Here is a 56,745-nt window from a genome sequence, read left to right as displayed (position 1 = left end):
AGGCCAACGTGGGCCGCTTCTGCAGCCTGGTGAAGGAGATGTCCGAGCGGGTGCAGTTCATCTTCATCACCCACAACAAGACCACCATGGAGCTGGCCGACCAGCTGGTGGGCGTGACCATGCGCGAGCCCGGCGTGTCCCGCCTGGTGGCCGTGGACGTGGACGAAGCCGCCCAGATGGCCACCGCATGACGGAGAACAGGAGATGGATGCGTTGCGCTGGATCCTGCTGATACTTGCCCTGGTGGTGCTGGCCGGCATCTACCTGGCCGGGCGAATGCGCGCCGGCCGGCGCCGTCCCCGCGACCTGATGGACGAGGCGGTGGAGCGGGAGAGCCTGGAGCAGATCCACATCCGCGCCGACAGCGAGCGCAAGGCGCCTTCCATCCACGCGGCGCACGACGACCTGGACGCGCTCAACGACCTGGAGAATCTCAAGGCCCGGGTGGTGGAAGAGGCCCGGGAGCGGCCCGTGGTTCCCGCCGCGCCGATGCCCGTCTCCGAGCCGCGTCCCGTCGAGGCGCCTCGTGCGGAGAAGGCGCCCGCACCCGCCGCGGAGCCGGCACCGACCCTGCCGGACAAGCTCATCGTGCTGCACGTGGCGGCCGGCCCCTCGGGGCACATCCTGGGCGTGCAGCTCAAGGCCGCCCTGGAGGCCGACGGCCTGGAGTTCGGCTTCATGGAGATCTATCACCGCATGGTGAGCACCGAGCAGGGCCGCACGCCCCTGTTCAGCGTGGCCAATATGCTCAATCCCGGCACCTTCGATCCTGCCGCCATGGATGATTTCTCCACCCCCGGCGTGTCCCTGTTCCTGCAGCTGCCGGGCCCCCGGGAGGGCATGGAGTCCTTCGAGACCATGCTGGCCTGCGCCGAGTCCCTTGCCGCACGTCTTGGCGGCCAGGTGCTGGACGCCTCCCGCAGCACCCTCACGCCCCAGGGCATCGAACACATCCGCGAAGGTATCCGCGCCTGGTCGCTCAAGGCCCGGGTGGCGGGGCGGCGTTGATTGTTTGGATCAAAAGCCTTGACGCAAAGACGCGAAGACGCAAAGGGGCGCAAGCCACTGCTTTTTGATGTAAAAATCCGGGTGTCCCGGGTTCAAGATCAAGCCTTGGACAGGCCATTATGATAGGCGGGGTTTTACCCCAATCATTCCTTTGCGTCCTTAGCGAAACCTTTGCGCCCTTTGCGTTCCTGCTTTTGGATTTCCACCAACCAGAATAACCACATGTCCGAGATCCCCGAGAAGGTTCGCAAGCGGGTCGCCTCACTGCGCGACGAGCTGGACTATCACAATCACCGTTACTACGTGCTGGACGACCCGGAGATCCCGGACGCCGCCTATGACGCGCTGATGCGCGAGCTGCAGGATCTGGAGGCGAAGTATCCCGAGCTGGTGACGCCGGACTCGCCCACCCAGCGGGTGGGCGGTGCGCCGCTCAAGGCCTTCGAGGAGGCCAGGCACCTGCTGCCCATGCTGTCCCTGGACAACGCCTTCGAGGAAGCCGACGTGCTCGCCTTCGAGAAGCGCATCCGGGACCGGCTGGGGGAAGAATCCGAGATCGAGTTTGCCGTGGAGCCCAAGCTGGATGGACTCGCCATCAGCCTGCTCTATGAGGATGGCCACCTGGTGCGCGGCGCCACCCGCGGCGACGGCGCCACCGGCGAGGACGTCACCGCCAACGTGCGCACCATCCGCGCCATCCCGCTCAGGCTCCAGGGCCGGGGCTGGCCGAAGCTGCTGGAGGTGCGTGGCGAGGTGTACATGGACCGGGCCGGTTTCGAGGCCTTCAACCGCGAGGCGGCTTCGAGGGGCGAGAAGGTGTTCGTCAACCCCCGCAACGCCGCCGCCGGCAGCCTGCGTCAGCTGGATTCCCGCATCACCGCGAAGCGTCCGCTCACCTTCTTCGCCTACGGCGCCGGTCACGTGGAGGGCGGCGAACTGCCGGACACCCACGCGGCGGTGCTCGACGCCCTGGCCGAATGGGGGCAGCGGGTGTGCCCCGAGCGGGACGTGGTGACCGGCGCGGCCGGCTGTCTCGAGTATTACCGGCGCATCGGCGAGCGCCGCGACGGCCTGCCCTATGACATCGATGGCGTGGTCTACAAGGTCAACCGCTTCGAGCTGCAGCAGCGTCTGGGCTTCGTCTCCCGCGCGCCGCGCTGGGCCATCGCCCACAAGTATCCCGCCCAGGAGCAGATGACGCTGCTGCGCGACGTGGAATTCCAGGTGGGCCGCACCGGCGCGCTCACCCCGGTGGCGCGGCTCGAACCGGTGTTCGTGGGTGGCGTGACCGTGAGCAACGCCACGCTGCACAACATGGACGAGGTGGAGCGTAAGGACGTGCGCATCGGCGACACGGTGATCGTGCGCCGCGCCGGCGACGTGATCCCCGAGGTGGCGGCGGTGGTGCTCTCCAGACGCCCGCACAATGCGCGTCACGTGGTAATGCCCACACACTGCCCGGTCTGCGGTTCCGAGATCGTGCGCTCGGAAGGCGAGGCGGTGGCCCGGTGTTCCGGCGGTCTGTACTGTGCCGCCCAGCGCCGCGAGGCCATCAAGCACTTCGCCTCGCGCCGCGCCATGGACATTGAGGGCCTGGGCGACAAGCTGGTGGAACAGCTGGTGGACGCGGGCCTGGTGGATCATGTGGACGGCCTGTACCGGCTCACGGCGGAACAGCTGGCGGGCCTGGAGCGCATGGGCGAGAAGTCTGCCCACAACCTGGTGGATGCCCTGGAGAAGAGCAAGCACACCCAGTTGGCGCGGTTCATCTTCGCGCTCGGCATCCGCGAGGTGGGCGAGGCCACGGCCCGCGCCCTGGCGATCCATTTCGGTGGCCTGGATGCGCTCATGGCCGCCGACGAGGAGGCCCTCATGCAGGTGCCCGACGTGGGTCCGGTGGTGGCCCACCACGTGGCCACCTTCTTCCAGCAGCCCCACAACCGCGAGGTGATCGACGCCCTGCGTGAGGCCGGCGTGCACTGGGAGGAAAGCGAACCCGCGGCTCTCCAGGCCGAGGACCTGCCCCTGTCCGGCAATACCTACGTGCTCACCGGCGCGCTGGAATCCATGACCCGGGAGGAGGCCGGCGATCGCCTCATGGCCCTGGGCGCCAAGGTGAGCGGCAGCGTGTCGAAAAAGACCACCGCCGTGATCGCCGGCGAGGCGGCGGGCTCGAAACTGGCCAAGGCGGAGAAGCTGGGCGTGCCGGTGTTGAGCGAGGCTGAGTTCCTTGAGTTGATAGGGGAGTGACTGAAGTTGGAAGTGTGAATTGGGAAGTGCGAAGTCAAGGCTTTCCACTTCCTACTTCCCGATTCACACTTCGCACTTTCCAGGCGTTACACTGCCCCGATGAACCCCTCCACCGCGCTCGGCATGATCGGCGGCGTGCTCATCCTGGTGAGCGTGATTGCCTTCACCTCCCAGGACCTGGGGGTGTTCATCAATCTGCCGGGGCTCGGCATCGTGTTGGGCGGTACCCTGGCCGCGACCCTGCTCAGCTATCCGCTGCACGAGGTGTTGCACGTGTGGCGGGTGTTCATCGTGGTGCTGCGCAACGAGCGCTACTACTTCCGCGAGGACATGGACGAGATCGTGGAGGTCTCCAAGCTGTGGTTCAACGGTAACCTGGCCGCGGTGCAGCGGCGCCTCGAGACCATCCGCAATCCCTACCTGCGCACCGGCGTTCAGCTGGTCATCGACGACACGCCCATGGAGGACATCAGCGACCTGCTGCAATGGCGCCTGGCGCGGCTGCGTGCGCGTGAACACGCCGAGGCGCAGGTGTTTCGCACCATGGCCACCTACGCGCCGGCCTTCGGCATGCTGGGCACCCTGATCGGCCTGATCAACATGCTGTTCGCCACCCAGACCAATGACTTCGCGGTGATCGCCGTGAACCTGGGCGTGGCGCTGATCACCACCTTCTACGGCATCGTGCTGGCCAACCTGGTGTTCCGTCCCATCGCCACCAAGCTGGAGCGGCGCACCGAGGAACGCGTGATGCTCATGAACATGGTGCTGGAGGGCGTGACCCTGATGCGTAAGGGCCGCTCGCCGGCCTACATCCGCGAGACGCTCAAATCCTTCATGGAGCACCACCGGGACGAGATCCGCCAGGAGATGCCCAATGGCAACGGAGCCGAAAAGCCCGCCGCCGGCAGCAAGCGCACCGGCCGGCGCTGAGTCCGCCGCCCAGTCCGCCATCGACCAGGGCAACGGCCAGGCGGAGGCCCTGCGCGCCGAGATGGCCGCCGCACCCCATTACCCGCCGCCCTGGGCCGCGCCGCCGCCGCAGCCGAGCGGCGACGCCCTGCGCGAGGACGAACACGCCTGGATCCTCACCTACCTGGACATGCTCACCCTGGTGCTGGTGCTGTTCGTGGTGCTGCTGGCCTATACAAGGCCGGAGGAGGATCAGGCCCTGCGCTGGGTGGAGGGCTTCGGCATCGAGCTGGGCCATCCCCACCGCCAGTCCATCGTGCCGCCCCTGTTTGAGGAAGCACCCGCCACCTATCCCGGCGAGCAGCCTCTGGCCGAGCCCCTGGCGCGGGAGGAGGCACCCGCCGCCGAGTCCGCCCTGGAGCAGGCCCTGGCCCGCCAGGGCGGACTGGAGGGGGTGGAGGTGTTCACCACCCCGGGTCAGGTGGAGCTGCGTATCAAGGAGGGCATCCTGTTCGCCAGCGGCAGCGCGGAACTGCGCAGCGACGGGCGCGCGCTGCTCTCAAGCCTGATGCCCGTACTCAATGCCGCCGAGGGACAGATCACCGTGGAGGGACACACCGACAACGTGCCCATCTTCACGCCCATCTTCCCGTCCAACTGGGAGCTGTCCGCGGCGCGGGCCAGTGGCGTGGTGCGCCAGCTCATCGCCCTGGGACTTGCCCCAGAACGCCTGCAGGCGGTGGGCTTCGCCGACACCCGACCCGTGGCCGGCAACGACACCGCCGAAGGCCGCGCCGAGAACCGGCGCGTGTCGCTGGTGATCCAGACGGGTGTGCGTTGAATTTTTTCAATCAGGATCAAGCCGGAAAAACATGCAAGCCTACTACCCGAAGCCCTTTTCCGAGGCCTGCGAGCAGAACAGGGATCCGATTCTCGCGGTGCTGAAACGCTATTTCACCGAGCCGGGCACGATCCTCGAGATCGGCAGCGGCACGGGACAGCACTCGGTGTATTTCGGCGCCGCCATGGCGCACCTGCGCTGGCAACCCTCGGACGTGGCCGAGCACCTGCCGGGCATTCGTTTGTGGCTGGGGGAGGCCGCACTCGACAACGTGGCCGAACCCCTGGTGCTGGATGTGCGCGACGAGCCCTGGCCGGTGAGTCATGTGGACGGCGTGTATTCCGCCAACACCACGCACATCATGCACTGGCCCATGGTACAGGCCATGTTCGCGGGCGTGGGTCGTGTGCTGCGTCCGGGCGGATATTTCTGTCTCTATGGTCCGTTCAACGAGAACGGCATGTTCACCAGCGAGAGCAACGCCCGCTTCGACATGAGCCTGCGCCTGCGCGATCCCGGCATGGGCATCCGCGACAAGGCGGACCTGGATGCACTCGCCCGCGCCGCGGGGCTCGAGCGGGTGGATGACGTGGTGATGCCGGTGAACAACTTCACCTTGGTGTGGCGCAAGACATGAGTACCCCGTAGGTCGGGCTTCAGCCCGAGACAGCCGATGCTTCGAGAGGCACCGCTGTCGGGCTGAAGCCCGACCTACGGGCCGCACGCCTCACTTCACTTCGATCTTCGCAGCGGTGCGCAGATCACCGATGTAATCCTGCAGGGCGCGGTTGTCGAGGATCTGTGCGACCCGGTCGCGCACCGCCTCGAAGGGCGGGGGTTCGGAGCGGCGGGTGTCTTCCAGCAGGATCACGTGCCAGCCGAATTCGGTCTGTACCGGCTCATTGCTGTAACTGCCCTTTTCCATGGCCTGCACCGCCTCGGAGAAGGCGGGCACCATGGCGTCGGCGGTGAACCAGCCCAGATCCCCGCCCATGGGGCCGGAGGGGCCGGTGGAATGCTCACGGGCCAGTTCCTGGAAGTCTCCGCCGGCCTCCAGCGCGGCGATCACCTCGCGGGCATCGGCCTCGCTGTCCAGGAGAATATGCCGGGCCTTGTACTCGGTGCGATCGATGGCCTGGATCTGACGATCGTATTCCGCGCGCAGCTGCTCCTCGGTGTAGTCCTGGTTAAGACGCTGGTCGATGAGCGCGCCGACCATCAGGTTGGTGCGAGCCCGCTCCACCTGGCGCTGGATGTCGGGATCCCTGTCCAGCCCCTGCTGCAGCGCGGCCTGGCGCAGCAGTTCCATGTTGATCATCTCGTCCAGCACCTCGTCCGGCAGCAGATTCTCTCCGGGTCGGGTCATGCGCTGCAGGTTGAGGAAGTCCTGGAAATCCGCTTCGCTGATGGCCACGCCGTTGACCATGGCGACCGCCTCGCCGCTGATCTCGGCCTGTGGTGCCTCGCCGCGGCCACAGCCGGTGATGAGGGTGACGGTCAGCAGGCCGGTGACCAGGATGTGATGAATGCGCAGAGTCATGGGGGTTTCCTTGAGTTTAAGCCGGCTGCTCAGGGCAGCACCTTGCGAAAGGGTTTGACGACGACGCTGGCATACACGCCGGCCGCCCGGTAGGGATCGGCGTCTGCCCAGGCCTGGGCGTCCTCCAGGGAATCGAACTCCGCCACCACCAGGCTGCCGGTGAAGCCCGCCGGACCCGGGTCCGGGCTGTCGATGGCCGGCAGAGGACCTGCCAGTACCAGTCGCCCTTCGTCGCGCAGGGCCTCCAGGCGGGCCAGGTGCGCGGGTCGTGTCTGCAGGCGTTTCTCCAGGCTGTTGTCGCTGTCCTGGGCCATGATGGTGTAGAGCATCAGGATGGGTCTCCCTTGGTGGTGTGCGGGTCGTCCTCGCGGTGGTGCAGTCCCAGATAGACCGCCTGACCGATCACGAAGACGAAGGTCATGCCAAGCATACCGAAGAGTTTGAAATCCACCCACACCGCCTCGCTGAAGGTGTAGGCCACGAACAGGTTGGCAAGCCCTGAAACCAGGAAGAATACCACCCAGGCGAGGTTGACCCGGCTCCAGATGGCCCTGGGTACGCTCAGGGCGTGCCCCATGAGGGTTTCCACCAGCGTGCGGCGTCCGAACAGGGGAGGGGCCATGAACACCAGGGCGAACAGCCAGTTGACCAGGGTGGGCTTCCAGAGGATGAACACCGGGTCGTGCAGCCACAGGGTCGCGCCGCCCAGCACCAGGATCACCGCCGCCGTGAGCAGGGGCATGGTTTCGAGCCGTCGCTTGATAGCGAGTCCCAGGGCCAGTTGCACCGCCATCACGACCATGGCCACGGCTGTGGCCAGGTAGATGGCGTGTCCCGGGTTGTCCGGTTCCAGCGCCACCGGCAGCCAGACGCCTACGGCCAGGATCCATTCAGGGGGGAGGGCGCCGTAAAACTTGTAGGCGAGGAAGAAGAGGATGACCGGGAGGAGGTCATAGAGGAGTTTCATGGGGGGTAGTTTGGCGGGTTTTGTGGGGTGGGTGCAAAGGTGTGTTTGGGTTTGGATTTGATTGGATCAAGGTCAAAGGCTTCCGATCCGGCTTGGAATTACGGTCTTAAAGCAAAACCAAGATCAAAGGCTTCCGATCCCCGTTGCACGGGGCTCGGGTTACTTTCTTTGCTTGTCCAAAGAAAGTAACCAAAGAAAAGACACCCGGGTTTCTCGCCCCTGCGGGGTGCCCTGCGCGCGGGGGTGTTCCGGGGAGGTCGGCTGACAGGCCGTCCCTGGCCTGGCAGCCGACGCGCCGCCTCCCTGCGGCGCCCCTATCGGGCTTTGACCCCGGAACACCCCCGTGCTCGGCGAGAAAAACGGGGGGGACATCAAAGGCAGCAACCCCCACAAGGTGGGTTGTCTTGCCTGGTTTTGTAGGAGCCCCGACCCCGGGGCGAATTCCCCACCATTCGCCCCGGGGTCGGGGCTCCTACGAGGGAAACCAAGGGCAGATCGAAGCGGTTTTGACCTCTCCCCCCTTTTGCCGCACCGAGTAGCGCAGGCTTCGAGGGAAAAAGCCCGAAGGGGCGCCGCAGGACGCGGCGCGTCGCCTGCCAGGCCAGGGACGGCCTGTCAGGCGACCCCCTCGAAGCCGAGCAACGCAGGGCACCCGCGAATAGCGGGTGCGGCATTGGGGTGTCCTTCTTTTGGTTACTTTTCTTGGACAAGCAAGAAAAGTAACCCGAGCCCCGTGCAACGGGGATCGGAAGCCTTTGACTTTGATATTGGTAGAAGCGGGAAATCGAACCATCCACACCAAATTAACCCTCACCCCCGTCCCGCGCTAAAATCCCCCTCCCCAAACCCGAAGGAACGCCCCCCGTGACCCGCAGAATCGAAATCCACCCCGACAACCCCCAGGCCCGCCTGATCCGGCAGGCGGTGGACGTGATCCGGGACGGGGGCGTGATCGTCTACCCGACGGATTCCTGCTACGCACTGGGCTGCGGCATCGGCAACAAGACCGGCATGGAACGTATTCGTCGCATCCGTCAGCTGGACGACAACCACCATTTCACCCTGGTGTGCCGGGACCTGTCCGAGATCGCCACCTACGCCAAGGTGGACAACACCGCCTACCGGCTGCTGAAGAACCTCACCCCGGGGCCATACACCTTCCTGCTCAAGGCCACCCACGAGGTGCCCCGGCGCCTGCAGCACGCCAAGCGCAAGACCATCGGCCTGCGGGTGCCGGATCACGCCATCACCCAGGCCCTGCTGGCGGAGCTGGGCGAGCCGCTCATGAGCACCACCCTGCAACTGCCAGGGGACCATCTGCCCCTGTCCGACCCCTACGACATCGAGGAACGCCTCTCCGCCCACGTGGACCTGATCCTGCTCGCCGGGTCCTGCGGTGTGGAGCCCACCACGGTGGTAGACCTGGTGGGGGAGGTGCCGGAGGTGGTGCGCCAGGGACGCGGGGCGGTGGACTGGCTTTGAAGGCAGTGGCAGGTCTCAAGTGGCCAGTGGCAAGGAAAACCATTAGGGCTTTCGCCTGGGGCTGGGGTTTGGCGGTATAATCGCCGTCTCTATGGATAACATCATCCAGACCATCGCCATCTGGGCGATTCCCGTGCTGTTCGCCATCACCCTCCACGAGGTGGCCCATGGCTGGGTCGCCAAGCTGCTGGGCGACACCACCGCCCAGATGCTCGGGCGGCTCACGGTCAATCCCTTGAAACACATCGACCCGGTGGGCACGGTGCTGGTGCCCGTGGGGCTTTTGATCTTCTCCGCCATGACCCCGGGGCCGCCGTTCGTGTTCGGCTGGGCCAAGCCGGTGCCGGTGAACAGCCGCAACCTGTCCCGGCCCCAGCGGGACATGGCGATCGTGGCGGCGGCCGGGCCCATGGCCAATCTCATCATGGCCCTGTTCTGGGCGCTGATGATCAAGCTCGGCTTCAGCCTCATGGGCAGCTTCGACTGGGTGGCGGTGCCCCTGGTCTACATGGGCATCGCCGGCATCGCCATCAACATCCTGCTCATGGTGCTCAACCTGCTGCCCGTGCCGCCCCTGGACGGCGGGCGGGTGGTGTCCGGTTTCCTGCCGCCGCGCATGGCCGCCACCTACGACCGCATCGAGCCCTTCGGCCTGTTCATCGTCCTGGGCCTGCTGGCCACTGGGATGCTGGGCGCCATCATCGGGCCCTTCTACGGCTTCTTCGTGGAACTCATCGAGAGTCTCTTCGGGCTGCCCTTCCACAAGCTTCGCTGATCCATCCCCAAAGGAATCCATGCCATGACGGCCAAACGTCTCCTGCTGCTCCCGCTGCTGCTTCTGGCTGCCCTGATCCTCGCCTGGCCCATCTGGCTGGGCGGTCAGGCCCAGCGCCACCTGGACAACTGGCAGGGAGGCAACCTGGGCGACATGCGCGTGGACCATCGACTGGAGGTCTTCGAGCGCGGCTGGTTCACCTCCAGTGCCACCAGCCAGCTGCACCTGGTGGTGCAGGGGGAACCGGTGGACTTCGCCATGCGCCACCGGATACGCCATGGCTATGGCGCGCTGACCCTGGAATCCGAGCCGGTCTATCCGGATGACGTGGCCGAGCGCCTGCGCGCGGTGTTCGGTGACCGGGTGCCCCTGAGCCTGCACACCGTGATCGATCCCATCACCGATTCCGCCGAGTTGCGCATCACATCCCCCGCCTTCGAGACGGAACTGCCCGAGGAGCCGGGATCCTGGCTGCGTTCCGCAGGCATGGAGGGTGTGTTCCAGTGGAATCGGCAGCGGCTCGTGGGCGGCCTCGAGCTGCCTGAGCTGGAGATGCGGGATGCGGACAGCCATGTGCGCCTGCGCGGTCAGCGTCTGGACCTGGACCTGACGGACCCGGGAAACCGCCTGGCGGATGGCTGGTTCGAGTATCGCGTGGACGTTCTGGACCTGGAGGGCCACGACCAGCAGGGGCCGCTGCACCTGGAGCGCCTGCGCCTGCGCTCCGGCCAGAATCGGCAGGGCGAGTTCCTGCACCTGCACTTCGACCTGGGCTTCGGCGCCCTGCGCGTCGCCGACTGGGAGTCCACCGGAGGGGACATGCGGCTGCGGCTGGGGCCGCTGCACGGTGAGGTCTATGACCTGTTCCTGGAGCGCCTGGAGGGGCTCAACGAGCTGGACGAGGTCCAGGCCGGTGAGATGGCGGGCCTGATCCTGCTGCAGAGCCTGCCGTACATGCTGGTGCACTCGCCGGCACTGAACCTGGAGACCCTGCGCCTGCGCATGCCCGAGGGCGAGCTGGAACTTAAGCTCAGCGCGCGCTTCGACGGTGAGGGTTTCGACCCCAACACCGTGGACTACCTGCCGCGCCTGGGTCTGGACGGCCGCTTCCAGGGGGGCAAGGCCCTGCTGGAGGGGCTGGCCGGGGAGATCAGCCTGCGTTCCATGGAGGACGAGGAAGGCACCCCCATGGATCCGGCGCTGCGCGAGATGCTGACCCGTTCCCTGGGCCGGGGGGTCATGGAGGGCCTGGTGGAGCAGGGTTACATGGTGGCCGGGGAGGACGCCTACCGGGCGGAACTGGAGCTTCGCGACAGCCGCCTGACCCTCAACGGCCAGGACCAGAGCCAGTGGCTGTACCTGCTGCTCATGGGCCTGTTTGCCTCCGGTGGGTTCAACTGAGCCCCCGGAGCGCCGATAATGAGCCCCATCCCGATCAGAGCATTGCATAAACGCATTGCATAAAACCGAGGAGCGACCTTGAGTTCCCTTCCTGCGCAAAACCAGCGCGTGGTCTCCGGCATGCGGCCCACGGGCCGGCTTCATCTGGGCCACTATCACGGCGTCCTGAAAAACTGGATCGAACTCCAGCATGCCTACGAGTGCCTGTTCTTCGTGGCCGACTGGCATGCTCTGACCACCCACTACGAGGACCCCCGCATCCTCTCCGAGAGCGTCTGGGACATGGTGGTGGACTGGCTGGCCGCGGGCGTGAGCCCGGGCGCGGCGAAGATCTTCATCCAGTCCCGGGTGCCGGAACACGCCGAGCTGCACCTGCTGCTGTCCATGATGACGCCGCTCGGCTGGCTGGAGCGCGTGCCCACCTACAAGGACCAGCAGGAGAAGCTGCGCGAGAAGGACCTGGCCACCTACGGCTTCCTAGGCTATCCGCTGCTGCAGAGCGCCGACGTGCTGATCTACAAGGCAGGCCTGGTGCCCGTGGGCGAGGATCAGGTGGCCCACATCGAGATCACCCGGGAGGTGGCGCGGCGCTTCAACCACCTCTACGGCCGTGAGCCGGGCTTCGAAGAGAAGGCCGAGGCCGCCGTGGACAAGATGGGCAAGAAGAACGCCAAGCTGTACCGGGACCTGCGCCGCCGCTACCAGGAGCAGGGCGACGACCAGGCCCTGGACGTGGCCCGGGCCATGCTGGAGACCCAGCAGAACATCTCCCTGGGCGACCGGGAGCGGCTGTTCGGCTACCTGGAAGGCTCCGGCAAGATCATCCTGCCCGAGCCCCAGGCGCTGCTGACCCGGACCTCCAAGATGCCGGGCCTGGACGGGCAGAAGATGTCCAAGTCCTACAACAACACCATCTCCCTGCGGGAAGATCCGGCGGAAGTGGAGAAGAAGATCCGCACCATGCCCACGGACCCGGCCCGGGTGCGCCGTACCGATCCCGGCGAGCCGGAGAAGTGTCCGGTGTGGGCCCTGCACCAGGTCTACTCCGACGAAGCCACCTGCCAGTGGGTGCAGGAAGGCTGTCGCAGCGCGGGCATCGGCTGCCTGGAGTGCAAGCAGCCGGTGATCGATGCGGTGCGTGCCGAGCTGCGCCCCATCCAGGAACGCGCCAAGGACTACGAGGCCGACCCCGCGGCCGTGCGCACCATCATCAACGAGGGCTGCGAGGCGGCCCGGGACATGGCCCGCGACACCCTCGACGAGGTGCGTCGCGCCATGGGGCTCTCCTACCGATGAGCATCGAGATCCACGGCCCCCACGTGGGCGGCGCGAGTCAGGAGGAGATGCCCTTCGCCATCGTGCGCGGCGAACCCCTGAGCACCCCGCCCAAGGACCTGTACATCCCTCCGGACGCCCTGGAGGTATTCCTGGAGGCCTTCGAGGGTCCGCTGGATCTGTTGCTGTATCTCATCAAGCGTCAGAACCTGGATATCCTCGACATCCCCATCGCCGAGATCACCCGTCAGTACATGAGCTACATCGAGCTCATGAAGGATATGCGCCTGGAACTGGCGGCGGAATACCTGGTGATGGCCGCCATGCTGGCCGAGATCAAGTCGCGTATGCTGCTGCCCCGGCCGGGCATCACCGAGGACGAGGATGACCCGCGGGCCGAGCTCATCCGCCGGCTGCAGGAATACGAGCGTTTCAAGAAGGCCGCCGAGGACATCGACGCGCTGCCCCGGGTGGAGCGGGAAATCTTCCCGGTGTCCGCCGAGCCGCCGCCCATGGAGCGCGCGCCGCGCCTGCCCGACGTGGAACTGAAAGAGCTGCTGCTGGCCTTCCGGGAGGTGCTGTCCCGGGCGGACATGTTCACCCACCACCACATCCAGCGTGAACCGCTGTCGGTGCGCGAGCGCATGTCACGGGTGCTCGAGGCGCTCAACGCCGCGCCCTTCGTGGAGTTCCACAAGCTGTTCACCGTGGAGGAGGGGCGCCGCGGCGTGGTGGTGACCTTCCTGGCCATCCTGGAGATGCTCAAGGGGCATCTCATCGACCTGGTGCAGCGGGAACCCTATGCGCCGATCTACCTGAGCCTGGCGGGCAAGGCGCAGGAATAGGATAGGTGCGAAGTGTGAATTGGGAAGTGGGAAGATAGCGTCGATGCCTCAGGTTTTCCCTTGTACTTTTATTTTTGGACCTTGTACCTGAATTTATGGATACAGAGCTGCTCAAGAAGATCATCGAAGGCGCCTTGCTGGCCGCCAACCGGCCCCTGTCCCTGGAGCAGCTGGAGAAGCTCTTCGAGGAAGGCGAGCGTCCGGATCGCGGTGCGATCCGCGACGCCCTCAAGCAGCTGGGCGAGGACTGCGAGGGACGCGGTTACGAACTGAAGGAGGTGGGCAGCGGCTTTCGCTTCCAGGTGCGCGAGACCGTGGCGCCCTGGGTGTCCCGGCTGTGGGAGGAGAAGCCGCCGCGCTACACCCGCGCCCTGCTTGAGACCCTGGCCCTGATCGCCTACCGCCAGCCCATCACCCGCGCCGAGATCGAGGAGATCCGCGGCGTGGCGGTGAGCACCCAGATCGTCAAGACCCTCACCGAGCGGGAGTGGGTGCGCGTGGTAGGCCACCGGGACGTTCCCGGCCGTCCCGCCCTGTTCGGCACGACCCGCCAGTTCCTGGACTACTTCAATCTGAAGACCCTGGACGAGCTGCCGACGCTCGCCGAACTGCGCGACCTGGACAAGCTGCACCCGGAACTGGACCTGGACGGTCCGGGGGAGGGCGAGGGCGGCAAGCCGCCCGTCGAGGAAGAGGCCGTGGAATCCACCGCCCCGGACGCCGGTGAGGTGGCCATGCAGGAAGATGACGTGCAGCCGCCCGAAGAGGAGCTGCCCCGCAACGCCGAAGGACATACGCTGCAATAGGGCTGAATTTTTCTGAAAGGTCAGATCAAAAGCGAACCGCGAAGGGCCCGAAGGTATGCGCCAGGCCCGCGAAGGTTTTTTCAATTCAAAAGGTTTTTCTTTGCGTCCTTCGCGAAACCTTTGCGCCCTTTGCGTTCCGGCTTTTGACTTTCACTTTTCGGAAAGCCGCGGCATCAGCATCACCAGGTTGCAGGGCATGTGGCGGTTGTCCAGCTGCTCCCTGATCAGGTCTTCCCAGCCGGTGCGACAGGCGCCGGTGGAGCCGGGCAGGCAGAAGATGAAGGTGGCGTTGGCCACCCCGGCGATGGCTCGGGACTGCAGGCTGGAGGTGCGGATCTGCTGGTAGGAGATGGCACGGAACAACTCGCCGAAGCCCTCGATCTCCTTGTCCAGCAGCGGCGCCACCGCCTCCGGGGTGCCATCCCGGCCGGTGATGCCGGTGCCGCCGGTGGTGATCACCGCGTTCACCGCCGGGTCCGCGATCCAGCCGGACACCACCGCACGGATCTGGTAGATGTCGTCGGGCACGATGCGCTTCTCTGCCACCCGGTGTCCGCTCTCCTGCACCGCTTTCACCAGGTAGCCGCCGGAGGTGTCGTCGGCCTCGGTGCGGCTGTCGGAGACGGTGAGTACCGCGATGTTGATGGGGATGAAGGCGCGGGTGTCGGACATGGAAGGCTCCAGAATGGACTGATGGGCGGCAATTATAACTACCATTCAATATTCAAAATTCAAAATTCAAGGGAATCTGGCCCATAATCCCCTTTGAATTTTGAATTTTGAATTTTGAATTTTGAATTTTGAATGTTGAATCCCACCTTCGAATCGCCGGGAGGCGAATCATCATGACTGAACGACTGCAAAAACTTCTGGCCCGTCTGGGTCACGGCTCCCGACGGGAGATCGAACGCTGGATCGAGGAAGGCCTCGTCACGGTGAATGGCAAGGTGGCCAGCCTGGGCGACCAGGCCGGCCCCGATGACAAGGTGGCCATTCGTGGCCGGGTGGTGCCCCTGGATGTGGCGCCCAAGCCCCGGGTCATCGCCTACCACAAGCCCGATGGGGAGCTGACTACCCGCAAGGACCCGGAAGGCCGTCCCACGGTGTTCGAGCATCTGCCGCGACTGCGCAACGGCCGCTGGATCGCCGTGGGGAGACTGGACTACAACACCTCGGGGCTGCTGCTGTTCACCACCGACGGCGAACTGGCGGCAAAGCTCATGCATCCCTCCGGCGAGGTGGAGCGCGAGTACGCCGTGCGCATCCTGGGCGAGGTCTCTCCGGACGCCCTGAAGCAGCTCACCACCGGTGTGGAACTGGAAGACGGCCCCGCCCGTTTCGAGACCCTCAGGGAGGCCGGCGGCACCGGCGCCAACCGCTGGTACCACGTGACCCTGCGCGAGGGCCGCAACCGCGAGGTGCGCCGCCTCTGGGAAGCGGTGGGCCTGACCGTGAGCCGGCTCACCCGGGTGCGCTACGGACCCATCAGCCTGGGCCGCGACCTGCGCGCCGGGCGCTGGCGGGATCTCGAGCCCGGCGAGATGGGTGCCCTCTATGCAGTTGCGGGTCTGCCCTGGACGCCGCCGAAGATCCGCCGCGAGGACCGCCGTCCGCCCAAGCCACCGCGCACCGCCCGCCGTCCGAAACGCTGAGGTTTCGTCGGTACTGGAATGAACCGGGTTATCAGGATCGACCGCAAAAGAAAAAAGCTGACAGGATGAACATGATTAACATGATCGGGTCGTTTTGAAATCACGTTAATCATGTTCATCCTGTCAGTGATTCTCGAACGCACAATCTTCCAGTGAACGGTCAGCGATTGCGCAAGGTGTACCAGTTGTTGTTTGAGGCCCACGGCCCCCAACACTGGTGGCCGGCGAACAGTGGCTTCGAGGTGATGGTCGGGGCGGTGCTGACCCAGAACACCGCCTGGCGCAACGTGGAACGGGCCATCGCCGCGCTGAAGGCAGCGAATGCACTCTCGCCCGAGGCCATGCTGGACCTCTCCGATGCCGAGCTGGCCCGGCTTATCCGTCCTTCCGGTTACTTCAACGTCAAGGCCCGCCGGCTCAAGGCCCTGTGCCGCTGGTACCTGGACCACGGCGGACGGCGGCGCCTGCGCCACTGGCCCACGGAGAAGCTGCGGGCATCCCTGCTGTCGGTGCATGGCATCGGCCCCGAGACCGCCGACGATATCCTGCTCTACGCCTTCGATCGTCCCGTGTTCGTCATCGATGCCTACACGCGCCGGCTGCTCGGCCGGCTGGGTCATCCCCATGCGCAGGCAGCCTACGACGATTTCAGGATGTCACTGGAATCGACACTGGGGCAGGACGAACGACTGTATAACGAATACCACGCCCTGATCGTCGCCCATGGCAAGGACGTGTGCAGGCCGAAGCCGCGCTGTGAGCAATGCGTTTTAAGTACGAAGTGTGAATTTGGAAGTGGGACATGAAGTAAGAGGTGGGAATTGGGAAGTGGGAATCTGCACTTCGCACTTCGCAATTCCCACTTCCTACTTCAATTCGGGTTCCACCTGCCAGGGCTCGGGGTGGGGCGGCTGATCGCACAGCCGGTCCAGCCACTGGCGGAATTCATTGCGGGGCATGGGCCGGGCGCCCATGCGCGCCAGGTGGGCCGAAGGGGTCTGGCTGTCGATCAGCGGGTAGCCCCAGTGCTCCAGGTGTCGGCACAGGGTGACCAGGGCCACCTTGGAGGCGTCGCTCACCCGGCTGAACATGGATTCGCCGTAGAACATGCGGCCGAGGGACACCCCGTACAGCCCGCCCACCAGTTGGTCCTCCTGCCAGACCTCCACGGAGTGGGCGAAGCCTGCCTGGTGCATGTGGATGAATGCCTGCTGCATGCCGTAGGTGATCCAGGTGCCGTGCACGCCGCCCCGGGGCTCGGCGCAGCCCTTGATGACCTGCTCAAAGGCCTCGTCGAAGCTCACCCGGAAGCGGCCGCTTCTGAGTGTCTTGCGCAGGCTGCGGCTCACCTTGACCTCGGCACTGAACAGCACCGTGCGCGGGTCCGGTGACCACCACAGGATGGGCTGCCCGGCCTCGTACCAGGGAAAGATCCCCGCCCGATAGGCGCGCAGCAGCCGGGGCAGGCTGAGATCGCCACCGGCGGCGAGCAGGCCGTTGGGTTCGGTGAGCGCCCGGTCCGGGTGGGGAAAGGGCTCGTCCGCCTGTCCGGGATGCAGCCAGGTGAGGGGGTGCATGGCTCAGGCCTCGCCAGGGTCGGGCGCGGCATCGCCGCCCGGGGCGGCGCCTTCGCGAAACGGCGAGAGGCCCATGAGCTGCCGGCAGTGGCGCTGCATCACCTGCTGTTCCCGCAGGCAGAAATCCGCCACCGCCTGGCCCAGGTCCTGGTTGGCAAGCCAGTGGGCGGACCAGGTGGGGGTGGGCAGGAAGCCCCGGGGGATCTTGTGCTCCCCCTGGGCACCGGGCTCGTAGCGGCTCAGCCCCTCGCGGATGCAGTACTCGATGCCCTGGTAGTAGCAGGCCTCGAAGTGCAGGCCGTCGTAGTCCCGGGCGCAGCCCCAGTAGCGGCCGTAGAGGGTGTCGTGGCTGCGATAGCAGAGCGCCGCCGCCACCGGCTCGCCCTCGTGCTCCGCCAGCACCATGACCACGCCCCGGCCCAGGGCGCGTCCGGTCTCGCGGAAGAACTCAAGGCTCAGGGTGGGGATGCCCATCTTCTTCTCGAAGGTGTCCACGTAGAAGCCGTGGAAGGTGGCCCAGAGGACATCGCTCACCTCATCGCCGTGCAGGATGCGCAGGCTCACGCCCTGGTCGGCCACTTTGCGCCGCTCCTGGCGCACGTTCTTGCGTTTCTTCGAGGCAAAGCGTGACAGGAAATCGTCGAAGTCCCGGTAGCCATCGTTGCGCCAGTGGTACTGGCAACCCATGCGCAGGTTCAGGCCCTCGGCGCGCAGGGCCTCCAGGTCCTCGGCGTCCGGGAACAGCCAGTGCAGGCCCGAGACCTGGTGCTCCCGGGCGAAGGCCAGGCCCTGCTGGATGAGCAGGCGGCGCAGCACGGGGCCGTCGGCATCCGGATGGATCAGCAGGCGGGGGCCGGTGGCGGGGGTGTAGGGGACCGAGACCACCAGCTTCGGGTAGTAGCGAAGCCCGGAACGCTCCCAGGCGGATTCCCAGGACCAGTCGAACACGAACTCGCCGTAGCCGTTGGTCTTGGCGTACAGGGGCATGGCAGCCAGCAGCCGGCCGGCCTCGTCCTCGATGAGCAGGTGTCGGGGGAACCAGCCGTACTGACTGCCGAGGCAGCCGTAGCGTTCCAGCCCCGCCAGGAAGGCATGGCTGATGAGCGGGTTTTCATGCCCGCCCAGGGCGTCCCAGGCCCCGGCGTCCACGGCGTCGAGTTGCTCGACGATGCGCAGCCGCACGGGGGCGGGAAGCGGGTTCGGGAGATCCGCGCTCAGCGGTTCTCCTCCAGGAAGCGCTCGGCATCCAGGGCGGCCATGCAGCCGGTGCCGGCGGAGGTGACCGCCTGGCGGTAGACATGGTCCATGACGTCGCCGGCGGCGAAGATGCCGGGCACGCTGGTGGCGGTGGCGTTGCCGCCCGTGCCGCTCTTGACCTTGATGTAGCCGTTCTCCATCTCCAGCTGGCCGTCGAAGATGGCGGTGTTGGGCTTGTGGCCGATGGCGATGAACACGCCCATCAGCTCGATGTCCTTGGTCTCCCCGGACTTCACGTCCTTGATGCGCATGCCGGTGACGCCGGAGTCATCGCCCAGCACCTCGTCCAGCACGTGGTTCCACTCGATGGTGACCTTGCCTTCCTTCTCCTTCTCGAACAGGTGGTCCTGGAGGATCTTCTCGGAACGCAGCTTGTCGCGCCGGTGCACCAGGGTCACATGGGAGGCGATGTTGGAGAGGTACAGGGCCTCTTCCACGGCGGTGTTGCCGCCGCCGATCACCGCCACCTTCTGGTTGCGGTAGAAAAAGCCATCGCAGGTGGCGCAGGCGGACACGCCCTTGCCCTTGAAGGCCTCTTCCGAGGGCAGGCCCAGGTACATGGCGGAGGCGCCGGTGGCGATGATCAGGGCATCGCAGGTGTAGCTGCCCGAGTCGCCGGTGAGGGTGAAGGGGCGCTTGGAGAAGTCCACGGTGTTGATGTGGTCGAAGATGATCTCGGTGTTGAAGCGCTCGGCGTGGCGCTTCATGCGTTCCATGAGCTCCGGGCCCTGCACGCCCGCGTCATCCCCCGGCCAGTTGTCCACGTCGGTGGTGGTGGTGAGCTGGCCGCCCTGTTCCAGTCCGGTGATCAGCACCGGGTTGAGGTTGGCCCGGGCCGCGTAGACGGCGGCGGTGTAACCGGCGGGACCGGAACCGAGGATAAGCAGCCGGCTGTGCTTGGGATCGCTCATGTATACTGACTCCTGTTCTTGAGGCTTGAGTGTCTGAGGCTGAAGCGGGGCATGGCCCGGGGTGTTCACCCCCTGTCAGACAGGGCGGGCCGGGCAGGGTTCTTCCGGCGGCAAAGGGGGAGGGCACCGCAACGCGAAGGCCGTATTATCCGGATAGCCCCCCCTCAAGTCACCCGCCGGAAGCCGGACAAGGACATCAGGCCAGGACATCAGGTACGACCCCATGAAGATCGGCATCCCTACCGAGATCAAAGCCCTGGAAGGCCGGGTGGGCCTGGTGCCCGCCGCCTGCGCGGAGCTGGTGCGCCACGGCCACGAGGTGCTGGTGCAGGCGGGCGCCGGTGCCCGCAGCGGCTACGCTGACGGCGACTATACGGCCGCCGGCGCCCGGGTGGTGCCCGATGCGGCCGGCCTGTACGGCGAGGCCGGACTCATCGTCAAGGTCAAGGAGCCCCTGGACGGGGACCTGGCCCACCTGCGCCCCGACCACATCCTGTTCTGCTACCTGCACCTGGCCGCCAACCGGGACCTGGCGGAGCGCCTGCGCGCCCTGGGGCTCACCGCCGTGGCCTTCGAGACCGTGCGGGTGGGCCGTTCACTGCCCCTGCTGGCGCCCATGAGCGAGATCGCCGGGCGTCTGGCGGTGCAGGTGGGCGCCCACCTGCTGCACCAGCCCCAGGGCGGCAAGGGCCTGCTGCTGGGCGGTCTGCCCGCCGCCAGCCGGGGGCACGTGGTGGTGCTCGGGGCCGGGGTGGCCGGCAGCGCTGCGGTGGAGGCCGCAGCCGCCCTGGGGGCCCGGGTCACGGTCTTCGACATCTGCGCCGAACGCATGGACGCCATGCGCCGGGTGGGCGGTAATGTGACCGCCCTCTACGCCTACCAGCAGGCCATCGGCGAGACTCTGGCCGACGCCGACCTGCTCATCGGCGCCGTGCTCCTGCCCGGCCGCCGGGCACCCCACCTGGTGACCCGGGAGATGCTGCGCGCCATGGCCCCCGGCAGCGTGGCGGTGGACATCTCCGTGGACCAGGGCGGCTGTCTGGAGACCACCCGGGCCACCACCTACGAGGCGCCCACCTACGTGGAGGAGGGGGTCACCCACTTCTGCGTCACCAACATGCCCGGCGCCGTGCCCCGCACCTCGTCCCAGGCCCTGTCCGCGAGCCTGATCCCCCACGTGCTGCGCCTGGCGCAGCCCGACTGGGAGGAGGACATGGCCCTCATGGAGGGGGTGAACGTGCGGGCGGGCGCGTATGTGAATGCGGCGGTGAAGGCGGAGATGGAGAACTGAAGTGGGAAGTGTGAACTGGCCTTGATTCCCATTTCCCAATTCACACTTCCAACTTCACATTGTGAATCATACAATTACAAAAAAATCCTAAAGACGATACTGATATTGGCCCAGGCAACCCAGAAGAAAACCGACGGCAAGCCGCTCAGCGCCCACGTGGGACGCGGGCTGCGCGAGGGCGCCCTGCTGGTGCTGGGCGCGGCGGCCGTGTACCTGCTCATCGCCCTGGCGAGCTTTAATCCGGCGGACCCGGGCTGGTCCCACACCGGCAGCGGGCTGCGCGCCAGCAATCTGGGCGGACGGGTGGGGGCCTGGTTCGCCGACGTGTTCTTCTACCTGTTCGGCTACCTGGCCTACCTGGCCCCGGTGATCGTGGGCTACAGCGGCTGGCTGCTGTACCGGGGCCGCACCGACACCGGCGAGCTGGACCTGCGCACCCTGGGCATCCGCTGGGCCGGCTTCGTCACCACGCTCGCTGCCGGTTGCGGCCTGGCCACCATGCACTTCGCCCCCGGCAGCCTGCCCTTGAACGCCGGCGGCATCCTCGGCCAGGTGCTGAGCACCCTGCTGATCTCCGGTTTCGGCATGGTGGGCACCACCCTGCTGCTGCTGGCCCTGTTCCTGGCGGGCGTGACCCTGTTCACGGGGCTTTCCTGGTTCGCGGTCATGGACGGGGTGGGACGCTACACCCTGCTGTTCATCGACTGGGTCCGGGCGCGCATCGACGAGGCCCTGGAGCGGCGCGCCGGTCGCAAGGCCCGGGAGGCCCGGGAGGTGGTGGTGCGCACCGAGACCGAGAAGGTGCGCGCACGGCCCAAGCCGCGCATCGAACCGGTGGTGACCAAGCCGGAGGTGAGCGAGCGGGTGCAGAAGGAGAAGCAGATCCCGCTGTTCACGGGCGAGCCGCGCGCCGATGCCCCGCCGCCCCTGGCCCTGCTGGACGCCGCCCGACCCCACGAGGGCGGCTACTCCGAGGCGAGCCTGGAGGCCATGTCCCGCCAGGTGGAGATCAAGCTCAAGGACTTCGGCGTGGAGGTGGAGGTGGTGGCCGTGCACCCGGGGCCGGTGATCACCCGCTTCGAGCTGCAGCCCGCCGCGGGCGTGAAGGTGAGCCGCATCAGCGCCCTGGCCAAGGACCTGGCCCGGGCGCTGTCCGTGATCAGCGTGCGCATCGTGGAGGTGATCCCGGGCAAGTCCACGGTGGGCCTGGAGATCCCCAACGAGCAGCGTGAGCTGGTGGTGCTCTCGGAGATCCTGCAGTCCAAGGTCTTCGACGGCGCCGGCTCCCCCCTGACCCTGGCGCTCGGCAAGGACATCGGCGGCGTGCCCATGGTGGCGGACCTGGCGCGCATGCCGCACCTGCTGGTGGCCGGCACCACCGGCTCGGGCAAGTCCGTGGCCATCAACGCCATGCTGCTGTCCCTGCTCTACAAGGCGCGCCCCGAGGAGGTGCGCCTGATCCTCATCGATCCCAAGATGCTGGAGCTGTCCGTCTACGAGGGCATCCCGCACCTGCTGGCGCCGGTGGTCACGGACATGAAGGATGCCTCCAACGCCCTGCGCTGGGGCGTGGCGGAGATGGAGCGCCGCTACCGGCTCATGTCCCACATGGGCGTGCGCAACCTGGCCGGCTTCAACCGCAAGGTGAAGGAGGCCGCCGACAAGGGCGAGCCCCTGCGCGATCCCTTCCACAAGCCCCAGCTGGAATTCGACGACCAGGCCCCGGCGCCGGAACTCAAGACCCTGCCGTACATCGTCATCGTGGTGGACGAGTTCGCCGACCTGATCATGGTGGTGGGCAAGAAGGTGGAAGAACTGATCGCCCGCCTGGCCCAGAAGGCCCGCGCCGCCGGCATCCACCTGATCCTGGCCACCCAGCGGCCCTCAGTGGACGTGATCACCGGCCTGATCAAGGCCAACATCCCCACCCGTGTGGCCTTCCAGGTCTCCTCCCGGGTGGATTCCCGCACCATCCTGGACCAGATGGGTGCCGAGCAGCTGCTGGGCCACGGCGACATGCTGTACCTGCCGCCGGGCACGGCCCATCCGGTGCGCGTGCACGGCGCCTTCGTGGCCGACCACGAGGTGCACCAGGTGGTGGATTACCTCAAGTCCCTGGGCGAGCCCGACTACCTGGAGGGGGTGCTGGAAGAGCCCGAGGCCGGCGCCGCCTTCATTCCCGGCCTGGAGCCCATGGGCGAGGGCGATCCCGAGAGCGATCCCCTCTACGACCAGGCGGTGGCCATCGTGCTGGAGTCCCGCAAGGCCTCCATCTCCTACGTGCAGCGGCGCCTGAAGATCGGCTACAACCGCGCCGCGCGCATGATCGAGGACATGGAGGCGGCGGGCCTGGTCAGTGCCCTGCAGTCCAACGGCAATCGTGAAGTCCTGGCCCCCGGGGGCCCCAAGGACTGAGGGACCTTTTCCCCGATTGCCTGTCCAATCCATCGAATCCCGTCAGACGAGAGACCCATGTTCCGATACCTGCTCGCATCCCTGCTGGCGCTTACGCTCGCCACCCCGGCCTTCGCCGCCGACGCCCGCCAGAGCCTGGAGCGCTTCTTCAGTGAGGTGAGCCGCTTTGATGCCCGCTTCGAGCAGCTGGTGATCAACGAGCAGGACGAGGTCCTGCAGGCCTCCGAGGGCCGCGTGCAACTGCAGCGTCCGGGCCGGTTCCGCTGGGATTACGAGCAGCCCTTCCGCCAGCTGATCATCGCCGACGGCCAGTTCCTGTGGACCTACGACGAGGAGCTGGCCCAGGCCACCGCCCAGCCCATGGAACGGGTGCTGGCCGGCGCCCCCATCATGCTGCTCTCCGAACCCCGCCCCCTGGAGCAGGACTTCGAGGTGAGCGTGGTGGGCGAGCGCGGCGAACTGAACTGGGTGGAGCTGACCCCCAGGGATCGCGATGCGGACTTCACTCGCATCCTCATCGGCATGGACGGTGACCGGGTGGGCATGATGGTGCTCTATGACCAGTTCGGCCAGCAGACCCGCATCCGCTTCTCCAACATGCGCATCAATCCCAGCATCCCCGCCGCCACCTTCCGTTTCGAGGCGCCGCCGGGGGTGGATGTGATCAGGCATTGAGAAGTGTGAATTGAGAAGTGGGAAGTCGGAGAAGCGAACCGCGAAGGGCGCTAGGATCACTACACGTTTTTTCAACTTTGCGACCTTTGCGCATCCCTTAGCGACCTTGGCGGTCCGCTTTTCAACACTGGATAAGCACACGAATCCGTGACCGACGACCTTTTTGATGCCTCACCTGTAAACGAGACCGGCCGCCCCCTGGCGGACAGGATGCGGCCGCGAAATCTGGACGAGTACGCGGGTCAGTCGCACCTGCTGGCGCCGGGCAAGCCGCTGCGCCGGGCCATCGAAGAGGACCGCCTGCACTCCATGCTGTTCTGGGGGCCGCCGGGCACCGGCAAGACCACCCTGGCGCGCATGATCGCCCACTACTGCGGCGCCCAGTTCCTGACCCTGTCCGCCGTGCTCTCCGGGGTGAAGGACATCCGCGCCGCCGTCGAGCAGGCCCGGGAATACCGGCGCATGCACGGCAAGCCCACGGTGCTGTTCGTGGACGAGGTGCACCGCTTCAACAAGTCCCAGCAGGATGCCTTCCTGCCCCACGTGGAGGACGGCACCATCGCCTTCGTGGGCGCCACCACGGAAAACCCGTCCTTCGAGCTCAACAACGCGCTGCTGTCCCGGGTGCGCACCTACGTGCTCAAGGCGCTCACGGACGGCGACATCCGCGCCATCATCGACCGGGCCCTGGCGGACGAGGAACGGGGCCTGGGTGGTCGTCATCTGCACATGGCGGACGAGTTGCGTGACCGGCTGGCCAGGGCCGCCGACGGCGACGCGCGCCGGGCGCTCAATCTGCTCGAGATCGCCGCCGACCTGGCGCAGGAGGGGCCGCAAGGCGCCGAGATCACCGAGGCGACCCTGGACGAGGTCACCAGCCAGGGCCTGCGCCGCTTCGACAAGGGCGGCGAACTGTTCTACGACCAGATCTCCGCCCTGCACAAGTCCGTGCGCGGCTCCAATCCGGACGCCGCCTTGTACTGGCTGTGCCGCATGATCGACGGCGGCTGCGATCTGGTGTATCTGTCCCGGCGCATCGTGCGCATGGCCAGCGAGGACATCGGCAACGCCGACCCCCGGGGTCTGACCCTGGCCCTGGAGGCCTGGGACGTGTACGAGCGTCTGGGCTCGCCGGAAGGGGAGCTGGCCCTGGCGCAGGCGGTGGTCTACCTGGCCTGCGCGCCCAAGAGCAACGCCGTGTACATGGCCTACAACCAGGCCATGGCCGAGGTGCGCGAGACGGGCACCCTGGAGGTGCCGATGCACCTGCGCAACGCGCCCACCAAGCTCATGAAGTCCCTGGACTACGGCAAGGGCTACCGCTACGCCCACGACGAGCAGGATGGCTACGCCGCCGGTGAGCGCTATTTCCCCGATGAGATGGGTGAGCGGCACTACTACCGGCCCGTGAACCGGGGGCTGGAGATCCGCATCGCGGAGAAGCTGGAGGAGTTGCGCCGCCGGGACGAGGAAGCAGGAAAAAAGAAGTAGGAAGTGGGAATTTGGAAGTGGGAAAGGAAGTTGGAAGTGGGAATTGGGAAGTGCGAAGTAAAACCTGTTCCCTCTCCCTCAGGGACAAATCCGCACGGAGCGGATTTGAACAGCCGACAGGCTGGCACGAAGGGTGAAGGGCAGGACGCCCGGAATAGAGGGTTGGGGTGAGGGTGGTTTCTTTCCCACTTCCCAATTCACACTTCGTCCCTACAAAAGCACCGCCGTTGCCACCGAAAAATAGATCAGGATGCCGAACACGTCCGCCACGGAGGTGATCAGCGGCGCGCTGGCCGATGCCGGGTCCAGGCCGAAGCGGTTGAGGGCGAAGGGCAGCACCATGCCGAACATGCTGGCCATGACCACCACCAGCACCATGGAGATGGCCACCGCCAGGCCCACGTCCACGCCGCCCAGCCAGATGCCGGCACCCCACACCGCCAGGCCCATGGTGGCGCCCAGGGCCGCGGAGACCAGCAGTTCCTTGCCCCAGAGCTTGAGCCAGTCCCGGGTCTGCACGTCGCCGGTGGCCAGGGCGCGCACCATGAGCGTCGATGACTGGGCGCCGGCGTTGCCGCCGCTGGCGATGACCAGGGGCAGGAAGAACACCAGGGCCACCACGGTCTCGATGGCCGCCTCGAACAGGGCGATGGCCATGCCGCTGAAGATGTTCACCACCACCAGGATCACCAGCCAGCCGATGCGCTTGCGATAGAGCAGGCTCGCACTGGCCTCCTTCAGGCTCAGGCCCACCACGCCCACGGAACCCATCTTCTGAAAGTCCTCCGTGGTCTCTTCCTCCACCACGTCCAGGATGTCGTCCAGGGTGATGATGCCGCGCATCACGCCCTGGTCATCGACCACGGGCAGCACCTCCAGGTCGTAGTGGCGGATGACGCGCGCCGCCTCTTCCTGGTCCTCGTCGGTGCCGATGCTGATCACGTCCCCATGGCCGATGTCGTGGACCTTGGTGCTCGGACGTGCCAGCAGCAGGTCGCGCAGACGCAGGGTGCCCAGCACCTGCCCCTGCGCGCTGGTGACGAACACCATGTTCACGTTCTCGCCCACGTCATGCTGCTCGCGCACGTGATCCAGGGCCTGGCCCACGCTCCAGTCGGGGCGCACGGTGATGAACTCCGGGTTCATCAAGCGGCCGGCGCTGTCCTCGGGGTAGGTGAGCAGGGCCTGCAGGACCTGCTGGTCCTCCACCGGGAGCATCTCCATGAGCAGCTCGGTGTGCTCGTCCGGCAGCTCGTCCAGCAGGGCCGCGGCATCGTCGTAATGCAGCTCGCCGATCAGCCGCGCCTTGTCCTCGTCCTCCAGGGCGTCGAGCACCTCGGTCTGCTGCTCGGTGCTCAGGTAGGAGAATACGTTGGAGGCCCGCTCGGGGCTCAGCAGGTGGGCGAACAGGCGTTCACGGTCCTGTGGGGCGAGATCCGGGGTGGCGCGGGCGATGTCCTGGTCGGCCAGTTGCCCCAGGATGCCACGCAGGGCATCCCAGTCGCGGGTGGCGATCAGTTCCGGCAGGTTCTCGATGACATCGGTTTCGCTCATGAAATCGGCTTCGTCAGAGTCCGCCCGTGGGCAGGTTGAGCAGGGCCACGGCCAGGGAGAAGTAGATCAGGATCCCGGCGATGTCTGCGGCGGAGGTCACCAGGGGCACGCTGGCGGTGGCCGGGTCCATGCGCAGGCGATCCAGGATGAAGGGCAGCATCATGCCCACCAGGCTGCCCATGGCCACCACCAGGGTCATGGCGATGGCCACCAGCATGGCCACCTCGGGTCCGCCGCGCCACAGGCCCAGGGCCGAGACGGCAACACCCATGGTCAGGCCCAGGGCGGCGGAGACGAACAGCTCCCGGCCCCAGAGTTTCAGCCAGTCCTTGGCCTCCACGTCGCCGGTGGCCAGGGCGCGCACCATCAGGGTGGAGGACTGGGCGCCCGCGTTGCCGCCGCTGGCGATGATCAGCGGCAGAAAGAACACCAGCACCACCAGGGCCTCGATGGCCTCCTCGTAACCGGCGATGATGGTGCCGCCCACTAGGTTGAGTGCCACCAGCACCAGCAGCCAGCCGATGCGCTTGCGATACAGCAGGGGAAATCCCGCGTCGCGCAGGCTCAGGTTGAGCGCGCCCACGGAACCCATCTTGTGGAAGTCCTCGGTGGTCTCTTCCTCCACCACGTCCATCACGTCGTCCACGGTGATGATGCCGAGCAGCACGTTCTCCTCGTCCACCACCGGCAGCACTTCCAGGTCGTAATGCTGGATCAGGCGCACCGCCTCGGCCTGGTCCGCCTGGGCATTGATGGACACCACGGGGCCGGCAGGCAGCTTTTCCACCGGGTCGGTGGGACGGCCCAGCACGAAACGCTTCAGCGGCAGGGCGTGCAGCAGGTGGCGATCCTCGTCGATGACGAAGATCACGTTGACCGTCTCGCCCCGCTCGCTGTGCTCGCGGATGTGGGCCAGGCTGTCGGTGATGGTCCAGTCCGGACGCACGGCCACGAACTCGGTGGTCATCAGGCGGCCGACGCTGCTTTCGGGATAGCCCAGCAGGGTCAGGGCGCGGCGGATGGCCCTGAAGGGCAGCAGCCGCAGCAGGCGCCGGACTTCTTCCGGCGGCAGGTCTTCCAGCAGCGCGGTGAGGTCGTCCGGCAGCATCTCCGAGAGCAGATGCCGGGCCTCGGCGCCGGAGACGTGGGCGAGCAGCGGGTACTGGTAGTGGGGGTCCAGGTAGGAGAACACGTCCACCTTGCGGCCCCGGGGCAGGGCGGCGAAGACCCGGGGGATCTGTTCGTCCTCCAGTTCCATCAGCGCATGCGCGATGTCCTGGATGCGCATCAGGTCGAGCACCTCCCGCAGGCGCGGCCAGTCCTCGCGCTCGAGGAGCTCGCGGATCTCGATCAGGTAGTGCTCGAATTCGGTTTCCATGCCCGATCCTGTGCAGGCCGCCCGGCGCATCAGCCATGGCGGACACCGGGACCGGAACGCATCCCAGGGGACGTCGTCAACCGGTTCCGGTCGGAATTGATCACTGGAAACGAAGGAAAATGCGCGCCCGGGAGGGCATGCGCGCCAGGTGCTTCGTTCCCGCCAGTCTGCTTGCCAGCGGGAAGGGGCCTGGGTGTCCGAGAGGGGAGGCGGGCCTTACCGCTGGGTGGTGTCAGTTAAGGTACAACTGGAACTTTCCAAGGTAACGTGACCTCTCGTTTGGGACATCGCCGATTATATAGACCTGCTGTTGGCGGTCAAGGCGGAGCCCTCCCGTGAGGCCTGTTTCAGTACGCGCCGATACAGCGCCTGCATCTTCTCGGCCATGGCGGGTGCCGACCAGCCTTCGGCGAAGTGCCGGGCCTGCACGCCCAGGTTGTGTCGGCGTTCACCATCGTTGAGCAGGGCCACCGTCCGGTCGGCGAAACCGGCCTCGTCCTCCGGGCACAGCACCGCGCCCAGTTCGGGTTCCACGATGTCCCGGGTGCCCATGACCGCCGTGGACACCACCGGTACCCCCAGGGCCATGGACTCCAGCAACACCAGCCCCTGGGTCTCGGTGCGCGAGGCGAACAGGAAGGCATCCCCGGCCCGGTAGCAGTCCAGGAGGGCATTGCGCCGGTCCAGGTAACCCACGAAGTGCACCGCCCGGGCCAGCCCCAGCTTGCGCGCCAGGTGTTTCACATGGGACAGGGCGGGTCCCTCGCCGGCGACGATCATCTGCGCCTCGGGCAAGACCTGGCGCACCCGCGCCATCACCCGCAGCAGGAAGTCGATGTTCTTTTCAAAGGCGATGCGCCCCACGTGCACCAGCACCGGCGTCTCGGACGGGATGCCCAGTTTTGCCCGGAAGGCGGCGCCGTCGCCGTGATTGAAATCCTCCAGCTCAATGCCCGTGGGCACGATCTCGCGATGGGTCTTCACGCCGTAGCGGCCGAGCACCTCGGACATGGCCACCGAGGGCACCACGATGGCGTCTATGGCATTGCACTGGCTGCGGGAGAAGCTGCGGGCGATGGCGCGCATCACCCCGTCGGGCAGCAGCGGGAAGTAATGGAACAGGTATTCCTGGAAATAGGTGTGGTAGGACTCGATGCGCGGGATGCCGAGCTTGCGTGCCAGCCACAGGCCCTGGTAGTGGGCGATGAAGGGGGTCTGGATGTGCAGCAGATCGTAGCCGGTCTCGCGCAGCTGCGGCAGCAGACGGCGGATGGCGCCGCGCTTCATCATCCGGTCTTCCGGGTCCAGGAACAGGTAGCGCGACGGGATGCGGATGATGTCGTGCTCGTCATCCGTGGTGCCGGCCGGGTAGGCCGGGGCGATCAGGGTGACCCGATGGCCCAGGGTTTCCAGTTCCCGCTTGAAGGTGGCGATGGAGGTGGAGACCCCGTTGATGCGCGGAAAGTACACATCGCTGATCATCAGGATCTTCAAGGATTCACCCATGGACCGCCATCATAGGGATGTCATGTGGCGGTTTGATGACAGGCCAAGAGGTACGAAGGGTGAATTGAGAGCTGCGAAGTGATTGTCACTTCCCTCTTTAGGATCCGCCTATCCGTTCTGTTCGGCCGCGTGTCCAGCGTGAGTCATCGAAACCCTGGATACTTTGGCATTCGTCACGGAATGCCCCTGATGCTACCGGCAGCATCGCCTGAGTCATCATCTCAGGGAGGCATTCCATGGAGTGGCGAATTCCAAGGATCGCGGCGTTGGTGTTGCTGACATCGAGTCTCGGCGGCTGTGTCGGGGGTGGGGGAGGGGAGTCGGTCGTTGGCACCGCGACGGTGACCCTGACCTGGGTGGCGCCGACCCACCGGGCGGACGGCAGCGCGGTGGCGCTCTCGGACATCACGGGTTACCGGCTTTACTACGGCTCGACAGCGGATCACCTGCCCCACGTGGTGGAGATCGAGGGGCAGGAGACCACCACCCATGAACTGGAGCTGCCCACGGGCAGCTACTATTTCCGCATCAGCGCCATGGAGACGGACGGGACCGAGGGCATGAAGACCCAGGCCCTGGCCCACCGGCTTTGAACCGCAGGGAGCGACCCCATGAAACACATTCTGTCCAGCCTGTTCGTCCTCGGTCTGCTGTCGCTTGGAGGTGTTGTTCAGGCCGAGATCACCTTCCTGGATTCCTTCGAGTCCGCCGATATGTCCGCGCCCAACGGCAACGGCTTTCGCTGGGCGGGTAACAACCGCACCGCCGTGGTGACCATGGATCCAAGTCCCCGGGAGGTCTGGCGCAACGGTTTGCGTGATGTGGCCGGCCCCGAAGGTGCCGACTGGTCGGCCATCGAGGGCGCCCATTCCCTGGCCTTCTTCTATCCGGCAGGCGAGTTCTGGTCCGAACAGCGTTTCAGCCTGGGCCGCGCCTACCCGGAGATCTGGATTCGCTACTGGCTGCGGGTACCCAGCAACTTCCGTCACGGGCACACCAGTCCCACCAACAATAAGTTCTTCGCCCTGTGGATGGACGGCTATTCCCAGCACGGCGACGGCCCCACCATCGTGTGGAATTTCTGGCGCCAGGGACAGACCGACAGCAGCCGCTTTACCTACAGCCTGAACGAGACTGGGCAGCCGGACGGCGGGCATCATTCTCATTACGATTTCTTCATCCGTTCTCCCGAGGACCAGGGGCGCTGGATGCAGGTGGTGTTGTACGCGAAGATGTCCACTGACGCCACGAGCATGGATGGCGAGTCCCGCATCTGGCGGCGCTGGGAGGATGAATCGGAATTCACCCTGATCGGCCAGACCACGGGCAAGAATTTCAGTGCCCCGGCCAGCGGCCCCAACGGCTGGCAGGCCGGCTACATCATGGGCTGGTCCAACCCGGCCTACGCCGAGGATACTGTGTGGTTGCTGGATGGCTTTACGGTGTCGGATACCAGCCTGCTGGACCCCAATGACACCAGGTCCAGGCTGTCGCCGCCGAGTGGATTTCAGGTGCAATGATGGTGTGATCTGCTGGTATTGCTGTCCGTCTTGGTGACCCCTCTCCTGTGTTGGGTTGGAACTGTAGGAGGCCCGACTTCGGGCCGAACAGACATGCCAGTCGAGGCCACGGCGTTTCGCGGCGAGGTCGCCGCTCCTACGCTACCAGGCAGGTTGCAGCACGATGGTCTCGTAGCCCAGGGCCTCGTAGTCCTGATAGGTGGCCGTGCTCGACGGCACCACGTCCAGTTCGGGCGGAAAATCCCCCGCATCCAGGTTGACGTCGGCGGCGAAGGCGCCGCACAGGTGCAGGTCCACGTTGTCCATCTCCGCCAGGGCCACGGCCTCGTCCTGCAGGCCAGGGTAGTCGGCGCGCTTGGCATGGGACAGGGCGACCAGTTCCGGGCCATAGCTGATCACCGCCATGTGGGTGCCGGGCAGGCGCTCCTGCAGGCGTTCGATGTAGTAGCGGGCCCGGGGCAGCAGTTCCACCAGGACGTCCTCCCGTTCATTGCGAATCAGGAACATCACCCCGTGGGGCGGGGGATTTGTCTCCAGCAGGGCATCCACCTGATGATGTTCGGGATAGAACTCCGGGGGCAGATCCGGGTCTGCCCATGTGGGCGTGCCGAGCGCAAGGGCGCACACCAGGAGAGACTGGAGCACCGGGATGCCAGAGAGGCGCAGCCGAGTCCACCATCCGGCGCGGCACATTGTGCGGTATTGGCTCATACGCCTGAGCATAGCAACTCCGATCATCGAACGACGTGCTGCAATCACGCCGACAATGTCGGGCTGAAGCCCGACCTACACACGATCATCGCCCATGACTGATTCCCCACTCATCGAACTGCACGCCGTCACCCGCCGCTACGGGGAGGGTCAGCAGGCGCGCCGGGTGCTGGACGGGGTGGATGCCCGGGTGATGCCCGGCGAGATCGTCGCCCTGCTGGGGCGCAGTGGCTCCGGCAAGTCCACCCTGCTGAATCTCATCTCGGGCATCGACCTGCCGGACAGCGGCCGGGTGCTGGTGGAGGGCCGCGACATCGCCAGCCTCTCGGAACGGGAGCGTACCCTGTTCCGCCGTCACCGCATCGGCTTCATCTACCAGTTCTTCAACCTGATCCCGACCCTGACCGTGGCCGAGAATGTGGCCCTGCCCCTGGAACTGGTGGGGCGGCGCGACGGGGGCGAGGTCGCGCGGCTGCTCGACCGGGTGGGACTGGCGGGACGGGGCGACGAGGACCCGGACCGGCTCTCCGGCGGCGAGCAGCAGCGGGTGGCCCTGGCCCGGGCCCTGATCCACGCGCCCTCCGTGATCCTGGCCGATGAACCCACCGGCAACCTGGACGCGGAGACCGGCGCCCAGGTCATGGACCTGCTCAAGGGCCTGGTGCGCGGGCAGGGGGCGACCCTGGTGCTGGTGACCCACAGCGCAGAGGTGGCGGCCGTGGCGGACCGGGTCTGGCGCCTGACGGACGGACACATCCGCGACGATCAGGACGAGGCCCCGTGACGCTCACCTCGCGCGCCCTGTGGCGGGACGCCCGGCGCCACCCCTGGCAATGGAGCCTGGCGCTGCTGGGCGTGGCCCTGGGGGTGGCGGTGGTGGTGGCCGTGGACCTGGCCAACCATAGCGCCTCCCGGGCCTTCGGTCTGTCCCTGGAGGCGGTCTCGGGCAAGGCCACCCACCGGATCGAGGCCACCGGCCCCGGGGGGCTGGACGAGGCCCTGTTCACCCGCCTGCGCATGGCCGGCATCCGGCCCAGCGCCCCGGTGGTGGAGGGCCACGTGCGCGTGGACGGCGAGACCTTCCCGTTGCTCGGCCTGGAGCCCTTCTCCGAGGCCCCGTTCCGGAGTCATCTGACCGGGGTGCTGGACCCCGCGGCACGGGAGCTGGTTGCGCGGCCCGACACCCTGGCGCTCAGCCGCGGACTCGCCCGGCGTCTGGGTCTTGAGGCTGGGGACAGTCTTACGGTCACCGCCGCCTCGGGACGGCAGGCGCTCACCGTGGGCGCCATCCTGGAATCCCCGGCGCCCGGGGTGGAGGGCCTGATGCTCACCGACATCGCCACCGCCCAGGTGCTGCTGGAGCGGGTGGGAAGGCTGGACCGCATCGACCTGATCCTGCCGCAGGGCGCCGATCCCGATACCCTGCTGGCCGGGTTCCTGCCGCCGGGTGCCCGGGTGCTGGAGACCGGGGCGCGGGAAGACTCGGCGCGGCAGTTGACCCGGGCCTTTCACATCAACCTCACCGCCATGAGTCTGCTGGCCCTGCTGGTGGGCGGTTTCCTCATCTACAACACCCTCATGTTCGCGGTGCTGCGCCGCCGCCCGCTGCTGGCCGCACTGCGCACCCTGGGCGTGACCCGGGCCGAGATCTTCCGGCTGGTGCTGCTGGAGGCCACGGTGCTGGCCCTGCTGGGGGGTGTGCCCGGGCTGCTGCTCGGACTGCTGGTGGGGCAGGGCCTGGTGCAGCTGGTGACGCGCACCATCAATGACCTCTATTTCGTGCTCTCGGTGACCGGCCTGCACGTCTCCCCATGGCTGTTGCTCAAGGGGCTCGGCCTGGGGCTGGGTGCAGCCTGGATCGCCGCCCTGGCACCCGCCTGGGAGGCGGCCCGCACCCGTCCCCGGGAAGGCTTGCGACGCTCGGGCCTGGAGCGGCGCGCCCACCGGCTCATGCCCTGGCTGGCGCTGGCGGGCGTGGTGCTGATCCTGGCCGGTTACGGATTGGTGCCGGCCAGCCAGGGGCTGGTGGCCGGATTCATCGCCCTGTTCCTGATGATCATGGGCTACAGCCTGCTGGTGCCGCTCGGGGTCTGGTTGCTGTCCCGGCTGCTGGCCCGCCCCCTGGGCGGTGTGTTCGGCATCACCGGTCGTCTTGCGGCACGCGGTCTGGGTGCGGCGCTCAGCCGCACCGGCGTGGCGGTGGCGGCGCTCACGGTGGCGGTCTCGGCGACGGTGGGCGTGGGCATCATGGTGGACAGCTTCCGCACCACGGTGCAGGGCTGGCTGGGCCATACCCTGCAAAGCGCGCTTTACGTCACCTCGCCCGCACCCGGCGACGAGCGGGCCGGCTCTCTGCTGCCCGATGGCGTGATGGAACGGGTCGGGTCCCTGCCGGAGGTGGCGGCCTTCAGCACCGGGCGGCGCATCCGGGTGGCCTCCAGTCACGGCGATGTGGACCTTTTCGTCATGGACCCGGCGCCGGCGAGCTTCGAGGGCTTCCGGTTCCGTGCCGGTTCACCGGCCCAGGCCTGGCCTCGTTGGCAGGCGGGGGAGGTGGTCCTGGTGTCCGAGCCCTTCGCCTGGCACCACCGGGTATCGGTGGGCGATGAACTGAAGCTCCACACCACAAAAGGCGAGCGGGTGTTTCCCGTGGCCGGTATCTACCAGGATTACGGTTCCCAGCAGGGCGTGGTGCTCATGGCCCGCGATCTGTATGAAAAATTCTGGGAGGAACGCCGTGTCGGTTCCCTGGGGGTTTATCTGGCGCCCGGGGTGGAGGTATCCGCCGGGGTCGAGGCGGTGCGCCGCGCCCTGGCGGATCTGCCAGAGCCGGTGCTGGTGACTGCCGCCGCCGAGATCCGCGAGGCCTCCATGGAGATCTTCGACCGCACCTTCGCCATCACCCACGTGCTGCGCCTGCTCACCGTGGGCGTGGCCTTCGTGGGCATCCTGAGCGCGCTCATGGCCCTGCAGCTGGAGCGCGCCCGGGAGCACGCCGTGCTGCGCGCCACGGGCATGACCCCGGGGCAGGTGACCGGCCTCGTGACCCTCCAGGGCGCGCTGCTGGGCCTGGCCGCCGGGCTGCTGGCCATCCCCCTGGGCATGATGATGGCGGACGTGCTGATCGACGTGATCAACCGACGCTCCTTCGGCTGGAGCATGCAGCAGCACGTGCCGCCGGGTGTGCTGGTGGAGGCGGTCTGGCTGGCGGTGATCGCGGCCCTGCTGGCCGGCCTGCGTCCTGCGTGGCGCATGGGGCGGGTCAGGCCGGCACAGGCCTTGAGGGAAGAATGAAAGTGGCAAGTGGCAAGTGGCTAGTGGCAAGGGCCCCCACCCCAACCCTCCCCCGCAAGCGGGAGAGGGGGCAACAAAGTCGGCTTCCTTTCTCCCTCTCCCTCAGGGAGAGGGCCGGGGTGAGGGTGGTTCTCCTTGCCACTTGCCACTTGCTACTTGCCACTGCACTTATTGCCTGTTCACCCCCACCCGCCGATGAATCCCTCGATGTGGCCATCGCCATGGGCGGCGACGACACCGCCGGTTACCTGCGCGCCGACAGCCCCCGGGAATTCCGTTTCCCCGAGGATCACGGTCCCCACCCGGGATTTCGCAACGAGTGGTGGTACGTCACCGGGAACCTGGAGGGCGAGGATGGCCGGCGCTTCGGTTTCCAGATCACCTTCTTCCGCGTAGCGCTCACGCCGGACGTGCCCGAAAGCCCCTCCGCCTGGGCCACGGATCATGTGTGGATGGGGCACTTCGCGCTGACCGACACCGGCACCGGGCAGCACCATGCCTTCGAGCGTTTCGCCCGGGGCGCGGCGGGGCTTGCCGGGGCGCAACGGGACCCGTTGCGGGTCTGGCTGGAGGACTGGTCACTGGAGGCCGTGGCGGGCAATGACCTGCCCTGGCGCCTGCAACTGGAGGAAGCGGGCATCAGCCTGGATCTGGAGTTCACGCCGCGCAAACCACCGGTGCTCCAGGGCGATGCTGGTCTGAGCCAGAAGGGGGCCGGTGAGGGCAACGCCTCCTACTACTACTCCATGACCCGGCTCGATGCCGTCGGGCACGTGGGCCTGCAGGGCCAGCGCCATGGGGTGAGTGGCAGCGCCTGGCTGGACCGGGAATGGAGCACCAGCGCCCTGGCCGAGGACCAGGCCGGCTGGGACTGGTTCGCGCTGCAACTGGATGAGGGACGGGAGCTGATGTACTACCAGATGCGCCAACAGGACGGCGGCGCCGATCCCCACAGCAAGGGCCTGTGGGTGGACACCGACGCCAGCAGCCGGCTGGTGCGGCGTGAGGACGTGGACCTGGAGGTCCTGGATCACTGGCGCAGCCCGAAGACCGGCGTGCGTTATCCCGTGGCCTGGCGCCTGCATCTCAAACCCGAGGGCCGGGTATTCGAGGTGCGTGCCGTGCAGCCGGCCCAGGAGATGCGCCTGACCGTGCGCTACTGGGAAGGGGCGGTGGATGTGTATGAGGCGGGTGTGCCCATCGGGCGGGGGTATGTGGAGTTGACGGGATACCGTTGAAGTTGGAGTCGAAGTAAGAAGTGTGAATTGGGAAGTGGGAAGTGGGAAGTGGGAGAGGAAGTACGAAGTGTGAACTGGGAAGTGCGAAGTGAAACGGCCTTTCGTTCGCACTTCCCAATTAACACTTCGTACTTCGTTAGAACCACCCCCGCCGCTTGAACGCATACAACATCCCGCCGGCGACCAGGATCATGATCAGCCACACCACCGGATAGCCGTAGTAGGCATACAGCTCGGGCATGGCCCAGGGGCTTTCCGGGTGCTCGAAGTTCATACCGTAGACGCCCACCAGGAAGGTCAGGGGGATGAAGATGGTGGCGATCACGGTGAGCACCTTCATCACTTCGTTGAGCCGGTTGTTGACGCTGGAGATGTACACGTCCACCAGGCTCGAGGCCATTTCCCGGTAGGACTCCAGCAGGTCCATGATGTGTACCGTGTGATCGTAGACATCGCGCAGATAGGGCAGGGTGCCCGCGTCGAACAGGGTCGTGCCTTCGCGCATCAGACGGCCCAGGGCCTCCCGGGTGGGCCAGAGCTGGCGGCGCAGGAGCAGCAGCTCGCGGCGCAGGTGATGGATGCGCGACAGGGTTTCCTTGTCGGCGGAGGCGAGCACGATCTCCTCCAGTTCCTCGATCAGCGCGCCCAGGTCCTCCATGAGCGGGAACGCCTGGTCCACGATCAGGTCCATGAGGGTGTAGGCCAGGTAGGGGGCGCCCATCTCGATGAAATTTCGGTTGCGCACCTGCATGCGGCGGCGCACCGGGTCGAAGGGATCTTCGTCACCGGAATGGAAACTCACCACGTAGTTCTCGCCGACGAACAGGTTTACCTGGTCGAGGGCGATCTCGTCGTTGACCCAGCGGGCATGGCTCAGGATCACCACCACGTGATCTTCATAGACGTCGGACTTGGGACGCTGGCCTGTGTTGGCCACGTCTTCCAGGGCCAGCGGGTGCAGACTGAAGCACTGTCCCAGGTGGTGCAGCTGGTCGTGGGTAGGCGTGCCCTGGACATGGACCCAGATCACCTCGTCGGTGGCCGCATCGGACCAGGTGGGCAGGTCCTCCTCGGGGATCGCCGTGAACTGGTGATCGTGGTAGCGCAGGGCGGTGATGCGCGCCGCCGGCGCCAGGGCCTCCCCCTCGGCAGGGCGCAGGCCCAGGGTGCCGGGGGCCGTGCCGGGCGGGTGATAGCTCTTGCGAAACAGATCGACCATGAACAAGCCTCCTGACTCTGTGCTCAACAAGGTACAGAGCGCGGGGGGTAAAATGCCAGTGCCTTCGGCGAATCCATGTTTGCCAGTGAGGTTACGAAGAAGATACATATGGTCGTAGGTCGGGCTTCAGCCCGACAGCGCGGCTGACGGAGGCATCGGCTGTCGGGCTGAAGCCCGACCTACGTTGCTGTCTATCTTCCTTCTCTGTGCCCTCTGTGGCAAAACGCCTTACATCAATCATCCGACGCACAACACCATGACCATCCGCTGCATCACCTTCGACCTCGATGACACCCTCTGGGACTGCGCCCCGGTGATCGAGGGGGCCGAGAGCCGCTTCTATCACTGGCTCGCGGAACACTACCCGCGCATCCCTGAACGGTTCAGCCCGCAGGCGCTCATCGAGCACCGCAAGGACTGGTTCGGCCGGTATCCGGATCTGCACCATGACATGACCCGCCTGCGCAAGCGCTGGCTGAGCGTGCTGGCACGGGAGAACGGCTATGACGAATCACTGGTGGAACCCGGTTTCCGGGTATTCTGGGAGGCGCGCAACCAGGTGTGTCTCTACGACGACGTGCTGGAGACCCTGGAGCGCCTGCACGGCCGCTACCTGCTCGGCAGCATCACCAACGGCAACGCCGACGTGCACCACATCGGCATCGGTCACTTATTCGACTTCTCCATCACCGCCGCCGGCGCGGGCGTGGCCAAACCCCATCCGGCCATCTTCACGGCGGCGCTCGACGAGGCCGGCGTCGCGGCCCACGAGGCCCTGCACGTGGGCGACGACCCGCAGCGGGATGTGATCGGCGCGGCCCGGGTGGGACTCAGGACGCTGTGGGTCAACCCGCAGGATCTGCCGGCACCGGAGGGCTGCCGGCCGGATGGGGTGGTCAGACGGGTGGGGGAGATACCGGGGTGGGTCGAGGGATGGGTTAGAAGTGAGAAGTGAGGTGTTACTCCTCACGCCTCACCCTTCACGCAAGAGCGGTTTCGGCCGGTCGATGCCGTATCCCTGGGCATAATCGACGCCCAGTTCCCGAAGGCTTGCCAGGATCTCGTCGTTCTCCACGAACTCGGCCACGGTGTGGATGCCCATCACCTGGCCGATGCGGTTGATGGCATCCACCATGGCCCGGTCGATGGGATCCGAAACGATGTCCTTGACCAGGCTGCCGTCGATCTTCAGGTAATCCACCGGCAGGTTCTTCAGGTAGCCGAACGAGGACACGCCGGTACCGAAGTCGTCCAGGGAGAAGCGACAGCCCCGTTTGCGCAATTCGTTGATCAGGTTCATGGCGCGGGTGAGGTTGGCGATGGCGGCCGTTTCGGTGATCTCGAAGCAGATGGCCGTGGGGGGGATGCGGTGCGTCTCCAGCTGCTCGGTGACAAATCCCAGGAAGGTCTCGTCGTTGATGGAGGCGCCGGAGATGTTGATGGCATACAGGCAGCCTGAGGCGCTGCCCCCGGAGCCATCCACGCCGCATTCTTCACGGATGTGCTGTGCCATGGTGCTGAAGAAGCGCCGGATCACCCAGCGGTCGATGGCGGGCATGAGGTCGTAGCGTTCCGCGGCAGGGATGAAGGCACCGGGCGGCACCAGGTCGCCCTTCTCGTCCACCATGCGCAGCAGGATCTCCATGTGCTCGCCGCCGTCGTCGGGGCCCGCCGCGCCGGTGGCGACGATGCGCTGGGTGTAGAGGACGAAGCGGTCATGGGTGAGGGCATCGGTGATGCGGTTGATGGCCTGCATCTCCACGTGGCGTCGCTGCAGGTCGGCGTCCTCGGCGTGGTAGACGTGGATGCGGTCGCGCCCCAGGTCCTTGGCCGCATAGCAGGCCATGTCGGCGGCGCTCAAGACCTCGGCAAGATCCAGGTTGCCGTCGCTGATCATCACCAGCCCGATGCTGATGCCGATCTGGAAGCTCTTGCCCTTCCAGCTGAAACGGAAATCGCGCACCGTCTGACGCAGTTCCTGGGCGATCTCCCGGGCCTTGTCCAGGGGACAGTTCTCCAGCAGCACACCGAACTCATCGCCACCCAGTCGCGCCAGGGTGTCGCTCTCACGCACCTTGCCCATGAGCAGGTAGGCGAGCTGTTTGAGCAGTTCATCGCCCGCGCTGTGGCCGCAGGTGTCGTTGACCACCTTGAACTGGTCCAGGTCCATGTACAGCACGGCGTGATGGGCCAGACGATCCCTCGCCTGGGCCAGGGCCTGGGCAAGACGCTGCTCGAATTCGTAGCGGTTGAACAGGCCGGTGAGCGCGTCGTGGGTGGCCTGCCAGGAGAGCTGGCGGGCCATCTGCCGGGTCTTGCTCACGTCGTGGAACACCAGCACCACGCCCAGGATCAGCCCGTTGCGGTCGCGGATGGGGGCGGCGGAATCCTCGATGGCCCGGGTGGCGCCGTCCCGGCTCATGAGCACCGTGTGGTTGGCCAGGGCCACGATGCGTCCTTCCTCGAGACAGGTCTTCACCGGGTCCTGGGTGGGCTGCAGGGTGAACTCGTTGAAGATGCGGAACACCTTAGTCAGGGGCTGGCCGGTGGCCTCTGAGCTGCGCCAGCCGGTGAGGCCTTCCGCGACCGGGTTGAGGTACGTGACGATACCCTGGGCATCGGTGGTAATCACTGCGTCGCCGATGGAATGCAGGGTCACCAGGGCCCGTTCCTTGGCTTCGAACAGGGCAGCCTCGGCCTGCTTGCGCTCGGTCACATCGAGACCCGTGCCGCGCAGCTTGATGATGCGACCGTCGGCATCGCGCAGTGCCTCTCCCTGGGACTGGATTACCCGGATGCTGCCATCGGGTCGCACGATGCGGTGGTCCAGGGTGTAGGGCTCGCCGCTGCTGCGCGCGGCCTCCACCGTCGCCAGCAGGGCCGGCCGGTCCTCGGGGTGCACGAGGTCCAGGTAGCCGTCATAGCTGGGCGTGAAGCTCTCGGGTGACACCCCGAAGATGCAATAGAGCTGGGGTGACCAGTGTAGCGTGCCGGTCTGAACATCCCATTCCCAGTCGCCCATCTGGCCCATGGCCTGGGCCCGCTCCAGTCGCTCGGCGTTGTCCTCTAGGGCCTTGCGCGCGGCCTGGATCTGTTCAGCCATGCGGTCGAAGTCCTGGCCCAGCCGGGCCAGTTCGTCACGACCGCTCAGCCAGGTGCGGGCATCCAGATCGCCTTGCCCGAGCCGCCGTGTGGTCTGCAGCAGGCGGTCCATGCGGCGGGTGACCAGCCGGTGGCTGAGGAACCAGCCCAGCAGCGCCACCAGCAGCAGTACACCCACGAAGGTCAGGGTTTGCCGTTCCACCAGGTGCCGAGCCATCTGCTGGAAACGGCCCAGGTCCGCCTGCACCACCAGCAGTCCCACCTGGCTGGGTCGCAGCTCGCCGGGCTCGCTGCCGAGCACCAGGGGATAGAGCCCTAGCAGGGTCGTCCCATCCCTGGAGATCTGAACCGTACCGGAGGTGATCCTGTCAGGTGCCTTGAGCCACTCCACTGCCTCGTCCTGCCACTGGGACAGCAGCCGTTCCTCCAGCAGTTCGGCCGCCTTGCGGACCTGGTCCGCCCGATGCATGGAGCCAAGCACCTGCCCCTGGGGGTCGGCCACCAGGGCGAGATTCAGGTGTGGTTCGACGCTCAGCGCCGCCATCTCCTCCTGGACCCGCTGCATCCCGTCATGGCGCAGCAGGTATTCCAGGTTTTCCTGCAGCCGGTTCATCAGCCGGCGCAGGTTATCCGTCTCGCTGGCCTGCACCTGCGCCAGAGCCGCGCGGGTGCCGCTCTGGTAGGAGAACAGTCCGGCCACCAGGGCCAGACCCAGCAGAAGCACGGGGATCAGGTAGCGCAGCGGCATGTCAGCGTGCCGCCCGATGTTGAACCACGTTGAGCAGGTCACCCCGAATCAGCCCTGAGACCTCGACCGGTCCCTCCAGCAGCCCTTCGCGAATCATCAGCTCCATGATCTCCGTGAGCGTCAGCTCCAGGTGCGGGGGATTGCCCTGCATCAGCCGAAGGTTCTGCGCGAGGTCAGGTAACTCCAGTTCATCCAGTGCGCGCGCGAAGTCCGCCTCGCTCATGCTCACCCGGGGCGCCATGCGTTGCACGGAGGATGCCGGGTCGCGAGCAAGGTGGTCCAGGGCGCCGAACAGCCCGGTGAGCAGGTGTGCCACGGACTCACTCTGGTGATCGAGGGCGCGTTGTCTGACCACCAGCAGGTCCACGATCTCGCCGGGGATCAGGCTGCTGTCGAACAGCTGATGTGCCCCCTGGGCAGACAGGATCTCCCGCTGCGGGGCATAGGTGATCACCGCATCCACCCGACCTTCCCCGTAGGCGCGGCTGTGTTCGCTCAGTTCCGTGGGTACCAGCTGCACATCATCCTTCGTCAGCCCCGCGAAGTGCAGCACCCGGCTCAGGAAATAGGCCCCCAGGGCGGTGTTCTCCACGCCGATGCGTTGCCCGCGCAGGCCCGCCAGGGAGGTGATCTCCGGCCGGGCCATGACCACGTCGATGCCGTTGGAGTAATCCAGCACGGCCACGATCCTCGGGTCGTAGCCCTCCCGGGCCAGCAGCAGCACCTCGTCGGCAGTCAGGGCCGCCCCGTCCACTACCCCGTTGCGGTAGGCCCGCAGACTCTGGGAGCCGGGCGCGTACTCCACCAGCCGGACCTGATCCGGATCCAGCAGGCCCAGTTCCCGGGCCAGGTACAGGGGTTCGTAGCCGGGGAAGGGGCCGGCGGCGATGCGCAGGGGCTCGGGTGGGGCGGGGGTGCAGGCGATCAGGACCAACAGCAGGGTGATCAGAAGGCCGAACAGTCCCAACTGTCGTGATGATGGTGATGCTGGGTAGCGTCCTGGATGCTCGGCCGCAGCCATGGGTCCTGTCCGGGGGAATGGGGGATGGCTCTAACATGCAGGGAAATGCCCTGACAGGCAAGGGTCTGGAGGAATGTGTTGGGGTGTGAGGCGAAGGCGAAAGGCGATCCTCTCGCGGAGGCGCAGGGGCGCGGAGAAAGGAATATTGAAAAGGCAGCATCTCCGTGGCTCCGTAGCCCTGTGAGAGGACCGGTTCTGGCCTCAAGTGACGGAAAAACCAAAGGCCCAGGTCTCTCGCCAAGTCGCAAAGCCGCGAAGGAAAAGCATTAAGTAATGGGTTTCTTTGCGGCTTCGCGCCTTCGCGAGAGATCAAGATTTTGCCTTTCCTCCGCGTCTCTGCGCCTCTGCGAGAGGAGGGTTTTGGCTTTGGGTTACGGCGGGTCAAAGGCGAAAGGCGATCCTCTCGCGGAGGCGCAGGGGCGCGGAGAAAGGCATATTGAAATGGCAGCTTCTCCGTGGCTCCGTGGCCCTGTGAGAGGACTGGTTTCGGCCCCGGGTGTCGGCATAACCAAAGGCCCGGGTCTCTCGCAAAGCCGCGAAGCCGCGAAGGAAAAGCATTAAGTAATGGGTTTCTTGGCGTCTTCGCGCCTTCGCGAGAGATCAAGATTTTGCCTTTCCTCCGCGCCTCCGCGCCTCCGCGAGAGGAGGGTTTTGACTTGCTGGAAGCTACAACCCCTGCTCCTTGCAAAGCTCGTCGCGGATCTCAGGATGACGCTCCATCACATGAAGGAGGGTCATGACTGCACGGGAGGGCTCGGTCACACCGCGTTCATAGCGGCTGAATGCATTGATCCCGCCACCGAAGATCATGGATGCCTGGCGTTGGGTCAGCTTGAGTTTCTTGCGTAGATTCCTGACCTCGAGCGCCAGGGCGGTCTTGCGCTCAGCGATCAGGGCATCCATCACCTCAGCGTACCGCGCGGCACTGTCCCCATCACAGAATTCGATCTCCTTGCAGGTATCGCAAAACATCCCTCGGATTCCGGGGACGGTTCGAGACAGCCCATCCAGTTCAACGACCACATCCCGGATATCCTCGGTCATCGAGCCGGTTTCGCAATGCATGCAAGGATGTTTGTTTGCCATCGCTCTAAAGTCTCTTGAAGGAAATCACGACAGAACCGCTGCTGCGCAACGTAAACTTCACATAGGCCGGTCCCGCTCTTGTTGGCACGTGGTACACGTCCTGCCAGACCTTGTGGTCCTGATAGGTGGTCATGCTCTTGTAGAACATGCCACGCTCGACACCCAACACCACTGCAATCATTTCCCGGCTGGCAAGACCCATTTCAGCCCCGCCATCGATGGATGAGCGTGTAAACGCGCGAATGCCAAGACGCGCAACCACGTCCTTGATGTCATCCAGATCGTAGTGCGCACTGCGCTTTTCCATGGGACGAAACTAACCAATATGGTTAATTTCGTCAAGGCCATCCGATATCGATCAGGTTCGACCTGTCGTTCAGCCAGATCAACTATCAAGGCAAAGTCATCGCACTCGCGGAGAGGCGGGGGCAGGGCGCCGGGAAAGGCGTTTTGAATGGGCCTTCCCCGTGTCTCCGTGTCCCCGTGAGAGAATGGTTTTGACTTTGGTTTCGGCTGGGCAAAGGCGAAAAGCGATCCTCTCACGGAGCCACGGGGACACGGAGGAAACCCTGTTCAAATGGACTTTCCCCGCGCCTCCGCGCCTCCGCGAGAGGATGGTTTTGCCTTTGGGTTTCGGCGGGGCAAAGGCGAAAGGCGGTTCTCTCGCGGAGGCGCAGGGGCGCGGAGAAAAGCTTATTGAATAGGCCCTCCCCGTGGCTCCGTGCCCCCGTGAGAGGACCGGTTTTAACTTCACTGTGTTGGTGCTATTGACAACACCAACCGGTGTTGGCATAAAAGACAACATGCAGGCAGAATTGTTGCTCAGGGAAAGGCACCAGGTCGCGCCGGACGCCTTTGTGGAGATCCGCATCTGGCGTGTGCCACGGCGGGTACCCGGCTCAACACACGCATACAAGTACTCGCTGGCCTTCGTCGTGGCAGGTGACTGCGTCATTCGCTACGACAACGAAGCTGGCAAGGGCGATCACAAGCACCTGGGTTCCAGGGAACTGCCTTACACATTCACCACGGCCGCCCAGTTGCTGGCCGACTTCTGGTCCGAGGTGGACCAATGGAGGCGATCATGAGCACCGTTACGCTTTCCGTGGCCAGTCGTGAGGACGTCACTCGCCGCGCCCTGGCGGCGTTCGCAGGCAAGCGGCAAGGGGACCACATCACCTTCGCCTCGGTCGAACTCCTCTGGCAGACCCTCACGGGCAAGCGTTGGGAACTGCTCAAGGCGATGACCGGGCAGGGGGCCATGAGCATCCGTGAGACGGCCCGGCGGGTCGAGCGGGATGTGAAGGGTGTCCACCGGGATGTCCATGCCCTGCTGGACGCAGGCATCCTGGACCGCACCGAGGATGGCCGGATCATCTTCCCCTTTGATGCCGTGCACGTGGATTTCACCCTGACTGCAGCGGCTTGAAGGGCGAAAGGCGGTTCTCTCGCGGAGGCGCAGGGACGCGGAGGAAACCCTTTTTAAAATAAGTCTTCCCCGTGTCTCCGTGCCCCCGTGAGAGGATGGTTTTGACTTTGGTTTCGGCTGGGCAAAGTCGAAAAGCGATCCTCTCACGGAGCCACAGGGGCACGGAGGAAACCCTTTAAATGGGCCTTCCCCGCGCCTCTGCGCCTCTGCGAGAGGATGGTTTTGGCTTTGGGTTACGGCGGGTCAAAGGCGAACGGCGATCCTCTCACGGAGCCACAGGGGCACGGAGGAAACCCTGTTCAAATAAGCCTTCCCCGTGTCTCCGTGGCCCCGTGAGAGGACTGGTTTTGGCCCCAGGGATCGCGAAATTCAAAGGCCCTGGTCTCTCGCCAAGCCGCAAAGACGCAAAGGAAAGATATAGAAAATGGGTTTCTTGGCGTCTTCGCGCCTTCGCGAGAGATCAAGATTTTGCCTTTCCTCCGCGCCTCTGCGCCTCTGCGAGAGGATGGTTTTGACTGTGGGTTTCGGCGGGTCAAAGGCGAAAGGCGAAAGGCGATCCTCTCGCGGAGGCGCAGGGACGCGGAGAAAGGCATATTGAATAGGCCTTCCCCGTGCCTCCGTGGCCCGTGAGAGGACCGGTTCTGGCCCCAGGTGACGGCAAAACCCAAGGCCTGGGTCTCTCGCAAAGCCGCAAAGCTGCAGAGAACTCCATTTTGATGGCTTTCCCTTAGCGCCCTCGCGTGGGATCCCTTTTTCGCGTCAAGTCTGCATCCGCAGGCCAGTTGTCACCGGACACCTGTGGGGTTGAAAATGCAACCGGGAATAACGGGAGATGTCAGATGCGATTGACCAGCCAACAGGTGCGGATCATCCGTGAAAAGGTGCGCGAGACGCTGGGGCGTGATGCCCGGGTACACCTGTTCGGTTCACGGGTGGATGATACGGCCCGGGGAGGTGACATCGATCTGTATATCGAGGTGGATCAGGTGCTCGTAAACCGCGCAGCGACGGCCAGCCGTCTTGCTGCGCAGCTTCAGATGGCGCTCGGCGACCAGCGCATCGATGTCCTGCTTGTCGATCCCCAGACCCCCCGTCAGCCAATTCACGGGGTAGCAGCCCGGGAAGGGGTGGCCCTGTGAGCCGCCCCGACGAGCCGCGGCTGCATTTCCTCATGGACACGGTCGCTCGGGAGGGCCGGCACCTGATCGGTACCACGGGGCGCCTGTTCTCCCAGGTGATCGACAAGGCCTGGATCGAGAACCTGGACAATGAACCCGAACTGGCCGAACGCCTGGACGCCTTCGTGGCCCGTTTTGGACGCATGCAGGATACCCTGGGCGAAAAACTCGTTCCCGAGCTCATGCGTCACATGCAGGAGACGCCAGGTGCCGTTCTGGATAACCTGAACCGCATGGAAAAGCTCGGCTTGCTCAAATCGGCGTTGGACTGGGTCGAGGCCCGCAACCTGCGCAACCGGCTCGTGCATGAATACATGCGCGACCCGGCTGAATTCGCCCAGGCCCTCCAACAGGCCCGGGAACGGGTGGCCTTGTTGGTGGATACCTACAACCGGATTCTCGACTACGTTCTCGGACATTTCCCCTCGGATGCCGTCAGCCATCTCGGCAAACTGAAACTGCCGACATAGATCGACGCAGGGACGGGGCAAACCCTTCTCAAGCAGGCCTCCCCGTGCCTCCGTGGCCCCGTGAGAGGACTGGTTTAGGCCCCAGGTGAGGGAAAAACCCAAGGCCCAGGTCTTTCGCCAAGCCGCGAAGCCCCAAAGGAAAAGCCTGAATAAAGGGTTTCTTGGCGTCTTTGCGCCTTTGCGAGAGATCACGATTTTGCCTTTCCTCCGCGCCTCTGCGCCTCTGCGCCTCTGCGAGAGGATGGTTTTGGCTTTGGGTTTCGGGATCAAAGGCGAAAGGCGATCCTCTCACGGAGCCACAGGGGCACGGAGGAAACCCTTTACAAATAAGTCTTCTCCGTGCCTCCGTGGCTCCGTGAGAGGACCGGTTTAGGCCCCAGGTGACGGAAAAACCCAAGGCCCAGGTCTCTCGCCAAGCCGCGAAGCCGCAAAGGAAAAGCCTGAATAAAGGGTTTCTTGGCGTCTTCGCGCCTTTGCGAGAGATCAAGATTTTGCCTTTCCTCCGCGCCCCCGCGCCTCTGCGAGAGGATGGTTTTGACTGTGGGTTTCGATGGGTCAAAGGCGAAAGGCGATCCTCTCGCGGAGGCGCAGGGACGCGGAGAAAGGCATATTGAATAGGCCTTCCCCGTGGCTCCGTGTCCCCGTGAGAGGACCGGTTTTGCTTCTGTCCCGAGGCCGCCGGCGACGAGCGGCCGGATTGCCGGAACGAACGGCACCTGAGACGCAAAATTGTTCCTAAATCTCCCTAAAGCTTCCCCCCGAGCCGCCGATACATGGCCTGAAAGCGGCACAGTCTCGCCGCCCGGACACCCGCCAACGAGGGCGGTGGACTGAACCAACTCTCTGATTAAGAAGGGGAACTGTCATGGCCCAGATCATCAATACCAACGTGCTGTCGCTCAACGCCCAGCGCAACCTGACCAACTCCCAGAGCGCCCTGCAGACCTCCCTGCAGCGGCTGTCCTCGGGTCTTCGCATCAACAGCGCCAAGGACGATGCCGCCGGTCTGGCCATCTCCGAGCGCTTCACCACCCAGATCCGCGGTCTGAACCAGGCTGTGCGCAATGCCAACGATGGCATCTCCTTCGCCCAGACGGCCGAAGGCGCCCTGTCCACCGTGGGTGATGCCCTGCAGCGTATCCGCGAGCTGGCGGTACAGTCCGCTAACGACACGAACTCCTCCTCTGACCGCCAGGCCCTGAACAATGAGGTGCAGCAGCTGATCGCGGAGGTGAACCGGGTTGCGAATGCCACTGAGTTCAATGGTCAGAAGATCCTGGACGGCAGCCTGTCTGAACTGGTGTTCCAGGTGGGTGCCAACCAGAACCAGACCATCACCGTTAACGGTGTAGACGCCCGAGCCTCCCAGCTCGGTGCCCGTGTGGCTGAAGGTGACTCTGCCCTGTCTGGCGATTTCACCGGCGCCTTTGATTTCGGTACGCCAGGTACTCTGGCCATTCAGGGTGTTGAGATTGATCTTGCAGACCTCAACACCGATGCCACTTCTTTGACCGAAGTGGTTAATCGAATCAATGCATTGTCCGCGGAAACTGGTGTCACCGCTGCGCTGTCCTCCCAGGCCGAAGCCACGTTTGCCATCACGGCTGCGGATGCCGCGGGTACCCTGAACATCAATGGGGTGAACATCGCTGTCGATAGTGGTGATACCGCTGAGTTGTTGGCTGGCAAGATCAATGCACTGTCCAACCAGACCGGTGTTACCGCAAGCTTTGACGGTGCTGATCTGACGCTGACTTCCAACGGCGACATCACGATTGAGCGAACTGGTGGTGGCGCTCTGGTCATCGGCGGCCTGGGAGCCGGTGAATCCGGTACCATCATGCGTGGAATTGATCTGGCCACCAATGTGGGTCAGGACATCCTTGTGGCCACCACTGGCAGTGCCGACGACCTTAACATTACTGCTGGTGGTACTGATCGCGCCCTGACTGATCAGAACGTCCTGAGCCGTGAACGTGCTAACCAGACTATCCAGGTCATGGATTTCGCCCTACAGCAGGTCAGTGGTCTGCGCGCCGAACTGGGTGCGGTCCAGGTGCGCTTCGAGTCCACCATCTCCAACCTGGGCGTCTCCGTGGAGAACCTCTCCGCTGCCCGGTCCCGTATCCGGGATGCGGACTTCGCCGCAGAGACCGCCGAGCTGACCCGCGCCCAGATCCTGCAGCAGGCCGGTATCTCGGTGCTGGCCCAGGCCAACGCGGTGCCCCAGAGCGTGCTGGCCCTGCTGCAGTAAGCGACCGGGCCCAGCCTCGACACAGGATGATGGCGCGCCAGGGAAGGCGCGAAGGGTGGGTCCGGTTTGCCGGGCCCGCCCTTTTCCCTGTAATCCGTTGAGGGAATGAACATGAAGGATATGCTCATCAACCCCATGCCACAGGCCTCCGTGCCTGCCCCGGCCCCGGTGAGGAAGCCGGATACGGCGGCAGCGGGCGGCAAGACCGAACCGCCCCCGGCAGCGGCGGCCGGCAAGGACCTGCCTGCCCCCTCGGCACCGGAGATGCCCGAACTGGATCTCTCCGGGGTGGTGGAATCGCTCAACGACTATATGCAGTCGGTGAGGCGGGACCTGCGTTTCTCGGTGGATGATTTCAGCGGCAGGACCGTGATCACCGTGCTGGACTCCGAGAGCCAGGAGGTGATCCGCCAGATCCCGCCGGAGTCGGTGCAGGCCCTGGCGGAATACCTGCGCGACCAAGGTGGTCTGGACAGCTTCGGGGTGGCCGAGAAGGCTTAGCCCGCATATTTTGCGATCCTTGATGAAATATGCGGGCTGGTGGCACAGATGTTGTATTCGATGAATAGGGAAGAGGGAATCGGGAGGTGGGCACCCAGGACCACCCCCCGGTCCCCGTTGCCGTTGTTGTAGGAGCGGCGACCGCGCCGCGAACAGCGCAGTATCATCGGGCCATGGTATTCGGCCCGGGGTCGGGCCTCCTACGGGGCTGACCACACAATAGAGAGAGGTATTCACCATGGCCATCAGCTCACTCGGTATCGGTTCCGGACTGGATCTGTCCGCGCTGGTCAATCAGCTGGTGGCCGCCGAGCGACAGCCTGTTGAAAGCAGGCTTTTCCGCCGTGAGGCCAACTACCAGGCCCAGCTGTCCGCCTTCGGCAGCATCAAGGGCGGGCTGTCCTCCCTGGAAACCGCTCTGGGCAAGCTGGTGGATCTCAAGGAGGGCCGCACGGCCTCCAGTTCCGACAATGCACGCCTGGGTGTGAGTGCCCAGGAATCCGCCTTTCCAGGCCGCTACACCGTACGCGTAGAGACCCTGGCCACCGCCGAGACCCGTGCAAGTCTCGCCTTCGACGATGCCGACACGGTGGTGGGCAGTGGTAGCCTGTCCCTGCAGGTGGGTGACGGCGAGCTGGTCAACATCACCATCGACGAAGACAACAACACCCTGCGCGGCATCCGCGACGCCATCAATGCCTCTGAAGCCGGTGTGCAGGCCAGCATCATCAACGACGGCACCGGGGCGCGCCTGGTGCTGACCTCCGGCACCACGGGGGCGGCCAACACCATCAATCTCACCGTGTCCGACGATGATGGCGACGACACCGACCTGTCCGGGCTGTCCCGCCTGGCATCGAACAACCTGGACGTGGTGACCGCCGCCGGCGACGCGCAGGCACAGATCAACGGCCTGACGGTGACCAGTCCCAGCAATACCCTGGACGGGGCCATCGAGGGCCTGACCCTGACCCTGCGCGGCGAGTCCGAGCCCGGCACCAGCATCACCGTGGAGGTGGGCAAGAACCGGGCGGCGGTGCGCAGCGCCATCAATGAATTCGTGACTGCCTACAACGCGGTGGTGGATCAGGTCAGGGAGCTGACACGATATAACCCCGAGACCCAGCAGGGCGCCGTGCTGGTGGGCGACAGCACCCTGCGCGGCATCCGCAGCCGGCTCTCCTCCGGGCTGTTGGCCAGCGGCGGCGAGGCGGGCTCGCAGTTCACCAACCTGGTGAATCTGGGTATCAACTCCGACCGTAACGGCAAGCTTTCCCTGGACAGTGCCGCCCTGGATCGGGCCCTGGACGAGGATTTCCAGGGGGCGATCGGTCTGCTCAACGAGGTCTCAAGCGGTCTCAGGGACACGGTCAAGGGCTTCACGGAGACCGGCGGTCTGCTGGATGCCCGAACCGACGGCCTGCTCACCCGTATCCGCGACATTGATCGTCAGCGTGAGGTACTTGATAACCGCATGGAACAGTTCGAGGCCCGACTGGTGCGCCAGTTCGGCGCCATGGACGCCTTGGTGGGGCAGCTTCAGAACACCAGCCAGTACCTGAGCCAGCAGCTGGGCGCGCTGAACGCCATGCTCAATCAGAACAGGAACAGGTAAAGGTCGTACTTGGTGCTTGGTACTTCGTCCTTTGACAAAGCACAAAGCACAAAGCACAAAGCACAAAGCACAAAGCACAAAGCACAAAGCACAAAGCACAAAGCACAAAGCACAAAGCACAAAGCACAAAGCACAAAGCACAAAGCACAACACACGAGGTTCCGCCATGTACCAGACCGGCATCCACCAGGCACTGAACCAGTACCGCGACGGCGCCCTGGCCGAGGTCAACGAGGCCAATCCCCACCGGCTCATCCAGATGCTGTTCGACGGGGCCCTGGAGCGCATCGCCACCGCCAAGGGGGCCATGCAGCAGGGCAACGTGGCGGTGAAGGGCGAGCGCATCAGCAAGGCCATCGGCATCATCGACGGTCTGCGCGCCCACCTGGACATGGAGAAGGGTGGCGAGGTGGCTGCAAACCTGGACGCCCTGTACGAATACATGGGCCGGCGCCTGACCGAGGCCAATCTGCGCAACGACCCGGCCATGCTTGACGAGGTGTCCAAACTGTTGCGGGAAGTGAAGGCCGGCTGGGACGCCATCCCCGCCCAGCAGGCCGCCGAAGGCGATCGTGGCTGAACAACCGGAGCCTTCCTCGCCTTCCGTAGGAGGCCCGACCCCGGGCCGAATGGAGGGTGCATCCCCCATCGCTGTCCTGACCCGTAGGATGGGCAAAGCGCAGCGTGCCCATGCCGGATTCGGTTCGATGGGCACGCTGCGCTTTGCCCATCCTACGGCGTTTTGAAACCGACCATGGGCGACGAACGGTCAGCGAAAGAATCCCAGCTCGGCGAATGTACCGCGCCTACGGGGGACCTGCACGAAGGGCTTTCCCTGGCCCTGGCCCACGTGGAAGCGGCCCTGGTCCATGCCCGCGCGGGTGAATGGGAAGCCGCCGGCGAACGGGACCGACAGTGCCGCGCCCAGGTGGAAGCCCTGGTGGGCAACGCCGGAAATCTCGATCCTGAACCCCTGGCCGACGGCCTCTCCGCCATCCGCGAACGCTACCGTGAGCTGCTTACCCTGGCCGAGACCGAACGGGACCGGCTGGCCGACGACGTGCGCCAGTCGGTGAAGGGCAGGGTGGGGACGCGGGCGTATGAGGAAAATCGGTAGTGACTGGTTTGTCCGTAGTCAGTTGTTCAAAACCTTGAAATACGTATCGCTGGATACACGATACTGACAACTGACATCAAGTACTCCAGCCTGTCATTCGGTCATGACTCTTTGCCCCAAGGCTTATCGTCCTGCCCAGTGACATCTCTGCTGCCGTGCATGACGGCGAGGATCAGAACACGGTCCTTGTCCAGCCGATACATCACTCGATATTCAGGTAGAGCTTCTCCATGTCCTCCTGCGAGGTCAGTTCGCCTCGTTCTGCCGCTTCCAGCGAGCGGGCAAGTTTCTGTCGTACGTAGAGGGCGTGCATCGCGTCGTCGAGGATGGCCTGCTCGGGCAGGTGATCTGCCACATCGTGGACGATATCTTTTACGGTCTGCATGAGCTGTCTCTTGATGCTTAGATCGGTTTGACTATAGGGGGTGGCTGGAAGGCCGGTAAGAGTACAGGGGGCGGCGATAAATGATTCTTGCTCACTCCAACCAGAAATGGGGTCGGTAACAAATGAGAATCATTCGTCACCGACCATTTTTAGACTTTTTGCACATAGGGCGGCCCGTGGCCGCCATCAGCGCTTGGATCTGACACAATGGCGGCGGCGGGCATGGCCCGCCCTATGGGTGGGGCGATGTGGGAGGTTGGCGGGCATGGCCCGCCCTATGATCCTGCAATGGTTGGGAGGCGGGCATGGCCCGCGCAACGACGGACGAGCGACACATGACAACGGACAACCCCCTGAATGAAGGCCTGGTCCACGAGGACGATCTGCCCCTGGCCTGGACAGAGGTGGAGGACTTGCCCTCGGAGCAGCGTCTGGCGGCGATCAATGTCAGCAACGAGGCCCTGATCCGGGCCTGCGAGGGGCTGGAGGAGTCCCACCGGCCTTCGGAGGAGTCTCCTGAGCTGGCCCACGAACTGGCGCGGGTCGAGGCCAAGCTGAACCTGGTGCTGGAGCTGCTGGGCGACTGGCTGCGCGTCCAGGGCGGGCAGCCGGAACCCCACCGGGTGCGATTCAATGCCCAGGGCCTGGAGTGGTGGGCGGGCCAGGGACCGGGCCCGGGCGGGCTGGTGCGTGTGGAACTGCATGTCTGTCCGTCCTTTCCCAGGTCCATGACCCTGTTCGGGAGGGTGGTGGCGCGGCAGGAGGACGCGGACGGGGTGCGCACGCTACTGGCATTCGAAGGGCTGTCCGAGGCAGTCCGGGACGGGCTGGAGCGCATGATCTTCCGCCGCCACCGGCGCGAGGTGGCGCAGCGGCGCGGCAAGGCATAAAGGTCTTGTTCTCTCGCAGAGGCGCGGGGGCGCTGAGAAAGGCCAAAAATTCTTGATCTCTCGCGAAGACGCGAAGACGCGAAGACACCAAGAAAGGCGTTGAATAAGTGAAAACTCAAAAAGCTTTTCCTTTGCGGCTTCGCGGCTTTGCGAGAAATATCGTCTTTGATTTTCCCCGCGTCTCTGCGCCTCCGCGAGAGAATGGGTGTTACGGTTTTGATGTCCGAAACGCCTGCCCCATGTCCCTGTGGCTCCGTGAGAGGATGAGTATTGGCTTTGACCACTGACCACTGACCACTGACCACTGACAATCGACCACTCACCATCCACGCCTTGCCCCGGGCTTTGCAAACCACCTAACATAACCGCCATCAAACGAATCCCCTTCGGTATCCATGATCCCAACGGCCTTGGTGCGACATCGTTTTCAGGGAGTACGGCCATGAACGCGCTGGACCAGGCCTCGCACGCGGAGGAGTCAACGGTTGCGGCCCTGCCCAACCGGGTGCTGCTGCTGGCCTCCGATCCGGACCGCGCCTCGCGTCTGGAAACTGTGCTGGATTTCCTGGAATGTCAGCCCACCTTCCACAGGACCCTTCCCGAGATGGCTGTCGACTGCGATCAGGGCTGGTTGGCCTGGGTGGTCAGCGGTTGTCTCGGCGAAGCCCTGGAGGATCTGCTTAACGAATTGCCTGAGCGTTCACCGGGTATCCCCGTGGTGCTGGTGGGCGATGATTCGGAATTTCCTTCATTAACCAAGGCTGCCCAGGCCCTGGTGGTGCGCCGGGTGGAGTACCCGGTGCGCTATCCCCAGCTCTCCCACGCCCTGCAGTGCGCACGCCACGCGGTGGCCAACGGCGGACTGGACGGGGCCCGTTCCCTGGAACTGTTCCGCTCCCTGGTGGGGCGCAACCCCATGGTGCAGCGCATCCGCCGGCTCATCGGCCAGGTGGCGGCCACGGACGCCAACGTGCTGGTGCTGGGCGAGACCGGCACCGGCAAGGAAGTGGTGGCGCGCAACATCCACAGCGCCTCCAGCCGCCGGGAGCGGCCCTTCGTGGCGGTCAACTGCGGCGCCATCCCCGCCGATCTGCTGGAAAGCGAGCTGTTCGGCCACGAGAAGGGCGCCTTCACCGGCGCGCTCACCAGCCGCCAGGGCCGCTTCGAGCTGGCCCAGGGCGGCACCCTGTTCCTGGACGAGATCGGCGACATGCCCCTGCCCATGCAGGTGAAGCTGCTGCGGGTGCTGCAGGAACGCACCTTCGAGCGGGTGGGCAGCAACCGCAGCATCCAGTGCGACGTGCGCATCATCGCCGCCACCCACCGGGACCTGGAACTGGCCATCGACGAAGGCAGCTTCCGGGAAGACCTCTATTACCGCCTCAACGTGTTCCCCATCGAGGTGCCGCCCCTGCGCCACCGCCGCAGCGACCTGCCCCTGCTGATCAGTGAGCTGACCGCGCGCATGGAAGGTGAGGGCCGCGGCAGCGTGCGCCTGGGGGAATCGGCCATGCGCGCCCTGTCCGTGTACGACTGGCCCGGCAATGTGCGCGAGCTGGCGAACCTGATCGAGCGCCTGGCCATCATGCATCCTGGCGAGACCGTGGAGGTCTCGGACCTGCCGGCCAAGTTCCGCCGCGAAGGCGACGAGGAACTGGCGGAGCTGGCCCAGGCGGAGATGGACGGCGAGGGCCTGCCGCCCGGCTATCTGCCCGGGGCCCCCGGCCTGCCCAGCGAGGGCATCGATCTGAAGGAATACCTCAACGATCTGGAGATGGGCCTGATCCGCCGGGCCCTGGACGAATCCAACGGGGTGGTGGCCCACGCCGCCAAGCTGCTCGGCATGCGCCGGACCACCCTGGTGGAGAAGATGCGCAAGTTCGGCATTTCCCGCCCCGAGGACGCGACGGAAATTTGACTTCCCGTCGTGGGCCTTTTCTTAGCTTCCTGATAATCCAGTAAAAAATACTCCTGGCATCATTCCTGCTTTGCATGGGCTGAGGCGGCCGGTGCGTCGGCGCACCGTCACCGCCACGGTTTCAAGAACCCCTGCAAGGGAGTCCAGTGATGCGAGGAGTATCCCGATGACCCAGTCCCCGACCGTGCTGCTCGTGGAAGAGGATGCGGGTCTGCGTGCCCAGGTCCGCGAACACCTGCTGGCGGATCGCTGCCGCGTGCTCGAGGCGGATCACGGCGATGCGGCCCTGGATCTGCTGGGCCGGGAACCGGTCAGTATCGTGTTCGCCAGCCGTGAGACCCGCCCCATGGACGGCCTGTCCCTGCTGCGCCGCCTGCGCCGGGAACAGCCGGACCTGCCGGTGGTGCTGACCAGTGGCGATGGCAGCATCCACACCGCGGTGACCGCCATGCGCGAAGGGGCCACGGATTTCCTGGTGAAGCCCTTCCGGGTGGGCGCCGTCTCCGAGCGGGTACGCCAGCTCACCGTGCGCACCCCCACCGACGGCATGGTGCTGGAAGACCCCCGCAGCCGCGAACTGCTGGACCTGGCCGCCCGGGTGGCCGGTTCCGAGGTCACCGTGATGCTCAACGGTGAATCCGGGGTGGGCAAGGAGGTCTTCGCCCGCTACCTGCACAACCATTCTTCCCGGGCCGCCGGCCCGTTCGTGGCGGTCAACTGCGCCGCCATCCCCGAGAACATGCTGGAAGCCCTGCTGTTCGGTTACGAGCGCGGTGCCTTCACCGGCGCCCACGAGTCGCGCCCGGGCAAGTTCGAACAGGCCCAGGGCGGCACGCTGCTGCTGGACGAGATCACCGAGATGGACATGGGCCTGCAGGCCAAGCTGCTGCGTGTGCTGCAGGAACGGGAAGTGGAGCGCCTGGGCGCCCGCAAGGCCCTCAAGCTGGACGTGCGCGTCATCGCCACCTCCAACCGGGACCTGCGCGAGGCGGTCGCCGCGGGCCGCTTCCGCGAGGACCTGTTCTATCGCCTGAGCGTGTTTCCGCTGCTGATCCCGCCGCTGCGCGAGCGCCCCGGCGACATCCTGCCCCTGGCCCGTGCCTTCCTGGAGCGTCATGGCCGGGGCATCGATACCGCCGATCTGGCCCCCTGCGCGGCAAACCGCCTGATGAACCACAGCTGGCCCGGCAACGTGCGCGAACTGGACAACGTGATCCAGCGCGCCCTGATCCTGCGTCAC

General features: G+C 65.5%; 53 protein-coding genes (2 of these 53 running past the window's edge). 36 read left to right on the top strand and 17 right to left on the bottom strand.

Annotated elements, in window-relative coordinates:
- The 6 genes from smc to TGR7_RS10120 all read left to right on the top strand — a co-directional run.
- Positions 1–191 carry the 3' end of a chromosome segregation protein SMC gene (gene smc / locus TGR7_RS10145; protein ID WP_012638585.1) on the top strand. The gene continues 3,316 nt to the left of window position 1, outside the view, so 191 of the gene's 3,507 nt are visible here — the last part of the coding sequence; the start codon falls outside the window, past its left edge; it ends in the stop codon at positions 189–191.
- Positions 192–204: 13 nt separating this feature from the next.
- The gene (gene zipA, locus TGR7_RS10140; RefSeq protein ID WP_012638584.1) at positions 205–1,008 is read left to right on the top strand and encodes a cell division protein ZipA; all 804 of its coding nucleotides are present in this window, start codon (positions 205–207) and stop codon (positions 1,006–1,008) included.
- Between the two features lie 222 nt (positions 1,009–1,230).
- Positions 1,231–3,258, top strand: a complete 2,028-nt coding sequence (gene ligA, locus TGR7_RS10135; protein WP_012638583.1) for an NAD-dependent DNA ligase LigA — start codon at positions 1,231–1,233, stop codon at positions 3,256–3,258.
- 99 nt (positions 3,259–3,357) lie between these two features.
- Positions 3,358–4,191 (top strand): motility protein A, encoded by an 834-nt coding sequence (locus TGR7_RS10130; RefSeq protein WP_012638582.1) that lies wholly within the window; start codon positions 3,358–3,360, stop codon positions 4,189–4,191.
- Between the two features lie 61 nt (positions 4,192–4,252).
- A complete protein-coding gene (locus TGR7_RS10125; protein WP_012638581.1) occupies positions 4,253–5,011 on the top strand; it encodes an OmpA/MotB family protein in 759 nt (252 codons plus the stop codon).
- Between the two features lie 31 nt (positions 5,012–5,042).
- On the top strand, positions 5,043–5,648 hold the full coding sequence (locus tag TGR7_RS10120) for a DUF938 domain-containing protein (protein ID WP_012638580.1): 606 nt from the start codon (positions 5,043–5,045) through the stop codon (positions 5,646–5,648).
- Positions 5,649–5,738: 90 nt separating this feature from the next.
- Here TGR7_RS10120 and TGR7_RS10115 read toward each other — a convergent pair whose 3' ends face one another.
- The 3 genes from TGR7_RS10115 to TGR7_RS10105 are packed head-to-tail and all read right to left on the bottom strand — an operon-like array spanning position 5,739 to position 7,518.
- A complete protein-coding gene (locus tag TGR7_RS10115) occupies positions 5,739–6,551 on the bottom strand; it encodes a peptidylprolyl isomerase (protein ID WP_012638579.1) in 813 nt (270 codons plus the stop codon).
- Positions 6,552–6,580: 29 nt separating this feature from the next.
- Positions 6,581–6,880: a YciI family protein gene (locus tag TGR7_RS10110; protein WP_012638578.1), complete on the bottom strand. Its 300-nt coding sequence runs from the start codon at positions 6,878–6,880 to the stop codon at positions 6,581–6,583.
- Positions 6,880–7,518: a septation protein A gene (locus TGR7_RS10105; RefSeq protein WP_012638577.1), complete on the bottom strand. Its 639-nt coding sequence runs from the start codon at positions 7,516–7,518 to the stop codon at positions 6,880–6,882. The genes TGR7_RS10110 and TGR7_RS10105 overlap by 1 nt, the downstream gene beginning before the upstream one ends.
- Before the next feature lie 864 nt (positions 7,519–8,382).
- Between TGR7_RS10105 and TGR7_RS10100 the strand changes: the two genes are divergently transcribed.
- From TGR7_RS10100 to scpB, 6 genes are all read left to right on the top strand, one after another.
- On the top strand, positions 8,383–9,000 hold the full coding sequence (locus TGR7_RS10100; protein ID WP_012638576.1) for an L-threonylcarbamoyladenylate synthase: 618 nt from the start codon (positions 8,383–8,385) through the stop codon (positions 8,998–9,000).
- A gap of 91 nt (positions 9,001–9,091) precedes the next feature.
- On the top strand, positions 9,092–9,775 hold the full coding sequence (locus TGR7_RS10095; RefSeq protein ID WP_012638575.1) for a site-2 protease family protein: 684 nt from the start codon (positions 9,092–9,094) through the stop codon (positions 9,773–9,775).
- A 24-nt stretch (positions 9,776–9,799) separates the two neighbouring features.
- Positions 9,800–11,176 carry a DUF945 family protein gene (locus TGR7_RS10090; protein WP_012638574.1) on the top strand — a complete coding sequence of 459 codons (1,377 nt, stop codon included), beginning with the start codon at positions 9,800–9,802 and terminating at the stop codon, positions 11,174–11,176.
- A gap of 78 nt (positions 11,177–11,254) precedes the next feature.
- A complete protein-coding gene (locus TGR7_RS10085) occupies positions 11,255–12,472 on the top strand; it encodes a tryptophan--tRNA ligase (protein WP_012638573.1) in 1,218 nt (405 codons plus the stop codon).
- Complete coding sequence (locus TGR7_RS10080) at positions 12,469–13,296, top strand: segregation and condensation protein A (protein WP_012638572.1); 828 nt, start codon at positions 12,469–12,471, stop codon at positions 13,294–13,296. The genes TGR7_RS10085 and TGR7_RS10080 overlap by 4 nt, the downstream gene beginning before the upstream one ends.
- A gap of 95 nt (positions 13,297–13,391) precedes the next feature.
- Positions 13,392–14,102, top strand: coding sequence for an SMC-Scp complex subunit ScpB (gene scpB / locus TGR7_RS10075; RefSeq protein WP_012638571.1), 711 nt, complete (start codon positions 13,392–13,394; stop codon positions 14,100–14,102).
- A 150-nt stretch (positions 14,103–14,252) separates the two neighbouring features.
- Here the strand turns inward: scpB and moaB are convergent, their stop codons facing one another.
- A complete protein-coding gene (moaB, locus tag TGR7_RS10070) occupies positions 14,253–14,774 on the bottom strand; it encodes a molybdenum cofactor biosynthesis protein B (protein ID WP_012638570.1) in 522 nt (173 codons plus the stop codon).
- Positions 14,775–14,947: 173 nt separating this feature from the next.
- Here moaB and rluB point away from each other — a divergent pair, with 173 nt between their 5' ends.
- The gene (rluB, locus tag TGR7_RS10065; RefSeq protein WP_012638569.1) at positions 14,948–15,754 is read left to right on the top strand and encodes a 23S rRNA pseudouridine(2605) synthase RluB; all 807 of its coding nucleotides are present in this window, start codon (positions 14,948–14,950) and stop codon (positions 15,752–15,754) included.
- A 152-nt stretch (positions 15,755–15,906) separates the two neighbouring features.
- Positions 15,907–16,560 carry an endonuclease III domain-containing protein gene (locus tag TGR7_RS10060; RefSeq protein ID WP_012638568.1) on the top strand — a complete coding sequence of 218 codons (654 nt, stop codon included), beginning with the start codon at positions 15,907–15,909 and terminating at the stop codon, positions 16,558–16,560.
- Positions 16,561–16,620: 60 nt separating this feature from the next.
- Here TGR7_RS10060 and aat read toward each other — a convergent pair whose 3' ends face one another.
- From aat to trxB, 3 genes are read right to left on the bottom strand one after another with little or no spacing between them, the layout of a single operon-like run.
- Entirely contained in the window at positions 16,621–17,331 is a 711-nt protein-coding gene (aat, locus tag TGR7_RS10055) for a leucyl/phenylalanyl-tRNA--protein transferase (protein WP_012638567.1), read from the bottom strand.
- A gap of 3 nt (positions 17,332–17,334) precedes the next feature.
- The gene (locus TGR7_RS10050; RefSeq protein ID WP_012638566.1) at positions 17,335–18,513 is read right to left on the bottom strand and encodes a GNAT family N-acetyltransferase; all 1,179 of its coding nucleotides are present in this window, start codon (positions 18,511–18,513) and stop codon (positions 17,335–17,337) included.
- 32 nt (positions 18,514–18,545) lie between these two features.
- Positions 18,546–19,499, bottom strand: coding sequence for a thioredoxin-disulfide reductase (gene trxB, locus TGR7_RS10045; RefSeq protein WP_012638565.1), 954 nt, complete (start codon positions 19,497–19,499; stop codon positions 18,546–18,548).
- Positions 19,500–19,722: 223 nt separating this feature from the next.
- Here trxB and ald point away from each other — a divergent pair, with 223 nt between their 5' ends.
- The 4 genes from ald to TGR7_RS10025 all read left to right on the top strand — a co-directional run bounded on the left by ald (position 19,723) and on the right by TGR7_RS10025 (position 25,371).
- Entirely contained in the window at positions 19,723–20,790 is a 1,068-nt protein-coding gene (ald, locus tag TGR7_RS10040; protein WP_012638564.1) for an alanine dehydrogenase, read from the top strand.
- Positions 20,791–20,895: 105 nt separating this feature from the next.
- Positions 20,896–23,205 (top strand): DNA translocase FtsK, encoded by a 2,310-nt coding sequence (locus tag TGR7_RS10035; protein ID WP_012638563.1) that lies wholly within the window; start codon positions 20,896–20,898, stop codon positions 23,203–23,205.
- Positions 23,206–23,262: 57 nt separating this feature from the next.
- Positions 23,263–23,880: an outer membrane lipoprotein periplasmic chaperone LolA gene (lolA, locus tag TGR7_RS10030; RefSeq protein WP_012638562.1), complete on the top strand. Its 618-nt coding sequence runs from the start codon at positions 23,263–23,265 to the stop codon at positions 23,878–23,880.
- A 147-nt stretch (positions 23,881–24,027) separates the two neighbouring features.
- On the top strand, positions 24,028–25,371 hold the full coding sequence (locus tag TGR7_RS10025) for a replication-associated recombination protein A (protein WP_012638561.1): 1,344 nt from the start codon (positions 24,028–24,030) through the stop codon (positions 25,369–25,371).
- 210 nt (positions 25,372–25,581) lie between these two features.
- On the opposite strand, the gene mgtE (TGR7_RS10020) is transcribed toward TGR7_RS10025, so the two are convergent.
- The 3 genes from mgtE (TGR7_RS10020) to TGR7_RS10010 all read right to left on the bottom strand — a co-directional run bounded on the left by mgtE (TGR7_RS10020) (position 25,582) and on the right by TGR7_RS10010 (position 29,809).
- Positions 25,582–26,925, bottom strand: coding sequence for a magnesium transporter (gene mgtE / locus TGR7_RS10020; protein ID WP_012638560.1), 1,344 nt, complete (start codon positions 26,923–26,925; stop codon positions 25,582–25,584).
- Between the two features lie 13 nt (positions 26,926–26,938).
- On the bottom strand, positions 26,939–28,303 hold the full coding sequence (gene mgtE / locus TGR7_RS10015) for a magnesium transporter (protein WP_012638559.1): 1,365 nt from the start codon (positions 28,301–28,303) through the stop codon (positions 26,939–26,941).
- 294 nt (positions 28,304–28,597) lie between these two features.
- Entirely contained in the window at positions 28,598–29,809 is a 1,212-nt protein-coding gene (locus tag TGR7_RS10010) for a glycosyltransferase (protein WP_012638558.1), read from the bottom strand.
- A gap of 341 nt (positions 29,810–30,150) precedes the next feature.
- Here TGR7_RS10010 and TGR7_RS10005 point away from each other — a divergent pair, with 341 nt between their 5' ends.
- Together TGR7_RS10005 and TGR7_RS10000 are read left to right on the top strand one after the other, a co-directional pair.
- Entirely contained in the window at positions 30,151–30,402 is a 252-nt protein-coding gene (locus TGR7_RS10005; RefSeq protein ID WP_041441511.1) for a fibronectin type III domain-containing protein, read from the top strand.
- A gap of 18 nt (positions 30,403–30,420) precedes the next feature.
- Positions 30,421–31,329: a hypothetical protein gene (locus TGR7_RS10000; RefSeq protein WP_012638557.1), complete on the top strand. Its 909-nt coding sequence runs from the start codon at positions 30,421–30,423 to the stop codon at positions 31,327–31,329.
- 141 nt (positions 31,330–31,470) lie between these two features.
- Here the strand turns inward: TGR7_RS10000 and TGR7_RS09995 are convergent, their stop codons facing one another.
- Positions 31,471–31,974, bottom strand: coding sequence for a DsrE family protein (locus tag TGR7_RS09995; protein ID WP_245522973.1), 504 nt, complete (start codon positions 31,972–31,974; stop codon positions 31,471–31,473).
- Positions 31,975–32,134: 160 nt separating this feature from the next.
- Between TGR7_RS09995 and TGR7_RS09990 the strand changes: the two genes are divergently transcribed.
- From TGR7_RS09990 to TGR7_RS09980, 3 genes are all read left to right on the top strand, one after another.
- Positions 32,135–32,824, top strand: coding sequence for an ABC transporter ATP-binding protein (locus tag TGR7_RS09990; protein ID WP_012638555.1), 690 nt, complete (start codon positions 32,135–32,137; stop codon positions 32,822–32,824).
- Positions 32,821–35,334: an ABC transporter permease gene (locus tag TGR7_RS09985; RefSeq protein ID WP_012638554.1), complete on the top strand. Its 2,514-nt coding sequence runs from the start codon at positions 32,821–32,823 to the stop codon at positions 35,332–35,334. The genes TGR7_RS09990 and TGR7_RS09985 overlap by 4 nt, the downstream gene beginning before the upstream one ends.
- Positions 35,335–35,543: 209 nt before the next feature.
- Positions 35,544–36,572: a lipocalin-like domain-containing protein gene (locus TGR7_RS09980; protein WP_148211491.1), complete on the top strand. Its 1,029-nt coding sequence runs from the start codon at positions 35,544–35,546 to the stop codon at positions 36,570–36,572.
- Positions 36,573–36,708: 136 nt separating this feature from the next.
- Here the strand turns inward: TGR7_RS09980 and corA are convergent, their stop codons facing one another.
- Entirely contained in the window at positions 36,709–37,791 is a 1,083-nt protein-coding gene (gene corA / locus TGR7_RS09975) for a magnesium/cobalt transporter CorA (RefSeq protein ID WP_012638552.1), read from the bottom strand.
- A gap of 256 nt (positions 37,792–38,047) precedes the next feature.
- Here corA and TGR7_RS09970 point away from each other — a divergent pair, with 256 nt between their 5' ends.
- Positions 38,048–38,746: an HAD family hydrolase gene (locus TGR7_RS09970; RefSeq protein WP_012638551.1), complete on the top strand. Its 699-nt coding sequence runs from the start codon at positions 38,048–38,050 to the stop codon at positions 38,744–38,746.
- A gap of 18 nt (positions 38,747–38,764) precedes the next feature.
- Here TGR7_RS09970 and TGR7_RS09965 read toward each other — a convergent pair whose 3' ends face one another.
- From TGR7_RS09965 to TGR7_RS09950, 4 genes are all read right to left on the bottom strand, one after another.
- On the bottom strand, positions 38,765–41,641 hold the full coding sequence (locus tag TGR7_RS09965; protein ID WP_012638550.1) for an EAL domain-containing protein: 2,877 nt from the start codon (positions 41,639–41,641) through the stop codon (positions 38,765–38,767).
- A gap of 1 nt (position 41,642) precedes the next feature.
- The gene (locus tag TGR7_RS09960; RefSeq protein ID WP_012638549.1) at positions 41,643–42,662 is read right to left on the bottom strand and encodes an ABC transporter substrate-binding protein; all 1,020 of its coding nucleotides are present in this window, start codon (positions 42,660–42,662) and stop codon (positions 41,643–41,645) included.
- A 666-nt stretch (positions 42,663–43,328) separates the two neighbouring features.
- The gene (locus tag TGR7_RS09955; protein ID WP_148211490.1) at positions 43,329–43,748 is read right to left on the bottom strand and encodes a type II toxin-antitoxin system MqsA family antitoxin; all 420 of its coding nucleotides are present in this window, start codon (positions 43,746–43,748) and stop codon (positions 43,329–43,331) included.
- 4 nt (positions 43,749–43,752) lie between these two features.
- Entirely contained in the window at positions 43,753–44,055 is a 303-nt protein-coding gene (locus TGR7_RS09950; RefSeq protein WP_012638547.1) for a type II toxin-antitoxin system MqsR family toxin, read from the bottom strand.
- A 496-nt stretch (positions 44,056–44,551) separates the two neighbouring features.
- On the opposite strand from TGR7_RS09950, the gene TGR7_RS09945 reads away from it, so the two are divergent.
- From TGR7_RS09945 to TGR7_RS09905, 9 genes are all read left to right on the top strand, one after another.
- A complete protein-coding gene (locus TGR7_RS09945; RefSeq protein ID WP_012638546.1) occupies positions 44,552–44,836 on the top strand; it encodes a toxin-antitoxin system TumE family protein in 285 nt (94 codons plus the stop codon).
- On the top strand, positions 44,833–45,177 hold the full coding sequence (locus TGR7_RS09940) for an HVO_A0114 family putative DNA-binding protein (RefSeq protein WP_012638545.1): 345 nt from the start codon (positions 44,833–44,835) through the stop codon (positions 45,175–45,177). Before TGR7_RS09945 ends, TGR7_RS09940 begins: the two co-directional genes overlap by 4 nt.
- Positions 45,178–46,016: 839 nt before the next feature.
- Positions 46,017–46,316 (top strand): nucleotidyltransferase domain-containing protein, encoded by a 300-nt coding sequence (locus TGR7_RS09935; protein ID WP_012638544.1) that lies wholly within the window; start codon positions 46,017–46,019, stop codon positions 46,314–46,316.
- Positions 46,313–46,825 (top strand): hypothetical protein, encoded by a 513-nt coding sequence (locus TGR7_RS09930; RefSeq protein WP_012638543.1) that lies wholly within the window; start codon positions 46,313–46,315, stop codon positions 46,823–46,825. The genes TGR7_RS09935 and TGR7_RS09930 overlap by 4 nt, the downstream gene beginning before the upstream one ends.
- Before the next feature lie 865 nt (positions 46,826–47,690).
- Complete coding sequence (locus TGR7_RS09925) at positions 47,691–49,079, top strand: flagellin (protein WP_012638541.1); 1,389 nt, start codon at positions 47,691–47,693, stop codon at positions 49,077–49,079.
- A 111-nt stretch (positions 49,080–49,190) separates the two neighbouring features.
- Positions 49,191–49,580, top strand: a complete 390-nt coding sequence (locus TGR7_RS17155; protein WP_012638540.1) for a flagellar protein FlaG — start codon at positions 49,191–49,193, stop codon at positions 49,578–49,580.
- A gap of 238 nt (positions 49,581–49,818) precedes the next feature.
- Complete coding sequence (gene fliD / locus TGR7_RS09915; protein ID WP_012638539.1) at positions 49,819–51,195, top strand: flagellar filament capping protein FliD; 1,377 nt, start codon at positions 49,819–49,821, stop codon at positions 51,193–51,195.
- 166 nt (positions 51,196–51,361) lie between these two features.
- Complete coding sequence (gene fliS, locus TGR7_RS09910; protein WP_012638538.1) at positions 51,362–51,775, top strand: flagellar export chaperone FliS; 414 nt, start codon at positions 51,362–51,364, stop codon at positions 51,773–51,775.
- 174 nt (positions 51,776–51,949) lie between these two features.
- Entirely contained in the window at positions 51,950–52,312 is a 363-nt protein-coding gene (locus tag TGR7_RS09905) for a flagellar protein FliT (RefSeq protein ID WP_012638537.1), read from the top strand.
- Positions 52,313–52,514: 202 nt separating this feature from the next.
- Here TGR7_RS09905 and TGR7_RS09900 read toward each other — a convergent pair whose 3' ends face one another.
- Positions 52,515–52,697, bottom strand: a complete 183-nt coding sequence (locus tag TGR7_RS09900) for a hypothetical protein (protein ID WP_012638535.1) — start codon at positions 52,695–52,697, stop codon at positions 52,515–52,517.
- Positions 52,698–53,032: 335 nt separating this feature from the next.
- On the opposite strand from TGR7_RS09900, the gene TGR7_RS09895 reads away from it, so the two are divergent.
- The 3 genes from TGR7_RS09895 to TGR7_RS09885 form a co-directional block, all read left to right on the top strand.
- The gene (locus TGR7_RS09895; protein ID WP_148211489.1) at positions 53,033–53,587 is read left to right on the top strand and encodes a PilZ domain-containing protein; all 555 of its coding nucleotides are present in this window, start codon (positions 53,033–53,035) and stop codon (positions 53,585–53,587) included.
- Positions 53,588–54,029: 442 nt separating this feature from the next.
- Positions 54,030–55,505 (top strand): sigma-54 dependent transcriptional regulator, encoded by a 1,476-nt coding sequence (locus tag TGR7_RS09890; RefSeq protein WP_012638533.1) that lies wholly within the window; start codon positions 54,030–54,032, stop codon positions 55,503–55,505.
- Between the two features lie 166 nt (positions 55,506–55,671).
- Positions 55,672–56,745 carry the 5' portion of a sigma-54-dependent transcriptional regulator gene (locus TGR7_RS09885; RefSeq protein ID WP_012638532.1) on the top strand. The gene runs 294 nt beyond the window's last position, so the window shows 1,074 of its 1,368 coding nt (coding positions 1–1,074); its start codon is at positions 55,672–55,674; its stop codon lies beyond the right edge, outside the window.

Source organism: Thioalkalivibrio sulfidiphilus HL-EbGr7, assembly GCF_000021985.1.
Classification (GTDB): Bacteria; Pseudomonadota; Gammaproteobacteria; order Ectothiorhodospirales; family Ectothiorhodospiraceae; genus Thioalkalivibrio_A; species Thioalkalivibrio_A sulfidiphilus.
This window is presented reverse-complemented; position numbering and strand designations above follow the sequence as displayed.

Bases quoted from the DNA above. Each gene is read 5' to 3' on its own strand.
- TGR7_RS10115 (WP_012638579.1), bottom strand. From the start codon at position 6,551: ATGACTCTGCGCATTCATCACATCCTGGTCACCGGCCTGCTGACCGTC.
- TGR7_RS09890 (WP_012638533.1), top strand. From the start codon at position 54,030: ATGAACGCGCTGGACCAGGCCTCGCACGCGGAGGAGTCAACGGTTGCG.
- mgtE (WP_012638559.1), bottom strand. From the start codon at position 28,303: ATGGAAACCGAATTCGAGCACTACCTGATCGAGATCCGCGAGCTCCTC.
- moaB (WP_012638570.1), bottom strand. From the start codon at position 14,774: ATGTCCGACACCCGCGCCTTCATCCCCATCAACATCGCGGTACTCACC.
- TGR7_RS09965 (WP_012638550.1), bottom strand. From the start codon at position 41,641: ATGCCGCTGCGCTACCTGATCCCCGTGCTTCTGCTGGGTCTGGCCCTG.
- TGR7_RS10120 (WP_012638580.1), top strand. From the start codon at position 5,043: ATGCAAGCCTACTACCCGAAGCCCTTTTCCGAGGCCTGCGAGCAGAAC.
- TGR7_RS10000 (WP_012638557.1), top strand. From the start codon at position 30,421: ATGAAACACATTCTGTCCAGCCTGTTCGTCCTCGGTCTGCTGTCGCTT.
- TGR7_RS09960 (WP_012638549.1), bottom strand. From the start codon at position 42,662: ATGGCTGCGGCCGAGCATCCAGGACGCTACCCAGCATCACCATCATCA.
- TGR7_RS09905 (WP_012638537.1), top strand. From the start codon at position 51,950: ATGGGCGACGAACGGTCAGCGAAAGAATCCCAGCTCGGCGAATGTACC.
- TGR7_RS10095 (WP_012638575.1), top strand. From the start codon at position 9,092: ATGGATAACATCATCCAGACCATCGCCATCTGGGCGATTCCCGTGCTG.
- TGR7_RS17155 (WP_012638540.1), top strand. From the start codon at position 49,191: ATGAAGGATATGCTCATCAACCCCATGCCACAGGCCTCCGTGCCTGCC.
- TGR7_RS09970 (WP_012638551.1), top strand. From the start codon at position 38,048: ATGACCATCCGCTGCATCACCTTCGACCTCGATGACACCCTCTGGGAC.
- TGR7_RS09940 (WP_012638545.1), top strand. From the start codon at position 44,833: ATGAGCACCGTTACGCTTTCCGTGGCCAGTCGTGAGGACGTCACTCGC.
- ligA (WP_012638583.1), top strand. From the start codon at position 1,231: ATGTCCGAGATCCCCGAGAAGGTTCGCAAGCGGGTCGCCTCACTGCGC.
- fliD (WP_012638539.1), top strand. From the start codon at position 49,819: ATGGCCATCAGCTCACTCGGTATCGGTTCCGGACTGGATCTGTCCGCG.
- trxB (WP_012638565.1), bottom strand. From the start codon at position 19,499: ATGAGCGATCCCAAGCACAGCCGGCTGCTTATCCTCGGTTCCGGTCCC.
- TGR7_RS10080 (WP_012638572.1), top strand. From the start codon at position 12,469: ATGAGCATCGAGATCCACGGCCCCCACGTGGGCGGCGCGAGTCAGGAG.
- TGR7_RS10125 (WP_012638581.1), top strand. From the start codon at position 4,253: ATGGCCGCCGCACCCCATTACCCGCCGCCCTGGGCCGCGCCGCCGCCG.
- ald (WP_012638564.1), top strand. From the start codon at position 19,723: ATGAAGATCGGCATCCCTACCGAGATCAAAGCCCTGGAAGGCCGGGTG.
- TGR7_RS09925 (WP_012638541.1), top strand. From the start codon at position 47,691: ATGGCCCAGATCATCAATACCAACGTGCTGTCGCTCAACGCCCAGCGC.
- TGR7_RS10130 (WP_012638582.1), top strand. From the start codon at position 3,358: ATGAACCCCTCCACCGCGCTCGGCATGATCGGCGGCGTGCTCATCCTG.
- zipA (WP_012638584.1), top strand. From the start codon at position 205: ATGGATGCGTTGCGCTGGATCCTGCTGATACTTGCCCTGGTGGTGCTG.
- rluB (WP_012638569.1), top strand. From the start codon at position 14,948: ATGACTGAACGACTGCAAAAACTTCTGGCCCGTCTGGGTCACGGCTCC.
- lolA (WP_012638562.1), top strand. From the start codon at position 23,263: ATGTTCCGATACCTGCTCGCATCCCTGCTGGCGCTTACGCTCGCCACC.
- TGR7_RS10105 (WP_012638577.1), bottom strand. From the start codon at position 7,518: ATGAAACTCCTCTATGACCTCCTCCCGGTCATCCTCTTCTTCCTCGCC.
- TGR7_RS10090 (WP_012638574.1), top strand. From the start codon at position 9,800: ATGACGGCCAAACGTCTCCTGCTGCTCCCGCTGCTGCTTCTGGCTGCC.
- TGR7_RS09950 (WP_012638547.1), bottom strand. From the start codon at position 44,055: ATGGAAAAGCGCAGTGCGCACTACGATCTGGATGACATCAAGGACGTG.
- TGR7_RS09990 (WP_012638555.1), top strand. From the start codon at position 32,135: ATGACTGATTCCCCACTCATCGAACTGCACGCCGTCACCCGCCGCTAC.
- fliS (WP_012638538.1), top strand. From the start codon at position 51,362: ATGTACCAGACCGGCATCCACCAGGCACTGAACCAGTACCGCGACGGC.
- TGR7_RS09935 (WP_012638544.1), top strand. From the start codon at position 46,017: ATGCGATTGACCAGCCAACAGGTGCGGATCATCCGTGAAAAGGTGCGC.
- aat (WP_012638567.1), bottom strand. From the start codon at position 17,331: ATGCACCCCCTCACCTGGCTGCATCCCGGACAGGCGGACGAGCCCTTT.
- TGR7_RS10010 (WP_012638558.1), bottom strand. From the start codon at position 29,809: ATGGGTGAATCCTTGAAGATCCTGATGATCAGCGATGTGTACTTTCCG.
- TGR7_RS10110 (WP_012638578.1), bottom strand. From the start codon at position 6,880: ATGCTCTACACCATCATGGCCCAGGACAGCGACAACAGCCTGGAGAAA.
- scpB (WP_012638571.1), top strand. From the start codon at position 13,392: ATGGATACAGAGCTGCTCAAGAAGATCATCGAAGGCGCCTTGCTGGCC.
- TGR7_RS09955 (WP_148211490.1), bottom strand. From the start codon at position 43,748: ATGGCAAACAAACATCCTTGCATGCATTGCGAAACCGGCTCGATGACC.
- mgtE (WP_012638560.1), bottom strand. From the start codon at position 26,925: ATGAGCGAAACCGATGTCATCGAGAACCTGCCGGAACTGATCGCCACC.
- TGR7_RS09900 (WP_012638535.1), bottom strand. From the start codon at position 52,697: ATGCAGACCGTAAAAGATATCGTCCACGATGTGGCAGATCACCTGCCC.
- TGR7_RS09945 (WP_012638546.1), top strand. From the start codon at position 44,552: ATGCAGGCAGAATTGTTGCTCAGGGAAAGGCACCAGGTCGCGCCGGAC.
- corA (WP_012638552.1), bottom strand. From the start codon at position 37,791: ATGGTCGATCTGTTTCGCAAGAGCTATCACCCGCCCGGCACGGCCCCC.
- TGR7_RS09895 (WP_148211489.1), top strand. From the start codon at position 53,033: ATGACAACGGACAACCCCCTGAATGAAGGCCTGGTCCACGAGGACGAT.